We start from the raw sequence: 51,999 nt of genomic DNA, 5'->3' as shown, positions 1-51,999 counted from the left end.
TGGCGCTGGACTAAACAAAGGCCCCCTTTTAGGGGGCTCACACAAAGCCACCTTCTTTAGAAGGTGGTAATTTACTTGTTTGCGGCGAGGTGACGTTTTTATTACTCTAAAGCACTAAATGTATCTAGCTTACTTTTCGTTACCTAGATTAGGTGCGTATCTTGAGGTGTATTGTGGAAAGCAGAATCAGTGTAGATAGCAAAGGTCGTAAGTCAGTGGCGAACGTATGTGCGGAGCCATGTGCTATCGAGAAAGGGATGCGTCTAATTGGTGGTAAATGGAAAGGTTCTCTGATTTATCATTTGAAAGACGGCCCAGTTCGTTTCAATGACTTAGCACGCATGCTAGGCGGTGCAAGTAAAAAGATGATCGACCAACGTCTTAAAGAGCTAGAAGCGGAAGGTATGGTGGTGCGTAAAGTGATCAGCGACCGCCCAATTGCAGTCAGCTATGAACTAACAGAGTTCGGCCGTACCGCACTTAAGATTCTTGATGATTTGCGAATTTGGTCTGAAAAGCATCAAATTGAGCTTCGTTAAGACCAAAGTAGTTAATCGCAAACGTCACTCTCTTTTGAAAGCTGATTAACAATACATCGCCGTTTATACCCAAGTAACTTAGATGTGCTTCATTAAAATCGTAATTTGTTTCGTAAAACAACGTACTCTTTCGAGTCAGGCATATCGAAGCTACTTGAGCATAATCGTACTTTTTAAGTTTTTGATTTTTAGTTATTATTTTATCATACTTAATAAGTTGTAGAATAAATCATTCACTTCAGTTGAATTTAAAAAAGCACTATTTAATTCCAGTTTCTTTTCAAAATCGGAATATTTATCGAATTCCTCTTTCTCAACTAAACCTATTGGTGAGTTGTCGTTAACGTGGCTTTCATATTTTTTGATGGTATATAATTTAGACTTTTCGTCAAAATATTGAATTATCTTAATGTTAACGTCAGGTCTCTCCGTATTATACGTGATCGTAATTTTTTCATAATCTTTATTAATCGGAGTCGTAAGTCCTGTAGGGTAGATGATTTTAAACCCATTAATGTCATTCTTCTTCGTGCTTTTATAATGTTTTGAGTATGAAAAGTTTTCAATTGCACTTTTAGTGACGATAATTGACTCACCTTTCTTTAAACCGTATTCGGTACATTCATAATCGTCAACAACCGTAGAATTTCTTTTCTTTTCAATTAGGTAGGACATGCTTGCAGATGTCCCTCCGTGTTCCAGTTTTTGTTGGTTTACAGAACAATAGAAATGACCTTTGTCCACCGTCATTGCGTTGATTTGTTCCGGATTTGAAATGGTGGGATGTATATCTTTTGCTGGATCGTTGTCGCTTCCTCCTGAACCGCATCCAACTAATCCGATACAAACGGCCATATAAAGCAAAGAGATTTTATTCATACTGTATTTCTCAATTAAGATGTGTGATTGCAAATAACGATTAATTATATTTATATAAAGTGAAAATTTTTTATTTTTAATTGAACGGTGTTTTATTGATAATTTAATCGTTTGCTTTTATTTTGTCTCTTACGGTATCTATGTTTTCATTTATGGTATGAATTATTAGAATTGCACAATTGTGAGTTGCAATAGGATAATAATCGCTAGCCAACTACTTGTGTAGGTACCGTTATGATTTATATATCCGTTAAGTCTAAGTTTTTAGTCTTAATTTCATGTATTTATCGTGAAAGTGACTTAGAAGTAAATACTTAACGTCGTTTGAGGGGAGCCTGGACTTCACTGATCTTGTTTTTCATCAAGGCGTTGTATAATGAACAAGGACTCTATTTCCAACTTGTTGATACATATCAGATCTCACGGATCTGATATGCATTCCAAGTTATTCTCACTAAGGCAAGAATCCTAACTTATTTAAGGATAGAAAGTTTACTTGGGTGTAGAAGATGTTAGTAATCCAACGTGCCACGGATAGGGTAGTTATTGTTTGGATCGCGAATCCATGCCAATCCGCGTGATAGCGCGCCAAGCTCAGGGCGAACAAACGGGTTGTTTGAAATATCCACCACGTGTAAGTCGCCGTGTTCATTCACCACAAACAGACCTGGTTCTGCGAAATTATGATCGGTTTCCTGTTCAGATCGAGGAATAGATACATACAAGCCTAGCGTTTTCATTTGTTCTTCGGTCAGGCCGTAAGCGATAGGGAAGCTGATTTCGAGTTTCTCTAGATGCCCCTCTAGCTGTGCTTTTGAATCGCCAGAAACGGCAAGAATATCGACGCCAGCATCAGCGAAAGCCTGTTTGTAACTCTCAAGCTCGTTGAGGTACTTAGTACAAAGAGGGCAGTGTTTACCACGATAAACGAATACTGCTTGCCAAGTCGCATCACCTTGCGGCTGACCCAACGTTACGCTTGAACCATCTAGCAAAGTGGCTTGAAGATGAGGGAAGCTGTCGCCCGCTTTAAGTTTCACTGAAGTTGCCATATTGACTCCCGAATTGGTGGTGTATATCCATGAATGCCCCTTTCTCAACAAAGCGATTGGGGGATGAGACTTCAATGTAGACTCTGTTTTGCGGTGTTTCAACTAGTTAACTTTTAGTAACCACAAAAACTGCAATGGAGCTTTAAGGTGTAATTTGACTTAGCTTAGGGTGATAAACTACTAGCTTACCTGTTACCTTCAAAACGAGTTAGGTTTAAAGGTAAACCTTCTCATAAAACAATGAGTTTAGAGCCTTAAGGAATGACGATAAGTTAGCGGTTATCATTGAATTAAATGTTGAAGTTGGAGAGGTGCGGAGGAATAGGCATTTAAATCTATTGATTTAGGTAAAGTGTTACACCTTATCTACGTGGAAGTTATACGATTGAAATTACCTTTAATTTTCGATGGAAAGGACAAAAACTAAGACTTTTAGTGATTTTGATGTTCAAAGCACATGCTTGACATGCATAATCACTAAATTATTAGAGTTTTAGTTCTTTCTGCAAGTTCCTAATATACATTTTTTATGTTTATTATTATATTAACTCTATTTTTTAAGTGATCTCTTCATTCTTTTTTATATTTGTGAAAGTAAATAATCACGATGAATGAAATTAATTAGCAACCGATAATAATGAATAAATTTAAAATAGAAATTAAAAATGGAACATTAAATATTGATTTATTTAAGCAGATGATGCCATTTGAGGATCTATTAGACTTCGCTTCAAGAGAGAACCCTAAAAGAGGTTTTTTATTTGTTTCTAAAGTTTTAGGTAAACATATTTCAGTAAAACCAAGTACGATGAGAGATACTTATGATTTACTTGTTTCGCAGATTAATAATGATCTAGGCAGTTTTGTGATTGGTATGGCTGAGACCGCGACGGGCTTTGGTGCTGGTGTTGCGGATAGTCTAGCTAGGGCACAAAGCAGAGAAGTTTACTATCAGCATACCACTCGTTACAAGTGCGACCTGCCAATCTGGTTTACGTTAGATGAAAATCATAGTCACGCTATTGATCATATTTTGTATCAACCAAAGATAGAACTATTAGAACCTATTTCTAATTGTCAGCGTCTTATACTCGTTGATGATGAGATTTCAACTGGTCGTACGCTAAAGTTACTCGGTGATAAGATTTTACCAAAGATGCGATTTGTGAAAGAGGTTGTAATAGTCTCATTAGCCAACTGGTTAAGCGAAGAAAATCGCGCTCAGTATGAAGAGTGGGATGTTACAGTTACTCATGTTTCATTAATTGATGGTCAGTTTGACTTTCAGGCAAAGCCTAACTTAAATCTTTCTCTCCCAGAAAAAGTTGATGGAGACCTTGTCAAAAAGCCTTGTAGGGATGATTTAGGGCGATTTGCTATGAAAATGCCATTCTGTGGTCATATACCTGTATTAGATATTACTTTTCCGAGAACTGTTATCGGAGATGGAGAGCACCTATATTTGCCTTTCCTAGCTGCGGAGCTAGCAGAGAGTCGAGGAGGAGATGTGATCTTTCAATCTACAACTCGTTCCCCGATTTTGGTGGGAAATGCAATTAATACGAAAGAAGCTTTTCAGGTGGATAGCCGGGATGTAGAGCATTACATTTATAACCTTCAAGAGAATGAGAGGCTACCAGTGCTCTTTTTAGAAGACGAATCACTTAGATCTGAGCACCAATTAGCCCAGCGTTTTTCTCCACTTGAGAGAGAGTAGTTATCATGCGTACTGTGCTTTTTACAGATATTGATGATTGTTTTATGGCAACTAAAAGGAAGTTTTCAGAAAGCGATAGTCTTTCTATAGCGTCATTAGATATTGACGGCCAAGCTCGTTCATTTATGTCAGAGAAACAGCGGACTCTTTTGGAGTTATTTATTGACACTAGATCTACAATTATTCCGGTAACTGGACGGAGTTATAACACGCTCAAAAGGGTTCAAGTAAGTTCATTATTTAAGTCGTGGATGGTCGTTTCTCATGGTGCTTTAATTATTGAACCTAACGGAAAGAAGTGCAACGCCTGGGTTGAGCATATTAAAAATAAATTTCCACTTGGATTATGGTCTGATAAATTGAATTTAATAAATGAAGAATTAAAAGAATTTATACTTTCTAAAGGGTTTAATGCACAAAGTTATATTGTTTCCGAGGATGATATTGATTGTTATGTTTGTGTAAAATGCACTGAAGGTATAGATTATGATTTTATATTCGATTCAATACTTTCACAAATCAGTATAGATTTAAATGATATAAAAATACATATTAATGGCCGAAATATGGCACTTTTGCCACCTTATACCCAGAAAAAATTAGCTGTTGATTATATAATACGTCAGCTAGATGAAAAGTCATTAATTTTAACCATGGGCGATAGCCTATCTGATATCCCATTTATGAAACTTTCTGATTTTGCTTTGATGCCCACTAAAAGCCAGATCGCAGATTCATTATCTTGGTAATAATATTATGAGCTTATCTATATCTCCAATAATCGGTAGTTATAATGAGAACGACTGTCAGTTCCTCTTAGAGGTTGTCAAGTGTCAGTTCTTTTCAATTAATGAAAAAGAAAATCTAATCCAGTCTGAAGGGTTTCATTACTCTGAATTATTGAACAAAGAATCAAAACCATCAATTAAATATCAAAGACTGTTCTTTGAATTTACCGATAAGTATAAAAACAAACTAGCAAAACACATTTTTTCTCTCGCTGAAAAGATTAATAATAATCAATTGGGAGATATCACTCTGGTTTCTTTAGCTAGAGCAGGAACACCAATTGGCGTTTTAATAAAGAGAGCGTTAGAGTATTATTTTAATAGAAAAGTTTGTCATTATAGTATTAGCATTATTCGGGATAGAGGTATTGATTCGGTTGCTCTTGATTACTTGTTGAAAATTAAAAGATATGATTCCTCTTCCTTAGTATTCATTGACGGCTGGACTGCAAAAGGAGTAATCACTAAGGAATTAAAGCGATCTATTTTCTCTTATAACAAAAGAAATAATACTGATATAAAACCGTACCTTTATGTTGTCAGTGATACAGGTGGGGTTGCCGATTATTGTGCCACGAAAGAAGACTATCCAATACCTTCGTCTATGTTGAATTCTACAGTATCAGGTTTGATTTCGCGAAGTTTATGGCAAGATCCTAAAAAACAAAAATTCCATGGCTGCGTAATCAATAATCACCTAAAAGAATTTGACTATTCCCACTGGTTTGTGGAAAAGATAGCAGAATGTTTTTTGAAAGAAAACTTTAAAGATGAACCTTTTGAGCAACATGAGACAATTGTCGATTTAGATAACACTAAAGATCAAATAAAAAGATTTATATCCTCATTGACCATTAAATATTCTATTAAAGATGTAAACTATATTAAGCCTGGGATAGCCGAAGCAACTAGAGTCATGCTAAGACGTGTTCCTTCTTTACTTATTGTTCGCTCAATAGACAGCAATAAAGTCAAACATTTATTAATGTTAGCAGATGAAAAAGGAGTCAAAGTAGAAGAAGAACCAACCTTGCTATTTGAAGCATGTGCACTTATTAAGCCACTTAATATAGAGGCAATAAAATGAACATCTCTAGCTACTTCTCTTTGGGAGCAACATTGTATACTCCGTGTAATCACCCGAATCTAAAAATGTTAATGAAAGAAGGATTGGGATCAAAGAGTATGGTTTTTTGTACTGAAGATGCCATTTCTGAAGGTGAATTGAATCAATCACTTAAGAATTTGAGTGTTGCGATCGATGGATTAGATAGTTCAAATACACAGTTCAAAAGGTTTATTCGTCCCAGAAGCCCAGAAGTTCTTGAAAATATATTGTATTTTAGAGGGATTGAAAAAATAGATGGTTTTGTTCTCCCTAAATATGATCTAAAAACAAATGATGATTATCATAGAGTATTAAAATGTCACTCTATTAAGTTTAAACTAATGCCTACCTTAGAATCTCTTGATGTAATTGATGCGTTTAAATTACCAGAGATTAGAAGAAGTTTACAAAATATCTATGGAGATATAACTTGCCTTCGTATAGGAGGTAACGATTTATTCAATCTTCTGGGTATAAAACGTATGACAGGCCAAACAATTTATGAAACCCCCTTACGTTCGGTGATAGAGAATTTAATTATCGCTTTTAGGCCATACGGTTATGAGCTTTCTGCGCCTGTGTTTGATATGATCGATGACCATAAAACGTTGATAAGGGAACTTGCTATGGATGTTAACTATGGCCTTTTTGGAAAAACTGCCATTCATCCTCAACAAGTTAAAATAATTGAAGGTTTTTTTAAAAGTTATTCAAATACACATATTGTTCAAGCTGAGTCAGTTTTGGCAGATTCTTCCCCGGCAGTTTATAAAATGAATGGACAAATGATGGAAGTAGCATGCCACAGTAATTGGGCTAAACGAACTAAATTTTTGGCTAATTCATTTTAGACAACTTATGACCTCAAATTGATAATTATTATTGAGGAAGTTTTGATTTAATATCATAGTGCGAAAAGTAATGATAAAAACATTTCATCATAAAGATTTAGATCCAACTCATGTTAATGAACTTCCTGAAAATGAAGAAAAACATGAATTAGCTGTCAAGAAATTTAGCCATATAAAGTCTAATAGAAGTCTTGTATCCGAAGAGAGTTTTGAACACCTTCAGAGTGAAAAATATTGGAAAAACATAAAATATAATAATAAGAAAAAACCTTCTGTTTTATTTAGCAATAAAATAAAGTCAATTCAAAGTGACTTAGTTAATGTTGAAGAAGATTTTAAAATTGAAGTTGACAAACTGTGTAGAAGAGAGTTTAAAAATGTCAATTTAAATAATGGAGACTATTTGGTTATAATTAACATTTACAATTCTATTATTTTCAATGATCCTATGTATCAAATAGAATTTGGAAATGTAGAGTCAAAAAAATTCCAACAATTACAAGGGTTTTTGTCCGATTATGCTAAGTTAAGTAAGGTAGATAAAATTTTAGGATTAGGACAGATCATTATTAAATTGGCAAAAAGTATAGATATTGATATTTTCAATCCACATAAATTTGGTACGAAGCTATCTAAACTTTTTGGTAACCATAATCAAAAAATAAGAAAGATTAAGTATGACTTTGATTATGTAAGTGATAATATTGACGAAAGAATAAATCGAGTATTTGATAACCTAGCTGAAATGCGAACGCATCTCGAAAAGTTTCAGTATTGGTCTATAGAGTTACAAAGCTTGAATAAAAACCTTATATTCAAAATTTTAGCATTGATACTAAGGATGGATAAAGAAAAAAAAACAATTCAACAAGAAAGTATTAATCTTTCTGACTCTTTTAAAAAAAACGGATTTGATTCAATTAAAAGATGGGAAAGGAAAGTACAAACTTTGCTTTCTCTAAAACATTCGATAGATTTGACTTTCCCCCAAATAGAATTATATAGCTCTAATTTGTTAGGTAGCTTTGAACAGTTAGAAAAAATTAAAGTAGATATTATTCAAGTCTGGAAACAGCAATTTTTAACAGTTATTGCTATCGACGAATCAAACGATTCAATACTTTACTATGAGCTGAACGACATTCAGGAACAATTGATTCGAAATATAGAGGAGCTGAGATAAATGGTATTCCAACCGAAGACTTTTACATCCAAAAATTTTAATTCTAGCAATATAGAAAATTTATCTAATACTAATGTTGTAAAAACAATAGAAAACTCACTAATAGTTGAAGGCACTACAGATATCTCTAAACTTCCGACGATTAAAGGACAAAATGTTAAAAGTATATACAGTTGTGTTGAAAAATCCATTGAAGTTTATCAAGCTGATCTGAACGAAGCGAACTTAAACCCGAGAGAAGCATTTCAACGTATAGTTACTCAACTTAATCAGATTGATATCTATTCGTCACGAGGTATTAGTACTCTCGGTCATGAGTCAGCTGAGAAAATAGCTGAATATTCTGACTCTATGTTGAATCAAGTTCGGACTAAAGATCTGGAAGAAATGGGAGAGAACCTAAATCAAGTTGTGGGCTTGGCTAAAGGAGTTGATTTAAGTGGGCTAATGGGGAAAGACAGCTTTTTTGGAAAGTTGATATCTAGATTCAAATATTCTAAAGAGGCTATTTTAGCTCAGTTTAACTCGGTAAGCACTCAGCTCGACAGGGTAGTAAAAGAGATTAATTCGCAGCAAGTGCGTCTCCAGGAGCGTTCTGTTCAGCTCGAAACTGTTTTTTCTCAAAACATAGCGCAGTATAAGGCGTTAACAGAAGCCATAATATACGGAGAATCAAGGCGTTTGCTCATAAAAGGTAAAGCAGAAGTCTTAGCAAAAGAGCTTGAAGATGAAAACTCTCCTTTAAAAGCGCAAGAATTAAGCGACTTACAGTCCTTTCACAATCGTATTGAAAAACGTGTTCACGACTTAAGGTCATTGCAAATGCTTGCGTTACAAACGGCTCCAATGATTCGGATGGTACAGACTAACAATATCACTTTGATTGAGAAGTTCGACAATATTAAGACATTAACGATCCCATCGTGGAAGAAGCAATTTACGCTTGCTATTTCTATGTTAGAGCAGAGAAAGTCGCTAGAACTTGCGGGCAAAATTGACAATGCTACAAATGACTTAATTAAGAGAAATGCAGATTTATTAAGACAAAATACGTTGCAAACAGCAAGAGCGAATCAACGTTCAGTTATAGATCTGGAAACACTGGAGCACGTGCAAAATACTCTGATTACCACATTGCAAGATGTTGTTTCCATTGAACAGGAGGGAGCTAGAAATCGCGAGATCGCTGATGAGAGAATGGTTAATATGAAAAAAGAATTATCTAAACTATTAAAAAATAAGGAATAATTAATGTCGATTAATTTAGAAAAAGGTAATGCAATAAACTTAACGAAAGCTGAGCCTGCGTTGCGTAAGTTGAGGCTTGGGCTTGGTTGGGATCTAATACCCACAGAACCACCAATTGACATTGATTGCTGTATATTTATTTGCTCTTACGATGCACAAGATCAGCCTAAACTTTTGTCTGATCAGCACTTTGTTTTTTACAATAATCTGGAGTGCCCCCAGAGAGCAGTGGTACACCATGGTGATAACCGCACCGGTGCTGGCGATGGTGATGATGAGGTCATCAACATAGATCTGCAATCAATTGACCTAAGAGCAGCTGAGTTATCTATTTTTGTTACGATTCATAACGATACACGTGGTTTTTCACATGTAAATACCAGCTACATTAGGCTTTACAATGACGTAACTGGGAGCTTGATTGCTGAGTACAAACTAGGTCAAGAGTTTGCAAACGAATCTGCTGTGCAAGTAGGTTCGTTAGTTAAAAGTGGTAACGAGTGGGAGTTCCATGCAGTTGGAGCTGGCTACCAACTAGGTCTCGGCGACATTGTGGCTGGTTATCAATAAGGTAAGATTATGTCTATTAATTTATCAAAGAACTCAACGATATCGCTTACTAAAGAAGTTGAAAAATTATCTAGTATTACTGTTGGTTTAGGTTGGGACGTAGCTAAATCGAAAGGTTTCCTTGCTTCTATTTTCGGTACCGCTTCAATTGACTTAGATGCATCCTGCCTATTGATTGATGAAAATTTAAATGTACTAGATTCTGTTTGGTACGCTCAGTTGAAATCAAAGTGTAAGTCTGTTATCCACCAAGGAGATAATTTGACAGGCAAAGGTGATGGTGACGATGAGAAAATTACGATTAACCTGACAAAGTTGCCTAATTCTGTTAAATACATTGCTGTTACAGTTAACAGTTTTAGAGGACAAACTTTCGATAAAGTCGAAAACGCTTTTTGCCGTATTTTGGATCAATCTTCAAATGAGATTTGTCGCTTCACTTTAAATGAACAAGGGAGTCATACAGGAATTTATATTGGCCTTTTGACTTATAAAAATAAAGAGTGGAACTTTACTTCTAAAGGGGTTAACGCTAATGGAAGTAATGTGAATCAGATTGCAAGCACGGTTTTGCAACATATATATTAATTAGTTTATATGATATTTTAAACTTAAAATAAACAAAGCCTAACTGTTAATTTTTGTTAGGCTTTTTTAATGGTGAATTATATTTGCTAATGTTGTTTATAATGAAATGTAAAATTTAAACGATATTAAAAATTTAATATTACTTAACTTTTCTTACCAAATTCGTCTGTGCTGAGTAATTTGATGTAACTAAATAAATAAGTTGCGATTTGATAGGCTGCACTAGTTAATAAACATAACCTTATGCGTAAACCTCGTTAGAAAACCACTAAATAATGCCTTCATTAACCGGGGCTTACCCACTTTTGGGGTTGATGAATAAACCATAAGCGAATAGAAGCAAAGCAAATCGAACAAGCGTACTATGTCTCGTCGGATCTGAGACCTAGCTATTACTACCGCACTGGTGGTAAAGGGCGTTTTCTCTATACCGTTGGGCTTAGGACATTAAGCTTTCATTTAAAGCAACACTAGGAGCGCAATAGAGTATCTGGCGCAAGTTATATTTAGCCGTAGATACCAGCGCGTGCGAAATAGTCGCAGTAGCTCTGAGTTTATCTAAATAACTGGTGCCGAAGTATTGCCCCATTTACTTAGGCAGACACATTAAACGGTCCTAGAAGTATCAGATGATGACACTTATGGCACAAGAAAATGCCATGAATGTCATACGAATAAAGAGAGCAGTTCCTATCATTTAGCCAAGGGAAGGATCGGCCTTTTAGGAGCGTGGATACCTTCGTAATCTGGCTTTAGGATGTAAGACATTCTACGGTATATAAAGGAGGTCAAGAAAGAGCTCAGATGTGCACTCTCCGAAAAAGCTATGTATCGAGTGAAGCAGTTGCTGGGTTAGAAACTATAACTAAGAAACTACCACGCTCAAGTTGGTGAAACTTACACCATGATTAAAAGTGCTCAACAAGCTTAGAGGGTTTGGCATGCCTGAAGCTCAGTGTTTTATATCAAAATCATTTCTCTTTAGGCTGTTTAGCCTCTTGTAAGAATTTTGCAACAACGCTAATAGTGCATGAAATAATACTATTTCAAATAGTCAACTTTTAGTAACCTGCAATAAGGTAGTAGAGTGCAAAAGATGAAAAAGCAGAACTTAAGATACAACGAAGTGGGGGTGTAGTATCAGGAGCTAAGTTCTGCTTGAGGTTAGGCTATGACCACTGGAACATATCGTTAAGATAAACCAGAGTCATCACTTCTATTTTATTACTCGATTGAGCTAGGCGTTGCTGAAAAAAGTACGCCATCATTGGCTTCTTCATTTTTTCCTCCTTTAGCTGACGAGTAAATTATGTGTATAAAAGGGGATATAAAAAAGAGAGTGCTTTTGTTGGCTTTTTTCCTAATAACGTAAATATATGGGGCTTTAAAGCCGAGTTTGGAGGTTAATTGTGGAAAAGGGGAACAGATAATTAGGAAGTTTTCTTATTTTATTACCGCCAACTTAAGTAAACTATTCCTATCCACAAACTTCACAGATCTAAGGTTGATTCAGTGTCTGATCTCAATTTGTTTCGCTATTACCAACGATTACTCTCGTTTAGTGTTGGTAATGAAACAAAAACCACGTTACAGGACATTGCCGACATCATGTTCACTTCTTCTCGGCATGCTCGTAGCCTGCTAACGCAAATGCAGGAGAAGGCGTGGTTGAGCTGGTACCCGAAACCTGGACGGAACCAACGATCGACTCTTATTCTGAATATGGAGTTAGACGTTTTAAAAGAGAGCTTGGCTCTTGAACGTATCAAGTTAGGCAAGTATGAAAAAGCACTGGCGATATTAGATGAAGACGAAATGGCATTTGGCCGTTTGTTAAAAACAACGTCTGGTGCTTCTGTTCAAGAAGGACAGCTCAATATTCAATTAACCTATAAGCGAATGTTTGAGCGCGTCGTTCCACATCAACTTCAGCGTAGCAGCGAACGTTTCTTATTAAGGCAAATCTATTGTTGCTTAGTTTCGAGTGATCACAATGGGAAAGTGCAACCAGAACTAGCACATCACTGGCGTTATGACGAAGACACCTACGAATGGACTTTCTACCTTCGTCCAGGTCTGACTTTTCATAATGGTAATTCCATTGATGCAGAAACAGTGGTTAGCTTGTTTGCAAAGTTGAGTTCACTACAGTATTACGAAAAAGAGTTGGCACATGTTGCTAACATTACTGCGCCAACGCCATCGAAGGTTGTTTTTAAGCTTAATCGAGCTGACTTGGGCTTTGCTGGACTTATTTCTGGTGTGAAATACGGCATTCAACCAGCAAGCCAAGTTAACGTAGCGAATAACAAGCTGGTGGTCGGAAGTGGCCCATTCTCTGTTGTCGAGCACAATGAAAGTCGTTTAAAACTGCAAGCATTTAATGGTTACTATGCATGTAGAGTTCTAACGGATTTGGTGACTATCTGGATTGTTAATGACGAGCAAATGGAGAACCCGTCATTGGCAGCAAATACGTTGCAAAGGGATACTTCGCCGGAGGAGGACTTGTGTGGACACTATATGTCGACGCAAAACCGAGAAAACTCATCGGCGAGCAAGCGTAGTCGAATAGAAGATGGTTGCTTATTCGCCTTATTTAATCAGCACGCTAAGCACAAACTCTCTGTAGCGCAGCGCCGTTATATTAGTGAGCTAATTCAACCTGAGCGCTTGGCCGAAGTGATGCGCCGCGAGAATATTGTATTTGGGAGTATACCCGCTTATAACCTGCTACCAGGTTGGAAGCCAGTGCTCCGTCCGTTCAGTGAGCCGCTTAAGTTACCTAAACACATTACGATAGCCGGATATAACTATACCGCGTTGCGTCGCTGTGCGCGGGCTATTTCTAATCGTTTGGTGAGTGTTGGCAGTAAAGTAGAAATTGTTATGTATTCCTATCGTGAGCTGAACGAGAAAGCTAAGAATGGTGAGCTAAATGAGACGATGGTCGTGACGAACATAAACCTAGATGATAATCGTCATGCCTCAGCGTTCACGAACTTCTTCAGCAACGCTGTGCTATTCCACACTTTGGGAGAGAAGAACGCACAATGGTTAGATGAACAACTACAGAGAGTCAGATCTTTCGTTCCACTTGAGGGCTACCTTAATGCATTGGAGCCAATTGCATCGACGTTGATCAGCGAGTATTGGATTGCACCCATGTTCCACCATACACAAACTTTGCGTTTCCAAGGTGTTTTAGAAGACGTCGCTCTTACTAACTGGGGTTGGCCAGATATTCGCTCGGTGTGGTCTGCGGATTAACTGCCTTAGTTATATAGCAAAGCGCTGCTTCACGAATTCAATGAAGGCTCTGGTTTTCGCCGATTGATAGATGAGCTGCGGATACACCAAGTACACCGCGTTGTGCTGGTGGTAAGTTTCTTCCGATAGAACCTGCACTAGACGGCCGTGCTCAACGTCTTGTTCGACAAAGTAACTTGCTAACCGAGCAATGCCATTGCCAGACAGGGCTGATTCTTTGAGTAAGCGGTTTTCATTGCTTGAAAGCCAACCTTGGGCTTGAACTGTTCCCGTTTTTAACGGCCACTCTTTTTGATGCAATGTGGTTAAGCATTGATGCTGTTTTAAATCCGCTAACGTCTCTGGCGTACCTTCTTCTTGCAGATACAGAGGTGAGGCAACCAGCCAGTGGTGGTAGTCCAAAAGGTGATGCGCAATCATATTCTCGGGCGGCGTTCTTGTTGCTCGAAACGCAAAGTCGACGCTGGTTTCCGTCAGATTAAACGCTTGATAGCTAGAAAGAATCTCGAACTCTACGTTTGGATGTAAAGCGCGAAACGCCACACACAAATCATGCAGCACCGCTTCGGCAAACATCTTGGGAGCAGTAAGCCGAATCAGACCGTCTACTTGCTCAGATTGCTGACTTAAACTCTTTTCCATTTCCATTACGCGGCGTTTGAGATCTTCCGCTTGTGCAAAGATCGATTCACCTTCTGCCGTCAATCTCACGCTGCGTGTGGTTCGAACAATCAAAGGCGTGGCGAGTTCCGATTCCAATCGCTTGATTTGTTCCGACAGGTAACTTTTAGAGATACCAAGTTGCTCTGCTGCTCTAGAAAAGTTGAGTGTTTGAGCCACTTCAGCAAACAGCATCAGTTTTTCGATTCTCTTATAATCTGCCATCTTGATTGCTCGCTTTAATTGTTCGGTAACGAGGATAATGAATTCGATTTTACGGTATTAAACTAATTTTTACGAACGGTAAGATGGTTCGAGTTAATTTAAGAAATTGAAGATGCAGAAATCGGAAAAGTGAGAATAACGATGAACAATCCAACACTACCGCTCGCCAAAACCTTACCTAACGTTAGCCGCTTGGTCTTCGGCTGTATGGGACTTGGAGGGGAGTGGAATCGCAACCCATTAACCGCCCAAGATGAAAACCAAGCTTATGCCGCTGTAGAGGCAGCATTAGAGGTTGGCATCAATCTCTTTGATCATGCGGATATCTACAAATTCGGTAAGGCTGAAGAAGTGTTTGGGCGCATCTTAGCCAATGACTCAACCTTACGAGAACGAATGTATCTGCAATCAAAGTGCGGCATCCGTCTAGGAGATGAGCAAGGTGTTAAGCAGTATGACTTCTCTGCCAAATGGGTGACGGCTTCTGTTGAGGGCATTCTTGAACGCCTTGGTGTGGAAAATCTTGATGTTTTGATGCTGCATCGTCCTGATCCTTTGGTTGAATTTGAAGAACTGGGCACAACGCTAAAAGCCCTGAAACAAGCTGGCAAAGTTAACCACTTCGGTGTTTCTAACATGAACAGTGCTCAAATTGACCTTCTTCAACAAGCAACGGGCGAAGTTGTTGTGGCGAACCAGTTGGAAATGAGTCTGGCTAAGTCTGACTTTATTAAGCAAGGCATGGGGCTTCCTTCGTCGGAATCTGACTACGTTGCGGGAACACTGGAACATGCCCGTAAGCATAATATCCAACTGCAAGCGTGGGGCAGTATGGCGCAAGGAAGATTCTCAGAGCGTGGTTTACATTCTGATGATCACAACACCAGACAGACGGCGGAGATGGTAATGGCGCTAGCAGCTGAATATGGCGTGTCGTCTGAGGCGATTGTTTTAGCTTTCCTGACGCGTCATCCAAACCAAATTCAGCCTGTTATTGGTACTGCAAACCCACAGCGTATTCGCGCTTGTGCTCAAGTAGAGAACGTCACGCTATCACGTAGCCATTGGTATGGCTTGTTCGAGAAAACCCTTGGTCATGAGATCCCGTAGGAGAGAAAAATGAAATACGTACAAGTTCAAACTCTGATTCAAACGGCATTGGAAATTGCGACTGCTCGCAAGCAAAACATTGCGGTTGCCGTGGTTGATACACATGGAGAATTGCTCGGTTTTGCCCGAATGGATGATGTGAGTGTGCAAGCAGGTTTGTTGGCACAGAACAAAGCTTACACCTCGGCTAGAGACCGTCAGCCTAGCGGCAATCTGGGTGCTTGGGCTCGTGAGACGGGTAAGCAGTTGAGTTATTGGACTGACCCGAAGATCACAGGCTTTATGGGTGGTGTGCCTATAGAACAAGAGGGGAAAATCGTCGGTGCAATTGGCATTAGCGGTTTGGCTGAGCAAGATGATGAAGCACTTGCGATGGAAGTATTAAACGCGCGTTGAGTATACTGTTTATCAGTAGGTGTGATGCTTTGTCCAGCTTTGTACTCACTGTAGGGACTCAAGTTCACAGGCTTCGTCGAGTCACAGTGCTATCTAATAGCCTGAAGTAAGCAGGAGTTGAAATCGCGAACTATGATTAATTTATTTGAAAGCTTTGAGGCCTAAATATGTTTCATAAGGTATTCGTTTCGCTATTTTTTGTTCTCCTCTCAGGCTGTGGTACGAGTGACAGCGCGTTAAAAGAGAGCGGTTATGATGAAGCTTATATCCAAGGCTTTCATGACGGTCGGCATAGTGGTATGCAAGAGGCAGGGAATGATTTTGAACACTATATTAAGGACGAAACAAGGTATCAAACCGACTCAGATTATCGACAAGGCTGGGATGCTGGTGAGGTAGAGGGTAACAAGTTACAAAAGCAGGCGACCGCGATAGGACAAGGCATGATTGATAATTCGTATGAAGAACGTGATGTATTTGATCCTGATAAAGTGGCGAAAGATGCAATAAAAGGCGTTGATACATCGGAATTAAAAAGCCTAGAGTAACGGACTGATATAAAGAATAAAACTCGTCATTTGACGAGTTTTATTTTTGTCTAAACGATTCATGTTTCAACGCTCAACAGGACATTCACGTTTGGGTATGAGCAATGTCGTTAATCACCTTTCTTGTTCTTTTGTTCAAGGACTAACGATAATAGGCGAACGAGCAGGGACTGAGCTTCCGGTGAGAGCAATCTCGCCACGGCCGTTAGGTCATTTGCTGTGACATGCTGAACATCACGTACATCTAAAGCAATATCTAGGTCAGTCAAATGAAGCGAACGCAATATGGCACGATATTGTGAGAGTTTAAGATCGGACTCTCCGCGCTCGATCCTTTGATATGTTTTTACGCTCATTCCAGCGATGTTTGCCATTTGCTCACGGGAGAGGCCATTCGATTTTCGTCTTGCGATCAGTGCTTGAATTATAGGGTCTACCTGCATGTGCTCTCCTGAAAGGACAGTTTTGACCTAAACGGAGCAAGAAGTGGACCAGTTTAACCACCACATATTTACCTGCTTTGCAATCAGTATAAAAATAACTGTCTTATAAAAACGTAAATATTTTAGTCAGTTATTAACTCAATGGAAAAGTATCAATCATACAAATCAATAGAAACGAAAGCTTCTATTCGCAAAATGCAACGCATTTTAGATCATTTATTTAGTGAAATTGATCAGCAACATCGTGAGACTAAAGAGAATGTTGTGACACTGATTCAACAGTCACAACAGCGATTGATGAACTACAAAGAGCTTTACCTTCACAAAGAATCGATAAGTGAAGTAGAGCTGCGGATGGCGCATGAAAATATGAGTGAGACTGAGAAGCAGGTCGCGGATATGGGTATTCCAGTGTTAACTTATGTCATTGGCGCGCTAGATAAAGCGTATTAACACAGTCGTAAAGTCGGGCGATACAAGATTTACGCAATTTCGATCAATTGATGACATCTAAAAGAAAGGATGCAAATGCTGGGGAACCACACCCAGCATTCGGACACTCATTTACCTATATTTTCGAACCGTAAATCAGTGTTTAGAGGTATGTGAACCGAACAGTGTCGGTACGCAGCGAATAATAGCGATATTGTCCGATCTAGGCTACGTCCTTGGAATCTAACACCTTCACTTAAACTGTAAATTAATCTGTACACCCAGCCAAATTGAGCCATTGAGCACGTTCTTCCTTCTCTTTTAGCGATAAAAGACTAATTAGTGACGAAAAAAACAACACATCTTAGGTAAAAGATAAGAGTTGTTAAAATATATCGCTATAAGATTGACCTTTTGCTTTTCAATCGTCCTGCTTATGCCTTACAATCTTTTCGAACCAAATCCATTCATAACGAATGGGGTTGATGAATTAAGATGAACAATTTTGCTTCGAACCCAAAGTTGCGCACATTTCATCAGCGATGACATCGCCAAAAACGACTCTCAAGTGTTCATGTGCAAATGATTAACTACCTTTTGTTGCGTGTTTTCTTAGCCATACAGGGCTCTTGTAACATAGTGCTCTTGTAACCAAATTTTGACTAAGTCGGAGCGTTTTGTGGTGTGCTTTAGATAAAGCACAACTGGCGAGAAATTAACGGATTGAATTTAGAGGTATTAACCGTGAACCTAAAACTTGTCGGCAGCTCCCTGATCGTTGCAGGTACTGCTCTTGGCGCTGGTATGCTTGCTATACCAATGGTGCTTGCTCAATTTGGCCTCCTTTGGGGCACTCTTCTTATGTTGTTCATCTGGGCTGGAACGACTTATGCTGCGCTGCTCCTTCTTGAAGCCAGTTGCAAAGTAGGTGGTGGTGTGAGCATGAATGCAATTGCTCGCGAAACGCTTGGTAAAGGAGGCCAGTTGGTAACCAACAGCTTGCTTTACGCCCTGTTAGTTTGTCTATTAATGGCTTACATCATTGGTGCGGGTGATCTCGTACAAAAAGTAACAGCCTCAATTGGGCTTCCAACATCTACGATCTCAAGCCAAGTCGGTTTTACTCTTTTAGTTGGTATCATTGTTTCGGCAGGTACAGGGGTAGTAGATAAGCTGAATCGCGGTTTGTTCCTAGGCATGATCGTAGCGCTGATCCTGACACTTTTTGCGCTTGCACCAAGCGTCTCGTTTGAAGGACTTGATGAGGTTGTGATCGACGATAAAATGGCACTTATCAAAACCAGTTCGGTGCTTTTCACCAGTTTCGGTTTTATGGTCGTGATCCCATCGCTTGTAACTTACAACAAAGAAGCGAGTAAAATACAGCTGCGTAATATGATTATCGTGGGCTCAACTATTCCGCTTGTTTGTTACCTATTATGGTTGTTAGCGGTTGTCGGCAACCTACCACCTCATGAGCTTGTTCAATACTCCAACGTAACAGAGTTGATATCGGTACTAGGTCAGCAATACGAGGGCTTAGAGTTCATCCTATCCATGTTTACTGGTTTGGCACTGCTAACGTCGTTCTTAGGTGTTGCAATGGCGCTATACGATCAAAATGCAGACCTACTTAAAGCAAGCAAGCCAGTGATTTTTGTTACTACTTTTGTGCTACCACTATTAGGTGCTGTATTTGCGCCAGAACACTTCCTAGCTATTCTCAGCTACGCGGGGATTATTCTTGTGTTTCTCGCGGTCTTTGTTCCATTATCAATGACCATGAAAGTGCGCCGAGTGCCGGTAGAAGATGACAATGTTTATGAAGCTGGTGGCGGCGCAATGGGAATGAGCATGATCTTCCTATTCGGCTGTTTCTTGCTGTTTGCCCAAGCAGTATAAAATCACGCTAGCTTATTTAAAAACTGAGCCGCTCGTATTCAAACGGGCGGCTTTTTTGTATTCATAGCCGAACCCAGGCCACTCGAAGTCATCAGCATTTGTGATGTTTGACGTTTCTCTGATAATCACGGTTAGCGCTGACTTTTTAGTAAAACTCCTTAGCGAAAGGCTGACATGTACAGTGATTCACCCTTCTATTATATCGATGTTGATATGAATAAGAGGCTCTGTTGTGTCAAAGCAATTATCTTTTGCCATGGTTGGCGTTATGTTGTCTTTAGGTGTGTTGAGTACAGAAGCGGTGGCTGACCCGAAGCATAAGCATGGACATCGGTACGATCACCATCATGCGCATCACCACCATCATAAACACAAGCGCAAGCACAAGCATAAACACAAACATCGTGACGTTATTTATGTGGAGACCCGACGACCAAGGCGCAGTTACTATTACCATGACCGAATTCCTCGGAATAGTACCTACATAAAGATTGGAGATTTCACTTATCTAAAAGTGGACGACCGCTATTATCGTCGTTCTAATGATCGCTATATCCATGTCGAGTTCAATTAAACTTGAAAGGACACATAGTCGGCGTTCTTGTAATGTTGAGCTTAATAGCACCAACATGGTACATGTAACATCGACCAATACTAGGGGAGAGGGTTAAAAACAAAAACAGCGAGCCGATGCTCGCTGTTTTTGCTTAGATGAGTGTTAGACAGTAAATCTATTTAAGATTTGATCTTGTTTATGTACATCTTCTTGTTGCGCCTGCATCGCGTCGTTGGTTCGATTTGCCGATTCGGCGACTTGAGTCGATAGGTCTTTAATATTCACCGTATTGTTGTTGATCTCTTCAGCGACAAGACTTTGCTCTTCCGCCGCTGAGGCAATTTGCAAGTTCATATCGGAAATACGCTGAATCGCATCACGAATGCGTTGTAACGCACTATTTGCCAAACCCGCTTTTTCAACGGCCTCTATAGCACTACCTTTGCTTTGATGCATGGCATTTGCCACAGATGAAGCGCCAGATTGTAGTTGCTCAATCATAGTACGAATCTCTGTTGTCGACTCTTGAGTACGTTGTGCCAGTGTACGTACTTCATCTGCAACAACGGCGAAGCCTCGGCCAGATTCTCCCGCACGTGCAGCCTCGATTGCGGCATTCAACGCGAGTAAGTTCGTTTGGTCCGCAATATCGTTGATGACTTTTAGAATCGTTTCGATATTGGCGGTAGCAGATTCCAACACTTGTACTTCTTCGACTGCAAGGTCAATGCTATCGGAAAGCATGTTTATCGTTTGTGTCGATTCACCAACGATAGAAGACCCCTCAACCGTTGCTTGGTCGGCTTCTTTGGCTGCACTTGCCGCACCTTGCGCATTATTAGCAACCTCTGTCGCGGTGACAGACATCTCATGCATCGCGGTAGCAAGTTGTTCTAGCTCTTGCAGCTGAGTGTGAATTGCGCCTGCCGAGTCTTTTGCGCCCTCAGCGGTGATTTGAGTTCCGTTTAAAATTTGATCAGAAATACGTTTCGACTCAATGATTTGCTGTTGTAAGTTCTCCATGAACGTATTGAAGTTTGTGGCAAGCTCAGAAAACTCTTGGTCAGTATCTGTTTCGAGGCGTTGTGTAAGGTCGCCTTTCCCTGATGCTACATCTTTAATCGCATTGTTTAGCGTGTCCAAAGGACGCATGAGAGTGCGAATCAACAGAGTTAGGGCGATAATAGATGCAATCACGGCAATGATTGAATAAATAATAGCGTTGTTACGAAGCTCTCCTACGGCAGAATAGGCAACAGCTTCATCGATCACCGAACCTACGTACCAGTTCTCGCCAGGAATGTGAGTCAGGTTAACCATGTAGCGGTTGCCATCAATCTCAACATGTTGTGCTGATTGCGTAAGTTCGATTTGCGGGAGGTAGCTACCGACCTTCTCGCCGTTATACTTACTTTGAGGGTGAGCAATAGTTGTGCCATCAGCGGTGATCAGAAATAAGTAACCAGCATCAAACAGATTCACTTGGTTGACCAGATCAGAAAGGGTAGTTAATTCGAGGTCATAAAACATACCGGCTAAAAACTGGCCATTTTCTTTTACTGGCGTACCAACAGAGATGATAACGTTTTTCGAAGACGCATCGACGTACGGATCGGTTACGACCAAATCGCCTTTGCTCTTAGCTGCAATAAACCAAGGACGCTGACGTGGGTCGTAGTCTGGACCCGCATCCCAGCCGTCGTCATTTTCAATCACAAAGCCATTACTTTCATAACCAAAACCGATGGCAAGGAAGCTGCTTTTTGGCGTCGGTCTTTCAAGTATGTTTTGAACATAGCTATGTGAACTGGGATCAAGCTCAATCACTTCAGTAATGGAGCGAGCGAGATCCTTCTTTGCATTCATTTCTGATTGCACAGTGTTACCAACACTGGTCAATATCTCGTTTACACTTGAGTCGATTTGCTCCTGAGTTTGGGAGCGGATGGTCATAACTTGTTGTGTCGACAATAACGACACAGTAATTAGCAGCAAAAATGAAGAGGCTGTGACAACCTTATGTCTGAATTTCATGAGCTTTCCTCTGATTCTCCCGGTTGGTTCCACTTTGCTTTCGCCTCTTTTAAACCGAGCGAATTGGGCATAAAGAGAAACCTATTGTGTTTGGTTATATTTTTATCGACATCTTTGTCAAAAACATGAACTCATTTGTCGTCTTTTTTAACTAAATTTAAACAAACCGACAATTTACGTTAAAACTTGTGAGTGTGATCATGTTTGCGAGCTCGATTAGTGAAATTGTCATAATGAAAAGAATTGCTTAACAAACAGTGGCATTAACTGGCTTTACAGGTGAGGTGATGAAAATTTTGTTGGTGCTGAAAGGTGTTTTGTTGAAGTTTTGTCTTTGTAAATTATGAGCTTTTTACTAAAAGCCTAATGTGGACGGAGTTTTAGGTATAAAAAAGGCCCCGACGATGCGGAGCCTTTGTTAATTGACGTCTCGATTTTAGAAAATAAGATGAGCAACGCCAGCAATCACAGGTAACGTGATTAGCGTACGTAAAATGAAGATTACGAAGAGCTCTACAATGTTTACTGGAATTTTGCTGCCTAACAGTAGGGCACCTACTTCCGACATGTAGATAAGCTGAGTTACTGACATTGCCGCAATAACAAAACGTGTCATTTCGTTATCGATTGAGGCCGCTAAAATTGCTGGAATAAACATATCCGCAAAGCCAACAACGATTGTCTGTGATGCTGCAACAGCTTCAGGGACTTGCAGTAGCTCTAGGTATGGGATAAACGGTTGACCCAGAATCGCAAATACAGGCGTGTATTCTGCAATCACCAATGCAACGGTACCAAGACCCATAACTACAGGTAGTACGCCAAATACCATGTCGACTGCGTTGTGTACGCCTTCTTTAAATACAGACTGAACCGATGTGACTTGACCAGCACGCTTAAGAGCTAGATCCATACCCCAAGAGAATGTGGTGTGGCCTTCTGGCACTGCATCTGCGTCTTTATCTGGGTTGCTGCCGTCAATGTAGCGATCTTTCTTCAGACTAAGCGGAGGCAGGCGAGGAATGATAATCGCAGCTACGATACCAGCTAGACAGATAGCGCCGTAGAAAGGCAAAAATAAGTGCTCTAGTTTTACCTGAGCGATAACAACTAAGCTAAACGTGATCGATACTGCTGAGAAAGTGGTCCCGACAACAGCCGCTTCACGCTGAGTGTAGAACTTATTTTCGTATTGCTTGCTGGTTAGCAAGATACCAACACTTCCGTCGCCTAACCAAGATGCCATACAGTCAATTGCACTGCGGCCAGGTAGGTTGAATACCGGACGCATTATTTTACTGAGTAACGCACCAAATAGCTCCAGAAGACCGAAGTTCAAAAGAAGCGGAAGCAGTAAACCCGCGAAAATGAAAACGGCAAACAGAGTAGGTAGAAGACCAGTAAGAACAAGCCCGCCAGTGTTCTCTTCCCAAATTGCTTTTGGACCCAGTTGGAAGAACGTCATTAACACGGCAGCGCCGCCGATTAAACGAACAACGAGCCAAAGTGGAGATGGATTGAAGAGACCGTTTAAAAAACCATTACGTAAAATTGCAGCTGGCTTAAAAATTTTGCAAAGAACAGAAGCAACGGCCATGAAAGCGATGATACTGGTGACGATAGCAATCAAGGTATCGCCTAACACCGCTGGGATGACTTTTGCCATCACGGCAACGGGAATGGTTAGGCCGCCATCGTAAGAGATCGGAGCCATAAAGAGTAGAAGACCAATTAGGGAAGGGATGAAAAACATCCAAAAGTTGCCCTTAGGAGCTTCAGTAGCATTAGTGGTGTTATGCATAGTTGTCTCGTGTTACTACTAGTCAATACTTGCCATTTCCATGACATAAATATTCACTAAACATCCGTATTTAATCACAGTTTTGCGGAGGGTACCCGCAAACTGCATCCATTGCAATACTATTCATTAAATACATCTAGTTATTCAGCCGATTTGTCGGGTAATTGGTCAAATAACGTCTAAGTGTATGCGAATATGTTGCTTGTGTTAGAAAATTGTAGCACGAGAGGCGAATTGCGCAGTGAATTATGGGGCGCATTGTGACTGGAATAATAAAATGGTAAACAAATGTGATTTTGATCTAACTAACTTCTTTGCCAGAAATTCAGTTAGCCTTATCTATTTTAAGGTTTTTAGTGGTGTCAAAATACCGTTCAGCGTTTCTTGTACCGTTGCAGTGTGAACCTATTGAGCCAAATCCGATTGAAGTATGTCACTTCAATCGGATCGAAATTTTATGCTTTTTGTTGACGGCTAAGTATGTATAGGTAACTCCAGTAAATCAGAGCTGTAGAAAAAGCCAATATTGCTGGGAAAACCAGCGTATATAAACTATATACCGTAAATAGAGCCGCTCCCGCGACGCCGCCAAACAAAAAGCCAAAGAAAATGAATAGGAATAATTTAGCTTTACGTCGGTCAAATTGACGACCTCTCAAGCTCTCTCCAATCATAATCCCTAGATCGGTGATGATTCCGGTCATATGTGTGGTTCTGACTACTGCGCCGCTAAACGTGGTGATCATTGCGTTTTGTAATCCACATGCTGCTGATGCTAGATATTGGCCGTACAAATCCCCTTGTACCAAAAAGCCCAAGCTGAGTAAGAGCAAGCTCCCTTCTATGCACAGTGCAACACCATATCTTCGCCCTAGCTTTAACGCACTGCTTTCAATAAAAAAGCCGCTAAAGGCAGCGCCAATCAAAAAGCTAAATACGATGAAGAGCAGGTGAATGGAGCTATCCACACCTGTTAGCAAGCTGTTCCCTAGCTGAGTTACGGTTCCCGAAAGATGAGTTATCGCTTGGTGTTGAAAGCCGAGAAGACCAACGGCGTTGACGCAGCCCGCGAGAAGAGCTAGTAGAAACGCGCCATATTCCACCCAACGAGGAAGTCTGGAAATCACAATAAACCCCCACCAAATATTAGGAGCCGATTATAACGCTCATACCGAGTTACGAAACCCTTTACAGTAAAACTCGATTGATCATTCTCAAAAAAATCTCACTTATAGGGCGTTTGTCCGAGCCAAAGTAAATACGTGAACGAGGATTGCTTGCTAGCAGATGTGTTCCGTTGTGCATTCGAAACTCACCCACCCGTGTTTCATTTGTTCATAGACTGAAACCGTAGGTTGGTGGAACTCTTTATCGGTAAATAGACCGACGGGAATGATCATGATTTCTGGATATGCAGAAACAAACAACCTCATTGTCGTGCCGCAGGATGGACAAAAGTCATACTGAACCTCACCGCCATCATCGCCAATTCGGGTATAGTTAGTGACTTCACCGTTTAAAGTGACGTGCTCTTTTTCAAAGCGAGCTTGTACCCCAAAAACACTGCCAGTTCGTTTTTGGCATTCGAAGCAATGGCAGACAGACGTGTGGGTGGGCTCTCCCTTACAACGGATCTCAACTAAACCGCAGGCGCACTCGCATGTATGAATGGTTTTTGTCATCGTGATTACCTATTTGTCCCAATACACCAATACACCAATACACCTAGAGCACAGAGCTTGTGTCACTAGCTCGTTATGAGCTCTGGACTTGAAACTATTTGGATACAATCAGTTTAGTTTAATTTTGAAACACTTGAAGAGGTGAAATCATTTGGGTATACAATGGTATACTCGCTTTTCGTTTATACCTTGAAACAAGGAACTCTTCATGACTCACAAAAAAATCCTGCCGATACCACTTATTCTACTTATTCCAATCGTTTTATTAGTTGTGGTTGTGATCGCAGGTGTTTATCGTTTTAGTTTGTCTGATGACGAGATCATGGCTAAGTTTCCTCAAACAGAAGTAGAAACTAACGTTATTGTGCAAGAGACGCTTGGCATCACTGCACGTAATCCTTGGACGATACAAGTCCCCGAGCAGGGTGCGGTCACTTTTCTTGATGAGTGGGATAAAGAAAACGGCTATTTGATAGGTGACTATGATGCAGGTGCGACGAAAGGTCAGGTACTTGTTCCAACTGCGTCGATTAGTCAGCGTGAGATTGAAGGTGTTTCATGGGTTGTTGCACCGATGATTGTAACGACACAAGGTAGCGGTTCGTTTAACTATGTTGGCTTGTTCAAGTTTGACCCCGTGCCGAGCCGAGTTGTCCTTTTAGACAGTATTTTTGTTGGTGACCGCGTGAAATTTACTCAGCTCGAATGGAAAAGTGATACAACTATCACGCTTTCATATTTAGCGCACGGTGACGATCAAGCAATGGCAGACACGCCAAATCAATTCAATTCATCCACATTACAGCGTGTAGGGAATAACTTACATATGCAACAGTGATGAATTTTTTTGAGTTCTGTAAAAATTCAGTATTTTCTGCGCTAGATCTCGAAATTTCCTAGTGATTTCTTATTCGGGAATGCATAAGCTATGATCCTTGTTTGAAAGGAGATAGTAATTCCCGTGTCTACAAATGAAATTACAAGACGGTTGCCGAATCTGACAAGTCGTAGAGCGCTGCTGTTATACTCCTTGCCAGTTTTAGTTGCGATTGGTGTTTCTCACTCTCTCAAAGAGTCATCTTTAACCAAAACCATCGCATTGAACCTACCTGAATCTCAGGTCGTTGAAAAAATTCTTGATGCGACAACTGCCGAAGTTGTCACTCCCCCGAACTTCGAATATCAAATCCAAGCAGGTGACAACCTAAGCACTATTTTTAGTCAGCTCGGTTTCGGTTACAGCTCGTTAATGAAAGTAATGGAAACGGATTTGAACTACTTGGCACTTGATACACTTAAGCCGGGCAATACGCTCCGTTTCTGGCGTGATGATGCAACAGGCGAGTTAGCGAAAATGGAACTGCAATTTTCTATTGCAGATAAAGTGGTCTACAAGCTGAATAGTGATGGTAGCTATGACTTTACTGATATTTCCATTCCTGGCGTGTGGAGCCAAGAACCTTTAGTTGGCGTTATTCAAGGCAGTTTTTCTTCTTCTGCCAGTCGTTTAGGTTTAACGTCGGCGGAAGTGAGTCAAGTCGTAAGCTTACTCAAAGAACAACTTAACTTTGGACGTGATCTTCGTGCAGGTGATCGATTTGAAGTTGTTCGTCGCTCACAAAGCATCAATGGTGTACCAACAGGTAAGAACGAAATTGAGGCGATTAAGATTTATAATCGCGGCCGCGAGATCACCGCTTACCTTCATACTGATGGTCAATTCTACAATGCCAAAGGTGAAAGCTTACAGCGCGCATTCCAGCGTTACCCTGTAAGTAGTCGTTGGCGTATCAGTTCTGGCTTCAACCCTAATCGTTTACATCCAGTAACGGGGCGTGTTGCGCCGCACAACGGCACTGACTTTGCTGTACCAACCGGTACACCAGTCGTTTCTACTGGTGATGGTACAGTGATCATGACTCGTAAACACCCATATGCGGGTAACTACGTGGTTGTTGAGCACGGCAGCAAATACAAAACCCGTTACTTACACCTAAGTAAGATTTTGGTGAAGAAAGGGCAAAAGGTTTCTCGAGGCCAGCGTATCGGTCTTTCTGGTAAAACAGGTCGAGTGACTGGGCCACACCTTCACTATGAGTTGATTGAATACGGCCGTCCAGTTAACGCTATGCGAGCAAATATCCCAATGGCGAGTTCTGTTCCTAAGAAAGAGATGGCTACTTTTGTCGCGAACAGAGATGAAATGGATAGACTATTACGCGATAAAGAGAAAGCAGTGCTGTAATAAAGTACTTCGCTTAAAAAACAAAAAGAGACTAAGCATAGCTTGGTCTCTTTTACTTTGTGCATTAACTAGATTTGAATTCTATGACAGCAGTCTGTTCAGTACGTTAGGCACTCCGCACTTCACGTTCATTTATCAGGTGTACGATTTCTTCAACACTGTGTGGACGAGAGTAAAAATAACCTTGGATGTAGTGGCAGCCCATTTCAATTAACTTTTGTAGTGCTCTATCGTCTTCTACGCCTTCGGCAATCAAATCCACATCAAGCAGCTCTGCCAATTGTGCTATCAAAAACACTACTTGTTCAGAGGTTGTATTTGAGAGCATGTTCTGCACAAAGGTAGCATCGATTTTGATGCTATCAATCGGATAATTGTGTATATAGTTCAAGCTTGAGTATCCCGTACCAAAATCATCCAGTGCGACTTTAAAACCCAAGTATCGCAACGAGTTAAGTACCATCTGTTCACGGCCACTTTGTGAGAGTAAGACGGTCTCGGTGAGCTCTATAACAAAGTCTTTTGCTTCGTGCTGATACTTTTCAACCATGTTGGTTAAGTGATTAATATAACGGTTGGAATCAACCAGCTCATACGCTGAGCAATTGATGGAGAGTTTGACTTTATAGCCTAGGTTCGCTTCGAGTTCTTGCTTTGCGATACACGCGAGTTCAATAATCCGTTCACCTAACTCGATAATCAGGCCTGATTGCTCGGCAGCTTCAATGAACTCCGCTGGAGAGATATTTCCATAGATATTGCTATTCCAACGAGTCAAAATTTCAAAGTAATTCCAGCGGTCGCTCGTGATATCGACGATCGGTTGAACCACTACATACAACTCATCGCTGTCTTGTATATCAGTACTTAGCTGGATTCGCATTGCCTCAATAAGCTGCGTCCTACGGTGGTATAACGCACTAAGGTGTGTGTCGTAATGCTGAATCCGTGTATCGCGGTGTTTTTTACAATCTTTGAGAGCGAGACTGGCATTCAAAATCAGCTCATCGCTGTTCAACATATGTACTGGGGCACGTGCAATACCAATACTAACGGTGAAAGAAATCCGGTTAGATTTGTCGCTGTAGCCGCTTTCAATTTTGTCGAGTACTTCCTGACACACGGCGACAGGATCTTCGTCGTACGTGATGAAGGCGAATTCATCTCCTGCAACACGGAACGCATTGTTTGGCGACGACAAGCTCTGTTGAATGGCGTTAGCTGTGAACTTAATGATTTGGTCGCCGATATAGTTTCCGTTGATATCATTGATCGATTTGAAATTATCGATATCAAGATACGCCAAACTGAATGGGCGAGTCGCCTGCTGCGTTAATGTCTCCAAGGTATCAGCTAAACAGCTACGGTTGAGCAGTCCAGTTAGGTTATCATGCGATACCTCATAGCTAAGCTGATTAAGAAGCTTATCTGAACGTTCACTGACCCACTTTTCACGTAAGCTATGAATAATGACATTGGCATAAAATCGGTGGAAGTCGAGGATATCTTGCGCTTCTTTCGCGTGGATGCTTCGGGTAAAGGTAGACAGTAAAATTCCCAGAACTTCGCCATTTTGTGTCTTCAATGGCAGGCCAATGTAAGCTTGAATGCCATCTTCTTGAAACATCTGATCTTCAGGAAAACGCTTGTATACCTGGTCTTGATAGAAAATATGTTCGCCAATGTCTTTCGCCACTTTTTCACAGGGGGTGCCTGAAAGGTGGTAGCTTAGGTTGTCTGTAATTTTTCCATTGCTGGCGAAGGAAATGGTATGAGCCGAATGCTGAAGATGCGCAACTTCTACAACGCAAGTGCAATGGCTCTGCAAGTGTTGATGAATATCTAACGTGACTCGGTTTAGCTGAGCCGTGCCGTTTAGCTTCAATATCTCATCAATTTTGTGGAAACTGATTTGTACCTGACCCATCGAGCATTTCACCTAGCGTTGTTATTAACATATCGTGTAAGACACGACGAATTATTATTTGATATGCATCAAATAAACTATCGGTTACTAAGGCAGATTTTTCAAATTTTGTGAACGAACAAATCATTATTTTCATGTTTTTATGCTTGAACCTTTTAAAGGTATAGCGATAAAAACGCTAAGCTAGGCGCGCTTCTCCTCTTCTAATCGTGATTTGAGATAATCGAGGAACAGCTTAGTCCGGGTATGCTGATAATCCAGCTTTGGATAGTAGGCATATACAGTGGCTTTATCCGCTGTGATATCGGGCAGGATAGGGACTAACGCGCCGGATTTGAGATCATCTTTGATCATGACGTTGTTCGTCATCAAAATACCCATGCCTCTTTTGGCACCATGAAACAGCGCTTCTGGGTTGGTCGTGGCAAAGTTACCGGACAAGCTGATACGTTTGCCTCGATTTGTTTTGATTTCTCGTGAGGGTTTTTCTCCCCAAATCAGGACATTATGCTCTGTCAGATCCTCAACGCATTGTGGGGTGCCGTATTTTTTTAGGTAACTAGGCGCAGCGTAAAACTGGGCTTTATGTTCGAAAAGCGCAGTGGCTTTGAAACTCAGAGAGTTCAGTTGCTCTAATTCCCGGCTAATAAACAGGTCTAAGCTTAGCTCTGGCAATTGACCTGGTAGCGTTGTTGTTAATTGAAGTGTGATATCTGGATATTTATCAAGAAAATCATCAAGATAATGAACTAGAAATTTAGAACCAACGGCCAACGTTGCCCCAATCTTTAATAGCCCCGCTGGTGATTGGTTGACTGAGCGAGTTTCATCTAATACCGATTGCCATGAATCAAGCTGACTTTTTGCTCGTTGATAAAACAGAGCACCAGCTTCAGTTTGGCTAATTGAGCGGGTCGTACGTTTGAGTAGTTGAACGCCAATTTTATCTTCTAGCCATTGAACTCGCTTACTGATAGCTGAGCTGGTGGTATTGAGTTTCCGCGCTGCGGCATTAAAGCTACCTTCTTCGACCACACGAATATAACTCTTCACGCTTTGAATCCAGTCCATTGTATCTCCTTGGGAATTAATTCCTTTCCAACTTAGCTGATTATCATCTTTGAGTATCAAATATACACTGTTTGCCATCAATCTGTCACAAAGTAGGAGGAACGTTTGCGTAAAACACCATTGTTATTAGCGATGATGATCATTGCCACAGGCCAAGTTGGCGTTAGTATTTATCTTCCTTCTTTGCCATTGATTGGTCATGACTTGAATTTGCCGCAACATTCGATTCAGAATCTCGTCACGCTATTTCTCGTTGGCTTCGGTATCTCTCAGCTTTTTTACGGCCCATTGTCTGATGCGATTGGTCGTCGGCCGGTGTTTATTCTGGGGCAAAGTGTATATCTAGTTGGTACGGTTATTTGCATCGCGTTTTCGGACAACATTGTTGCCCTTGAAGCGGGACGGTTACTGCAAGGCCTAGGAGCGGGCAGCGCTTCGGTACTTGGTCGGTCAGTACTGCGTGATAGTTATGACGGTATGCAATTAACCAAAGCACTATCTTATATTTCAGTCACGGCATCTGTGATGCCAATTATTGCTCCGCTGTTTGGTGGCTGGATTGCTTTTCACCTGAGTTGGCATGCTGTCTTCGTGTTTGTGCTGATTTACTTAATGGCAATTTTTACACTTGGTTTATTGGTGCTGCCAGAAACGCTGCCTTATCCGAAGAGAAAATTTAAAGTAGGCGAAGTAAGCGCGAACTATTTGCGTCTGTTAACGAATACACAAGTGATTGGTAGTGCGAGCTACAACTGGCTTAGTTATTTATCGGCTCTGGTTACGCTTTCCTTGTATCCATTTTTAATGCAACAAGAGTTAGGATTAACGGCGGCAGATTACGGCGCTTTGATGATCATACCATCAGTTGGTTTGCTGACGGGTAGCTTAGTGCTGAATTTGATCAATGCTCGTTACAAAGCTCAGCAAATCTTGCTGATGAGTTTCGCGATTGTTGCTGTTGCTGGCTTCATGTTGTTGGTTACACCCTTCAGTGTATTTTCATTGCTGACGGCATTCACGTGTTTAAGTTTTGCCCAAGGCATGTCATTCCCAGTATCGATCAGTTTGCTACTTTCGCCGCATAAGCAACAGGCAGGCGCGGTTTCTGCGCTATCTGGTTCTATTCAAATGTGTTTAGCAGGTTTGTTTGGTGGGTACTTAGTAGACTCATGGGTTACGAATCAGCAGCAGCTTGGGGTGTTTTATTTGTTTATTGCGTTACTTTCTTGCTTTGTTCTTGTACTAAGCCAATTTCGTAAAGTGCCAGAAGGGACGGTTCAAGCAGAAACTTCCATCTGAATATACTTGCAACCAGAAGGTCGGCTTTCTAAAATGCGCAGCTAAATTAAGTCTGGCCTGTTGTGTATACTGAATGACTTGGTTTGAAAGGAAGAGGGCGAACCTTGATACTTCTCTCAAGCTTGGAATACATTTCTGCCCAATGGCTATCCGATCTCTAATCGTTAGGTGAAAGAATGCAACAAAACGAATTTGAAACACTGGTAAAAGAAATTACTCAGCAAGAAAGCATGCCAAAGGCACTTGAAATCTTGAAGGCGTGTGAGGAAGAAGAAGTTGCACAAGCGGCGCAATCCCTAACGGGTCAGTTTGGCCTTGCAGAAGTTGATGGTGAGAAACGTATTTACCATATTACCACTCAAGAAGATGAGTCCGGAGAAGAGCAAGAATACGTAGAGCACGTCATGAATGAAGGCGATCACTTGATCAAGTTTGCTGCGTGGTTCTTTGAAACATTCTTTGAAATCAAACAGAAAGATACGTACGTCGCAGCGGGTAAAACATACCAACAACCTAAGCGATAGACGCTCATTTCAAGAAATCCACGAAAATCAAACTGAAAGTTAATTACAAAATAAATGTGACTGGAGTCTTGTTTTTATCTAATTGTGGTGTAAAATTACAACATAGTTAAGTCAATACATTCAGGAGAAGGTCATGGGTAACGAACTTGGTGGTGCTTATATTGGCCAGATGATTGCAAAAGACGCGATGCACAAAGCGCTTTACGGTAAAGCGAAGAAGAAAAAAGCTTCTGTTTTTGCTCGTGTTATTAAAAAACTGGCGAAATAATTTAAAAAGCCCTGATTGAAAAATCAGGGCTTTTTGCTTTTCTCTGTTTTGTTGTTAGTAAGTAGCCAACATATTGCACAACATTGGCAAAACGCTACTCAAAGACTGATGACATTTAAATCTAGAATTACGCGGATTGGCTTGGTATCTCCACAACATTGTTAGGCACTTTATCTAGCCCCTTTGCTGATAACCACTTTTCTAAATCGTCAGCGCCTCCAATATATTTTCCATCTAACCAGATTTGCGGCACTGTTACCGGTGTTTTTTCGCCAATGATGGCTTTTACTTCAGGAATCATGCGGTATAAGGCGGCGCTGTCTTTAACTACATCATGGTACTCATACTGAACGCCAGCCTCGTCAAGTAATTGTTTGGCTTTGACACAGTAAGGGCAAGTTGCTTTACCATAAACAATGTTGCCTTTTAGCTCATCGCGTTTTACCCACTCAGCAATAACAGACTGTACAAGCACACCCCGATTCAATGCTTCTCCTTGGCTGATAACTTTCCCTTCGACAAGAAGAATGGGTGCATGCCAAGCACCAGCTTTTAATGGTTCCCACCAGTGCGATAACCAATCTTTTACTTCAAGTTCAACGGGCACATCGGCTAGTTCGTTTTCAAAAGTATCCTTTAAAATATCCTTGGTTAATGTACATTCACCACAAGGAATATTGACTTTGAATGGGCCCCAACTACCAGCCCAGCGATACAGTGTAATTTTGATTGGTTGACTCATATGGGTTCCTCATTTCCTTTCCTGAAAATATAGAACTTTTAAATTAGATTTTTCTTTCAACTAACTTTGTCTTTTTCGCTTCCCAATGCGTAATAAACGCAATAGATGCAATAATAATCGCAGCACCTAACCATAAACGACCAGGTGGCACCCAACCAAACACCAACCAACCAGCAACAACATTCAAAGGCAGTTTGGCGTGATCAAATGGTTGCACAAATGAGGCGTCTGCTACTGCATATGCTTTAACGATAGCCCATTGAGCGAGTGCTGTAAGTGCACCTGCGGCTAAAAGCACACCCCATATCGTCCACGTATCTGGCATAGTAAACGTCGGTATCGCTAACAAGATATTAAATGGTGTTATCAGCAGCAATAAATAGACAACCATGGTTGATGGCGGATCGTTTACCGACATTTTTTTAACCATTAATGAATACGCTGCCCAGAAAAATGCGGCGCCAACAGGGAGCAGGGTCGCCCATGTAAATGAGTCTGCCCAAGGCTCAAGAATGATCATGGCACCAACAAACCCCGTCAATGTAGCGAGCCAGCGTGCAGTACCTACTTTTTCTTTGAGTAACAAGCCAGAACCAACTGTGGCAAATAACGGGGAGGTCATGAGAAGTGCAATACCTTGCCAAATTGGAACTGGGTAAGCGAGAGCCCATAACCAAAGTTGAATCCCGATAACAGAGAGAAAAATGCGGAATGCATGCCAGCCAAAGTGTTGGGTTCTTAAAGAACGTCTAATCCCAAGTGTACGTAGGTAGGGCAGAATAACAAATAAGGCGATTGCATATTGGAATAACGCAAATGTGGTGGAGGAGACACCAAAGTTGATGCTAGCAATTTGGGCGAAGCTGTTCACTATGGCGAATGCCAAGCCAGCTGTTAGCATCCAGGACGCACCTTGAACAGGATGATGATTCAATTGAAAAATTCCAGTTTGATAGAGGTGGCGGGATCATACGTCCTATTGTTTTTCGCGCCAATAAAAAAATGCCTCCCAGAGGGAGGCGACATTACCAATTCAAAGGACGTGCCTGTTATAACAGGTACAAAGAACGAGAAGCACAAACGCTGCCATGCATTTGCATAAATAATATTGCAGAACACGTGCCAACTTTTATATGTTTGATTTTAAATGGTTTTTTGGTTTTTCTATGTTGTCGATTAGATGAAATGCACTAACTTAGTGATCAATCGCATTAAAAGAGGGCAGAAGTAGGCGTCGTTACGCTCGTTTTTCATTGCTGAGCGATGCTTGGATAGTGTGAAAACTTATCGAGTTGTGTTGGGTTAAATAAAAAATGGCCAGCAAAGGTGCTGGCCAAGTGGACTCGCTCTTAGGACAAGAGTGAATTAGAAATCGTAACGTACGCCTAGGCGCAGTGTATCTTCGCCTTCTGTTACTAGACCTGTTGTTGCATCTTTTGCTTCATCAAGTTGGTTGATGTAGTAAGACAGGTAAGTACGGAAGTTGCTGTTTAGTTTGTAGTAACCAACAAGCTCGATACCTTCAACGGTGTCGTACTTTGAACCGTTGTCTGGATCATTCTCTTGAGCTGTGTATAGAGCTGCAAGTGTCACTTTGCTTGCTACTTTGTAGCTTGCGACTAGCTCGTAAGCCGTAAAGTCTTCAGAGTCAGTCAGGGAACCTTGAGAATAAGTACCTGCTAGGTAAAGGTTGTCCATCGAGTAAGCGATACCACCTAGAATTTGATCTTCAGAGTTATCTTTATCTACATCGCCACCAGAGTATGCAAGACCAAAGTCGAGGCCCATTGGTAGTGAGTACATTCCAGAGATGCCGTATTTATCTTCGTTATCGCTAGAGTTTGCTTGGTAGGTTGCTTGAAGTTGTAGTGCATCAAACGCACCACGGTATGCGAAAACGCTGTCTTGCTTATCAGAAGACGAATCAATAACTTGCTGAACACCAGAGAATTCAGTGATATCCGTCATGTCAGAGATGATGACTGCAGCCATGTCTTGACGACCTACAGAGAAAGCACCGATATCAGAGTCGACGCCTGCATACATGTAGCGGTTTTTGAATTCACTCTTGCCCGTTTTTTGTTCGGCTTCGTAAACACCGAAAGCAGAAAGGCCGTTGCCGATGTCTGTTTTACCTTTTAGGTTAAGACGAGCACGGCTTTTATCTTCCATAGAACCTTCAACTTCAGTACCGTCTGAACCGATGAAGTCACCACGAAACTCAACGCGGCCGCCAACTTTTAATTCAGTACCGTCGTTTTTGTATACAGTTGCTGCGAATGATGGTGCTGATACCAATGCTGTAAGAATTGCAGTAGTTAGTGCTGCCTTTTTCATTTTCTTATTACCCTAGTTGTAATCGATGGGCTTTCTTGCCCGATGTGTTGATGACGCTAAGGTAAAGGCTGAAAATGAAAGATAGATTTCTGTTAAGTTATGATTTGATTGCACTTTTATTGCTGGCGAGAATAAGTGCCCCTTCTCATACCACTTATAAAAAGAAAGGTTTATCTTTTTTGAGGTTTTTTCCTCTCCGTTGAAGACTGTGTTTTTTTCAAAAAGTTCCTGAATTGTTTCTTGACCCTAAATGTAAGTAAACATTTCAATTTGGCAGGGAAGTTTGGCCTAAAAATAGCGAATCATCAGCTATTTGTGAGCTAACTCTCTCTAAAGCATTTCTTATTGTAAGGTTTTTATTTCTCGATTTCTTGAAGGCTAAGTAAACGATTGCTTTTTAGGTTTTGTCTGAGATCTTTTCACTCGGTTGTCAGGAACTAATCAAATAAAGTGTCGGCAGTTGTTACACAAAGGTAAAACTAATCTGGTGGAAACGATGCCTCGGATAGCCTTTGTATTCCTCTCTTTGTTCATCATTTCGTTTTTACGAAAGTGAACCAAAGCCGGGTCTAAAACTGACTAACCAACTAATAAGTAATGGATTTAGAAATGAATAAAAAATTATTAGCAGCGGCAATCGCGGCAGCAACCTTCGGTACTCAAGCAGTTGCAGTGGAACTATATAATAACGATGGCACAACATTTTCGATGGGCGGCCACGTTTCTGTTAATTTAAATGGATCAGAGCAAGGTGACACGGATGTGGGTACTAACTCTCCTCGTATCAATATCTCTGCGACACAGGATTTGGGTAATGGCTTTACCGCAGACGCACGTGGTGAATGGGCGCTAAACTACTTAGACGGTGGTGAAGAGTCGTTTAAAACTCGTCTAGGTTACTTAGGTATAACGCATGAGGTTTATGGTCGTGCAGTAGGTGGTACGCAATGGTCACCTTACTACGATGTCGCAGGTATTGCAGATATGCCAATCGCGTTTGCCAACGACTTCATCTATGACGATCATGGAAACCTTGGCACTGGCCGTGCGGATAAAATGCTTTCTTACCGTAATGCCATCGAGCTGGGTGAAGCGGGTGTGATCAACTTTGGTCTTGGTTGGCAGGGTGCAAACGATGATTACACGCGCAACGATGCTGGAGTTATAACTGGCGGTGCTAAATACGATGACCGTGTGCAAGCTGCGCTTTCTTACTCAATCATGGGCGCTAAAATCGGTTACTCATACAATGGCGGTGATTTCCAGCACCCTGCATATGCAGGTAAGCACACGGCGGAATCACACGTTGTATCAGCATCTTACGGTGCGTACGGCCAAGGCCTATTCCTTGCTGCGGTTTATGGTTCAAACGAAAACATGAACTTCAGTGCAAAAGGCGACCGTTTAGAAGAAAGTGATGCATACGAAGCGATCATCGCATACGCTCTAGCAAACAGCCTAAACTTGAGTGTTAACTATGAGATGGTGGAAGGTAAAGAGTTTAAGAGCTCTAAAACAGAAACTGCTCGTGAAGAAATGGCACTACAAGCAGAATACAACTTCACGCCTAAATTTGTTGGTTACGCGGGTTACCAGTTTGACCTAAATGACGACAATGGTCGTGAAACTGATGACAAATGGGCGTTAGGTGCTCGTTACTACCTATAATAGGATTTAGCGAGAACTATTATTCAGCTCATTGATCTAAAGCCAGCCTCGTGCTGGCTTTTTTGTCTATTTGTTTTACAAATACTTTGCTGTTTCAATTAGATGATACAAAACTCAAAACGGGGTGAATGTCTTATTTTTTACACTAGAGGTGGCTATTTAGTGTCGTTAAGTCAATAGGTTAGATTATGATGGGGTTTTTGTTTTGCAGGGAAGAATGATGAGTGTTATTCAAGTTGAAGAAAAGAAAGTAGAAGTGGGTAAAGTGCTTTGTGTTGGACGAAATTACGTTGAACACATTCATGAGCTTAATAATGCAATGCCTGAGCAAATGGTGGTATTTAATAAACCCGCAACTTCCGTATCAACAACTCTGCGTTCATTCCATCAAGAGCCCCTTCATTATGAGGCTGAAATCTGCTTTTTGATCAAGGATGGACGTTATTCAGCGGTTGGTTTGGGATTGGATCTGACCAAGCGTGGTTTGCAATCCTCGCTTAAAAATCAGGGGTTGCCGTGGGAGCGAGCTAAGGCATTTGATGGCTCTGCTGTGTTTAGTCGGTTTGTCTCTTTGGATAACATTGATATCAATGATCTTAACCTTGAGCTCTTAATCAACTGTGTTCGTGTACAAAAAGGTCACGTTAACCAAATGCTCTATCCGCCGCTAACTATCCTGGATGAATTAACCAGTTACACAACACTTCAAGATGGCGATGTAGTGATGACCGGTACACCAAAGGGCGTTGGTGAGGTACATGAAGGTGACATCTTCCTTGGTCGATTAAAGTGTGGCGATGTCACCTTGTTGGAGATTGAGTGGTTGGCGGATTAAAGCCAAATTCGTAGAACGAGAAATACCACCATACTGATAACCGTCGTTAAAAGAACATTTTTAGTAAAATACGCGATTAAAGCAGCCAGTACGGCAGCCAGTAAAAATGGGTTTTGCACATTGACGCTGAGCTCCCCATCGGGAATGAAAACGATAGGTGCCCAGATCGCAGTCAGTACTGCGGGGCTAGCGTAATTGAGTACTTTTTGAGTGCGCGTCCCTAATCGCAATGGTAGCTTGGGTTCTAAAAACAAGTAGCGGCTGGTGAAAACAAGTACCGTCATCAGCAAAATAGCCAACATGATCATTAGCGTTTCTCCTTTACTTGTTCCACAAAGTAACCAGTAAGCATGGCTAAAATGCTTGAAATCATCAAACTTCCCTCAATTTGATAATAGGTTAGGGCAACTGAGCTCACCAAAGCCACAATAACACTCGCGAGCACTGCTGCATTTTTAATGGTGGGTACTACTATCGCGATAAAAGTTGCGGCTACAGCAAATTCCAAACCCATTTCGTTCAGTTCAGGGATTAGACTTCCCGCAATAATGCCCGTCAATGTCGCGACATTCCAAAACAGGTAAAAACTCAGACCAGCCCCAAGTGCATACCAGCGATTAAACTGTTTATCGGAATGGTGGCCTACAATCGCAAACAGCTCGTCAGTAAGTAAGAAGCCGAGTGATAATCGCCATTTTAGAGGGAGCGGTGCAATTTTACTGCGCATCGATACACTGTAGAGGAAGTGTCGAGAGGTGATAAAAAACGTTGTCAGTAACATGGTCACTAGACCTGCTCCCGTTTTAATCATTCCCATCGCGACGAGCTGTGCAGAACCTGCGAACAAAATGGCGGATAGTGCTTGCCCTTCCAAAGGGTGAAGCCCAGTATCAATTGCGAATGAGCCTGCGAGTAAGCCCCAAGGGAGCACTGCGATACTCAGAGGCATCATCGCAAGTGTACCTTGCCAAAATAGCGTGGCTTTTGATTCTTTTTGTAACTGCAAAGAGTGGTCCATAGTTTCTTCTTATTTATTCCTAAATCAGATTACCAAGATAGCTCGGTAGTGGCATAACGCCTTGTACAATATTGCTGCTTTAGCTGTGACGGACGTATTGGCCGGGAGTGACGCCCATGGCTTTTTTAAAGTGTCGATGCAGATGGCTTTGATCATGGAAGCCGCATTCTTGTGCCACGTCTGAAATTTTTTGTCCCATTTTTAGTAGCTTCTTCGCCATACGTAAACGTTGCTGAATTTGATAGGCATGAGGCGGAAAGCCAAATTGCTTTTGAAACTCTCTCAGCAGATGAAAAGGGCTTAATCCAGACAGTTTCGCGAGTTCTTCTAGTGAGACGTCCGTTTGTGGAAAGTCTTCCAAAAATTCTCTGACTAGCTGCACTTGTCGCTGAGCTCTGGTTGACTCTTTCAGTGGTGCCCGATGAGTGCTGTGTTTACTGGCTAGCTTGATCAACGTGCCGTAAACCAAAGTTTCTCTCAATAAACGGTTGTCTGATTTTTCTAGTGTTTCAAATACCAGTCGTAACTGACTAGCCAGCTCAGGATCGTAAACCACAGGTTGAGGGAAATAGGGCAGAGCTACATTTGGTGAGCCAAGCTCTTGTCCTAAAGTTTGAAACTGCTGAGGTACGGGGTACATTGCTTTGTATTCCCAGCCGCCTTCCGAGGCTGAATGCCCGTTGTGTACTTCATCTGCATTAACAAGGATGATGCTGTCCTGTGGCGCGATATGATTCCCGCCCGTCCTAAAAAATTGTTGTGCCCCTTTTTCGATGACACCAATAGTGTAACCTTCGTGGCTATGGCGTGAAAAATTCTGCTTCTCATACTTTGCATCGAGAAGCTCTAAACCTCCGAGCTCTTGAGCTATCTTGAAGGTAGCGATTTCCTTATTCTTTTCTTTCATCTTTATCCGGTCTGCTCAAGAAAATCATTTTAGAAGTGTAACGGATCCATCGTGCTTATTTTTGTACAAAATTGCTATTCGATTTTGATAAACAGGCGAATTGATTGCTATTTTTCACATGGGCAAACTATGATTTTTATTTTTTGAATTATCTTGGCTATTTTGGGCTGGATGATGTCATTTTGTTGGTATAACATTCGCCGCCTTGTTGTAGAAAAGCGGTTTCATCATGATTGATTTATCTGTACTTCCTGTTTATCTCACCGCAGTAATGGCTTTGTTGCTATTACCAGGGCCCGATATGTTGCTGATAGCGAGTTCTAGTATGAGTTACGGTAAGAAGGTCGGTCTTTTTGCTAGCTTAGGCAATGCGACGTCTGGTGTTATTCTTACTTTGCTTGCTGCGATGGGCGTATCTACCCTGATTGCCATGAGCCCAATAGCCCTTAAAGTCCTTCATCTACTAGGTGGCGCTTACTTGTTAAAAATGGGTTGGGACTGCTTACGAGCTGAGGCATCTTCGGCTCCAGAGCTTGATGGTCAAAACAAAATGGCATCAACTTATTATCAACGTGCTTTGATGAGTAATTTGCTCAACCCTAAAGCCTTGGTCTTTTTTGTGATGTTTTTGCCGCAGTTTGTCTCAAGCAATATCACTGCATCTTCCGGTGAGCAGATGCTAGCGCTAGGGTTATTGTTGAACGTTCTTGGCTTGTCATTCAATTTATTACTTGTTGGGTTAGCAGGCACATTGGGCAAAGGGCTGCTCGAGAACGAAAAATTCCGCACGTATCAACATAAACTAATGGGGTTAGTGTTTGTTATTCTGGCGTTGTGGATGCTGAGTAGTTTCGCCTTGTAAAGTTATCATATTCCATTAGAAAGCCAGCAATTGCTGGCTTTTTGTTTTAGGATATTGGTGTTTCCTAAGGAGAGGATATATGAAGCTTGAATTTTGTTTAAATCCAGATCAAACAGACCTTGATTTTGTTCGTGAAGGTATTCGATCTCATAACCGACTGCATTTACCTGAAGGGGAAGTGCATGCTGTAGGCTGTTTCGCAAAAGATGAGAATGGCAAGATCATGGGTGGCTTGACTGGCGAAATGTTTAAAAATACGGTGTTTGTTGAGTTTTTGTGGGTAGACGCTGAAAGTCGAACCTCTGGTCTCGGTAGTCAATTAATGTCGATGCTAGAACAAAAAGTAAAGCCTCATGGGGTTACCCATGTTTATTTGGATACCTACAGCTTTCAAGCTCTTGAGTTCTATCTCAAATTAGGTTTTGAGAAAGTGGGGCAGTACTCAGGCTATCCTGTAGAGGGCATCCACAAGTACTTTCTACAAAAGGAAATTGCAGGCTAGGGAAAGCACGGGTTAGCTTGACTTGTTCTAGTTAAAATCAAAAAAGAGGCGCGAATTTGCGCCTCTTGTTGTATCAAATATCTATGTTTCTCTTTGACTTACAAACTTTGCTGGTGCGCGTCGATAAGTTCGTTCATCTTCGCTTCTGCTGCTTGCTGTGCTTGTTCATAGCTCATATCCGCAGGGAAGAGGTTGATGACTTCGTAGTAACATTTTAGTTTTGGCTCAGTACCAGAAGGACGAACAATCACGCGAGATTGATCTTCTAGGTGATAAATCAATACGTCACTTGCTGGTAAGTCAATGGATTCTTCAGAGCCGTCGTCAAACATGCGAACCGATGTTTTAAGATCTTCGGTTACTGCAACTTTTTTACCAGCAATCTCTGTTGGTGGATTTGCTCGGAGTTTGTCGCCGATTGGTGGAGAGTTCGGGTCGAGAGCGATGCTGCGTTGTGCGTTGAAGTAGAAACCGTGCTCGCGGTACAGCTCTTCCAGTTTATCCCACAGTGTTTTGCCTTGCGCTTTATGCTTGCCTGTTAGCTGTGAAAACGCGACGATTGCAGATAAACCATCTTTATCCCACACCTTGTTACCCACGGTATAACCGAGCGCTTCCTCATAAGCAAACAAGAATGGGTTGGTTTCTGTCTCTTGTTCCATGGCAACGTTAGTAAGCCATTTAAAGCCAGTTAATGTTTGATAGTATTGTGCGCCATGCGCCTTAGCGATGCTACTCAGCATTCTTGAAGATACGATGGTGTTGCCAACCAAAGCGTTAGGTTGCTGTTCCAACAAGTAATCGCCAAACAGTGAGCCCACCTGATCACCCGTTAGCATTTGATACTCGCCATCTGGGCGTTTAACTGCCACGGCAAAACGGTCCGCATCTGGATCGTTAGCGCAAGCGATATCGGCATCTACGGACTTACCTAACGCCATCACCATATCCATTGCACCGGCTTCTTCAGGGTTTGGGAAGTTGACGGTTGGGAAGCTTCCATCAGGTTCGCGCTGTTCCTTAACACTTGCCACTTTTTGGAAGCCTGCGTCGGCAAGTAGCGTTTCCGCCATATTCGCGCCAACGCCATGCATTGCGGTGTAAGCAATAGATATATCGGTATTGTTGTCAGGAGTAAGCAGCGCGTTTTCGTTCATTGTCTTACGGTAAGTTTGGTAGTAGTCGTCTTCCAACCAAACTAACAAACCGTGCTGTTTTGCATCATCGAGAGACATTAAAGGTAATGGCTTCGTTGTTGCGTCATTAATTTTCGCTGCGATTCCAGAGTCGTGTGGAGGAATAATCTGTGCGCCATTCTCCCAATATACTTTAAAGCCATTGTATTCTGGTGGATTGTGACTGGCAGTAACAACAACAGCGGCCGCCGCATTCAATGTACGGACACCAAACGCGACAATTGGGGTTGCTGCAACGTCATACGTTAGGTAAACCTTGATACCAAGGGCCGTCAGTACGGATGCGGTATCATGCGCGAATTGTTTTGAATCGGGACGACCGTCGTAGCCAATAACGACACCACGACTCGCGGCATCCTTGACTTGCTCAAGCAAATAGTTCCCTAAACCAGTGGCGGTCTCTTGAATCACCAAGCGGTTCATTCGGTTTGGACCTGCGCCCACTTTGCCACGTAAGCCTGCAGTACCAAAGGCAAGGCGTGAGCCAAAGCGATCAGTAAGCTCTTGTTCATTGTTCGTATCGACGAGGTGTTGTAGCTCTTCACGAGTCTTAGGATCAGGGTCTCGTTTTAGCCATTGCGTAATTAGTGCTGTCATATCAATCATTCCTTAGTAGGGGGAGCCTACTTTCTTGGACACTTCGTTTGGTAAGTATCTCAATGTTTTCTTTTAAATCAATGTAAATGGTTCTCAATTACATTTCAAAGAGGGCAATCGATAAACCGAATTAATTTTTCTTATCCGAACAAAATTTAATCATATTTAATTTCTTGAAGAACCTTGGAACTATAACTAGCCTTTTAACATAAATATAACAAACCGTGTCGAAATCGTAGTTTTTGTGATTTTTCGTAAAGTTGTTCGATATTTGCATCGGGACGCAAGGAAGCTCGCGTAGGCGTAGCGGCTGAGCAGAGGAGAGATCTTTTGAAAAGATTAACGACTACTCTAGCCTTATCACTGAATGTGATTTTAATCACATTTTCCTCTTTTGGTTGGTCAAAGGAAAATGACTACAACATGACAAAAGGGGTCACAGAGATAAGTGGGCAAGTGTATGAATTACATATGCTGATTTTCTATATCTGCTGTGTAATTGCTTTGATTGTTTTTGGTGTGATGTTCTATTCCATCTTCCGTCATCGCAAGTCAAAAGGAGCAGTTGCCGCACATTTCCATGAAAGTACAAAAGTGGAAATTATTTGGACGGTCATACCCATCATCATTCTTGTCGCTATGGCGATTCCCGCAACAAAAACTCTAGTAGCAATGGAAGACACAAGCCAATCGGATATCACGGTCAAGATCACAGGCTCACAATGGAAATGGCATTACAGCTATTTTGGCGAAGATGTTGAGTTTTTTAGTTTGCTTGCCACCAGCCAAAAACAAATTGATGGAATCGAAGCTAAAGGCGCACATTACTTACTGGAAGTAGATAACCCTTTGGTGTTGCCTGTGAATCGCAAAGTGCGTTTTTTGATGACTTCTGATGATGTCATTCACTCTTGGTGGGTACCGGACTTTGCCGTCAAGAAAGACACCATTCCAGGTTTTATTAATGAAGCATGGACAAGAATTGATGAGCCAGGCGTATATCGCGGTCAGTGTGCGGAGCTATGTGGTCGTGCACACGGATTTATGCCAGTGGTGGTGCATGCGATGGAAGAAGAAAAGTTCGATGAATGGCTAGCGAGTAAGAAGGAAGAACTCGCGCTTCAAAAAGCGGCGGCACAAGAAGCGCTCTCTCAAGACTTATCTATGGACGAATTGATGTCGCAAGGCGAATCGATATACACGGCGCGTTGCGCTGTGTGTCATCAGGCAAATGGTGAGGGGATTCCGGGTGCATTTCCCGCGATTAAAGGCAGTCCTATTGCAACCGGAGACGTTACAGAGCACATAGATATTATTGTCAACGGTCGCCCAGGCACCGCAATGCAGGCTTTTTCTAATCAGTTAAGTGACAAAGAAATTGGCGCGGTTATCACATATCAACGAAATGCATGGGGCAACGATACTGGCGATACAGTGCAAGCATCCGATGTGAATGCCTTTAAGGCACAAGACAGTGCTAAGGAGGAAATATGAGTAAGCCAATAGATAAGGCAGTGAAGTCTGCGCCAGCAGAAGCCAGTGCGAACAGTACCATTGCGATTGATGATGGTCACGAGCATCATGCCCCCCAGGGCATCACTCGTTGGTTGTATTCTACAAGTCATAAAGACATAGGCACCCTCTACCTTTGGTTTAGCTTTGCGATGTTTCTAACAGGTGGTGCGATGGCTATGATCATTCGTGCCGAACTGTTCCAGCCAGGGCTACAGCTAGTCGATCCGCAGTTTTTTAATCAAATGACCACGGTACACGGTTTAGTGATGGTATTTGGTGCGGTGATGCCAGCATTTACGGGTCTTGCTAACTGGATGATCCCGATGATGATCGGCGCTCCTGATATGGCGCTGCCGCGCATGAACAACTTGAGCTTTTGGATCTTACCTTTTGCATTTCTTATTTTGTTGAGCTCGTTGTTTTTACCTGGCGGCGGTCCTGATTTTGGTTGGACGTTTTATGCTCCGCTGTCCACGACTTATGGACCAGATAGCACTGCGCTGTTTGTATTCTCTGTGCATATCATGGGTATCAGCTCCATTATGGGCGCGATCAACGTTATCGTGACGATCGTAAATATGCGAGCTCCGGGAATGACTTGGTTCAAGTTACCAATGTTTGTTTGGACTTGGCTAATCACCGCTTTCTTGTTGATCGCGGTTATGCCGGTACTAGCGGGTGCGGTGACCATGGTTCTTACTGACAAATATTTCGGGACTAGCTTCTTTGACGCAGCTGGTGGTGGTGACCCGGTAATGTTCCAACACATCTTTTGGTTCTTTGGTCACCCAGAAGTGTACATCATGATTTTACCGTCGTTTGGAATCATCTCCGCCATTCTGCCTGCTTTCAGTGGTAAGAAGCTGTTTGGTTATCATTCGATGGTTTACGCGACGTGCAGCATTGCATTGTTATCTTTCCTTGTGTGGGCGCACCACATGTTTACCACGGGGATGCCAGTTTTTGCTGAGCTCTTCTTCATGTATTGCACTATGCTGATTGCGGTACCAACGGGGGTTAAAGTCTTTAACTGGGTTGCCACCATGTGGCGTGGAGCTCTGACATTTGAAACGCCAATGTTGTTTGCCATTGCCTTTATTGTGCTGTTTACCATTGGTGGCTTCTCGGGACTGATGTTGGCGATTGTGCCGGCGGACTTCCAATATCATGACACTTACTTCGTAGTTGCCCATTTCCATTATGTGTTGGTATCTGGTGCGGTATTCTCGATCATGGCAGCGGCATACTACTGGCTACCTAAGTGGACGGGTAATATGTACGACCACAAGCTGAGTTTATGGCATTTCTGGTGCTCAATTATTTCCGTCAATGTCCTGTTTTTCCCAATGCACTTCCTAGGCTTAGCGGGCATGCCAAGACGCATACCGGATTACGCCATTCAGTTTGCTGATGTTAATCAAATAGTATCAATTGGTGGGTTTGCATTTGGGTTGTCACAACTGATCTTCTTATGGTTGGTGATCAAGTGTATTCGTGGCGGGGAAAAGGCTTCTGCAAAACCGTGGGAACGTGCGGAGGGCTTAGAGTGGACAGTGCCAAGCCCTGCGCCACATCATACGTTTACTACACCGCCTGAGATTGACTAGCAAAGAGTGGGGTGAGTGACATGAAACCGAATCCATCAAACAAGAAGCTCACAGTGAAGTTACTTTTGGCGACCCTGTTAATGTTTGGCTTCGGCTATGCACTGGTCCCACTTTATGACGTGATGTGCGACGCATTGGGAATCAATGGAAAGACAAGTGAAGTGGCCGCTATTCAACCGACAGGTATGCAGCCGGACATGAGCCGAACTATTCGCGTGGAGTTTATGGCGCATGTAAGCCCAGATATGCCTTGGGAGTTTAGACCCAAAGTGATTTCGATGGATGTTCACCCAGGTGAAGTTGTGCAAACTGAATACCTTGCATTTAATGAAAGCGGGCAGAAGTTGGTGGGGCAAGCCGTTCCTTCTGTTTCTCCCGGGACTGGAGCTGCTTACTTCAATAAGATTGAGTGTTTTTGTTTTAACCAGCAGCCTCTGGATGGTAAACAGCAAGCTCAAATGCCGTTGATTTTTTATATCGAACCGGACTTGCCTGAGTCTATACACACGTTAACGCTGTCTTACACACTCTATAAACTTCCCCCTCCTACAGGCTCTTAGCCACTCAGGGAGAGAGATACAGACCAAGGTTGGTCAGTAAGGAGAGAAATTATGAGTAACAAGCCAGGAACATATTATGTTCCCGCTCAAAGTAGCTGGCCGATCATCGGTGCATTTGCTCTGTTTTTGGTTGCTGTTGGCGCGGGCATGACCGTCCAGGGGACACAAAGTGACGGTGCAGTGGGAACCATTGGTGGCATTGTGCTAGCGGTGGGCTTCTTGTTCTTGCTTTACATGTTGGCTGGTTGGTTTAGTAATGTGATTACTGAATCACTGAGTGGAAAATACAGCTCGCAAATTACTCGTTCTTTTCGCCAAGGAATGAGCTGGTTTATCTTTTCTGAAGTGATGTTTTTTGGTGCCTTTTTTGGTGCCTTGTTCTACGCCAGAATGATTTCTGTGCCTTGGTTAGGTGGGGCAGATAATAACTTCATGACTAACGAAGTCCTGTGGCCAACCTTCGAAGCGATGTGGCCACTCACACTGACACCGGGAGGAGAAACAACACAAGCTATGCCGTGGCAGGGCATACCCCTTACCAATACTATCTTGCTGCTATTGTCGTCTATTACGCTACATATGGCGCATATAAGCCTTGAACAAGACAAAAGAACGGCACTGATTGTTTGGTTAGAGATAACCATCGTACTTGCTGGCTTTTTTCTATATTACCAAGCGGTTGAGTATGTTCATGCTTATCAAGACATAGGGCTCACGTTGCAGTCCGGTATTTACGGTAACACGTTCTTCATGTTGACGGGGTTCCACGGTTTACACGTTTGTCTTGGGACTATCTTCTTGATCGTGCTGCTGTTCAGAATCGCTAAAGATCACTTTTCGCCAAAGAACCATTTTGCCTTTCAAGCCGGCAGCTGGTATTGGCATTTCGTGGATGTGGTTTGGTTATGTCTGTTTGTGTTTGTTTACGTACTTTAGGCGCAGTGTGAACTCTTGGTTCGACTAATAAGGGCGAGGGTTTGGTGCTAGCCAACCCGAGCTGAGCGCAATAAGCAAAAGGACGACCACCAAAGCGGAGAACATGACTCGACGGCCTAAGTAATGACTCATGGGTTTGTCTCTTTTTTCAGGATTATCTGGGTCTTCACGAACCATTTCGATAAGCGCTTTTGCGAGGTTGAAGATAATGAAAAGCAGCAAAAGGACAAGCGTCAGTTTGAATAGAAATACGGTGGACATGGCACCTCCGGTTTCATCATTGTTGTTATCAAGACAATTATGGCTATCGAAACGGTTTTGGGTTGCAGTTGGTTTAACTGTGGTTGTGTTTTCTCTTTTGGTCAAACTGGGTTTTTGGCAGTTTGAGAGAGGGCAAGAAAAACAAGCATTGGAACAAGCCATTCTCGCGCGTGCGGATAGTGCGTACCAAGCACTAAGCGTCGTTCTTGAAGACAACGACTGGCGAGAGGAAAGTATCCTCGGGAAAAAAGTGGAAGTTAATGTTGTTCCTCAGGCGTTTCCCGTAATTTTGTTAGACAACCAAACGCATCAAGGCAGTGTGGGATATTTAGCATTTCAGATTGTATTGACGAGCGATGAGCCTAGTACCTATGCGTTATTGGAGCTTGGTTTTGTCGAGGGAAGAGCAGATCGCTCAATGTTACCAACGGTCACCAAACTCGATAATTCGATTTTCATCACAGGACGCCTGTACCGAAAATCTACTAATCCACTGAGCTCAGAGTTAATGCCGGAAGTTGGCGATGTTATTCGCGTGCAAAACCTAAACATCGCGCAATTGAATCAGCTACTGAATATTGAACTTATGCCCGCAGTCTTGCAGCCAGACAATTTAACTCGTTGGCCCTATGACTTTCCTTGGAATCCATTACCACTCAATAGTGCCAAACATTTTGGCTATTCGATTCAATGGTTTTCGATGGCAGGTGTTTTCTTAATACTGACTTTAATTGTTTTTGTTCGTTGGCAAAAAAAGTTGCGTCACATGGAGGTGAAGCATGACATCTAAAGTAACCAAAGGACGACTAATGTTGATTGCGCTGGTTTGTACGTTCGCGCTTCCCGCTGTCATTGCAAAAGTCATTCTCACACAAGGGTGGTATCAAAGCGGAGTGACCAATAGAGGCGAGTTAGTCGAACCATACACGACGTTAGAGCAGCTTGGTCAAGAGTCACCTCTCAAAGACCATGGTTGGCAACTCGCTTATGTATTGCCTAACGAATGCACTGAACAGTGTAAACAGCAGCTTTACCTGCTTCAGCAAAGTCATGTTGCTTTAGGTAAGTATCAAGAGCGAGTAGTGCCAGTCGTTTGGCAGACTGAGCATTCAGATCCCATGGAAGTATCGATGTTAGCGATGCAAATGAATGAATTGGTTACCGCAAAAGTGAAACCTGGGCAAATGTTGATCGTTGATCCTCTTGGGCAACTGGTGATGTCTTACTCGCCGAAACCAAATGAGGACTTAGTCCTATTGAATAAAGGTATGTTGGCGGACTTACGCAAGCTCTTAAAACTGTCACGAGTCGGTTAGAGGAAGTGCATATGAAATTAATTCAGTTGGTTAGATTCAGTTTGCTGCTAACTCTCGTGGTGATCATGTTAGGGGCATATACTCGCCTTTCAGATGCAGGGTTAGGTTGCCCGGATTGGCCTGGTTGTTATGGGCACTTTTCTGTGCCGCATCAAGAAGAAGACGTCATACGTGCTAACCTGAACTTCCCCGAGCGGGCAGTAGAGCATGAGAAAGCATGGCTTGAGATGATTCATCGCTATTTTGCAGGAACGTTAGGTTTAGTCATTTTTGCGATGGCAGCGATATCAATAAGGTCTGAGCGTGTAAATTCAACCATTCCGATGTTGCTCAGCGTATTGGTGATTGGGCAGGCACTTTTGGGAATGTGGACAGTTACTCTTAAATTAATGCCCGTCATCGTGATGCTTCACTTGCTCGGTGGTTTTGTTTTATTGGCGTTACAGGCGATTTTTTACTGCCAATTAAAAGCGCAAAACAATCTCTATTTCTCTCCATCTTCTAGCTCTCTGAGAGGCTTTTCATTGTTGGTTTTTCTGGTTGTTTTGGTGCAAGTGCTCCTTGGAGGATGGACTTCGTCAAATTATGCTGCGCTGATGTGTACCACACTGCCGATTTGTGAGGGAGACTGGATGAGCCATCTCTCATGGAAAGAAGCGTTTTCTTTCTGGCAAACTGGATTCGAGAATTATGAATTTGGTGTCTTGGAGTATCCGGCAAGAATGACTATACACGTCACTCATCGTATAGGCGCTATTGTTACCGCCACCGTGGTATTGGCTTATAGTATTGGGCTTATGAGGCAAGATTCTCATCATTCACAGAGAATCGGAGGGTGGTTGTTATTCACTCTGGTGTGCCAAATTATGCTGGGTGTAAGCAACGTAGTATTTCAACTTCCTATCTATGTCGCGGTGGCGCACAACCTCGGTGCCGCTGTTATGTTGAGTCTCGTTTGTGTTAGCCAGTTTTACTTGTGGCAGGGTAAAACGGCTTGGAATTACACCGCGAAAGGAGTTCGCTATGAGTAAAGAAATCGCGCTGTCGTTAAATGGGCGAAAGCGACTAAGTTCCGTTTATTTGAAGTTAACGAAACCTAAAGTGGTGGCGTTAATGTTGGTGACGGCAGTAGTAGGGATGAGCTTAGCCCCAGTTGATGATTTCCCCTGGTTGCAGGCGGTAGTTGGCCTAACGGGGATTGGTCTGATGGCCGGGTCTGCGGCAGCGTTTAATCATCTAATTGACCGCCGAATTGATGCGAGAATGGCACGTACACATAAACGACCATTGCCATCGGGTGAGACTAAACCATCATCGGTGATAGCCTTCGCTACAGTTTTAGGTGTCTTAGGGTTTGTACTTCTCTATGCGATGGTCAACCCGCTGACGGCATGGTTGACTTTGATGAGTTTGCTCGGCTATGCGATGGTATACACAATGTACCTCAAACGTGCTACGCCCCAAAATATCGTCATTGCAGGGATTGCCGGTGCGATGCCGCCTCTTCTCGGTTGGACTGCTGTAACAGGGCAATTACATGCGAATGCTTGGCTGCTCGTGATGATCATTTTTATCTGGACGCCACCACATTTTTGGGCTCTGGCTATTCATCGTGTCGAGGATTACCGCAAGGTAGATATTCCCATGCTGCCAGTGACACACGGCATTGAGTACACCAAAACTTCTATTCTGTTGTATACGGTGCTATTGACTTTGGTTTGTGTCCTACCGGTTTTGGTTGGTATGGTCGGCGTGGTGTATCTTTTTGCCTCGCTACTCCTCAATGCTGGCTTTATGTACCATGCATGGAAGCTAAAATATGCACCAGAGCCAAATACCGCGATGGAGACGTTTAAATTCTCTATCTATCATCTTTTGGCGTTGTTCATTGCATTGCTTTCGGATCACTATATTGGTTTTTAACCTCTCTTAAAACAGAAAACGCCGCGTGGTTCGCGGCGTTTTTGGTTTTGATACTTTGGCTTTAAGACAAAGCTTTCTAGATTTATTGAATTTCTAGCAGTTCAACATCAAAGATCAAAACACTTGCTGGTGGAATTGGGCCAGAGCCACTCTTACCATAGCCAAGCGTGCTTGGTACGAAAAGGCGGATTTTCTCACCTTCTACCATGTATTGTAGACCTTCTTGCCAGCCTTTAATGACTTGGTTAAGACCAAATGAAATCGGCTCACCACGATTAACAGAGCTATCGAATACCGTGCC

At 42.0% G+C, this 51,999-nt stretch carries 52 protein-coding genes and 1 pseudogene (1 of these 53 cut by a window edge); 34 read left to right on the top strand and 19 right to left on the bottom strand.

All coding sequences use genetic code 11. The annotated features are described in order from the left end of the window. Positions 1-173 precede the first annotated feature (173 nt). The gene (locus R7F67_RS17235) at positions 174-539 is read left to right on the top strand and encodes a winged helix-turn-helix transcriptional regulator (protein ID WP_005375456.1); all 366 of its coding nucleotides are present in this window, start codon (positions 174-176) and stop codon (positions 537-539) included. Positions 540-734: 195 nt separating this feature from the next. Here the strand turns inward: R7F67_RS17235 and R7F67_RS17230 are convergent, their stop codons facing one another. After that, positions 735-1,418: a hypothetical protein gene (locus R7F67_RS17230; protein ID WP_054577095.1), complete on the bottom strand. Its 684-nt coding sequence runs from the start codon at positions 1,416-1,418 to the stop codon at positions 735-737. A 512-nt stretch (positions 1,419-1,930) separates the two neighbouring features. Then, a complete protein-coding gene (locus tag R7F67_RS17225) occupies positions 1,931-2,470 on the bottom strand; it encodes a redoxin domain-containing protein (RefSeq protein ID WP_005385152.1) in 540 nt (179 codons plus the stop codon). Between the two features lie 637 nt (positions 2,471-3,107). Here R7F67_RS17225 and R7F67_RS17220 point away from each other — a divergent pair. From R7F67_RS17220 to R7F67_RS17175, 10 genes and pseudogenes are all read left to right on the top strand, one after another. Next, on the top strand, positions 3,108-4,187 hold the full coding sequence (locus R7F67_RS17220; RefSeq protein WP_258476161.1) for a phosphoribosyltransferase domain-containing protein: 1,080 nt from the start codon (positions 3,108-3,110) through the stop codon (positions 4,185-4,187). A gap of 5 nt (positions 4,188-4,192) precedes the next feature. Then, positions 4,193-4,936 carry an HAD family hydrolase gene (locus tag R7F67_RS17215; RefSeq protein WP_053303784.1) on the top strand — a complete coding sequence of 248 codons (744 nt, stop codon included), beginning with the start codon at positions 4,193-4,195 and terminating at the stop codon, positions 4,934-4,936. Between the two features lie 7 nt (positions 4,937-4,943). Beyond that, positions 4,944-6,062: a cysteine protease StiP family protein gene (locus tag R7F67_RS17210; RefSeq protein ID WP_318057290.1), complete on the top strand. Its 1,119-nt coding sequence runs from the start codon at positions 4,944-4,946 to the stop codon at positions 6,060-6,062. After that, positions 6,059-6,934 (top strand): HpcH/HpaI aldolase/citrate lyase family protein, encoded by an 876-nt coding sequence (locus R7F67_RS17205; protein WP_053303782.1) that lies wholly within the window; start codon positions 6,059-6,061, stop codon positions 6,932-6,934. The genes R7F67_RS17210 and R7F67_RS17205 overlap by 4 nt, the downstream gene beginning before the upstream one ends. A 70-nt stretch (positions 6,935-7,004) precedes the next feature. Then, entirely contained in the window at positions 7,005-8,117 is a 1,113-nt protein-coding gene (locus R7F67_RS17200) for a hypothetical protein (RefSeq protein ID WP_318057289.1), read from the top strand. Then, on the top strand, positions 8,118-9,365 hold the full coding sequence (locus tag R7F67_RS17195; protein ID WP_017635836.1) for a toxic anion resistance protein: 1,248 nt from the start codon (positions 8,118-8,120) through the stop codon (positions 9,363-9,365). A 3-nt stretch (positions 9,366-9,368) separates the two neighbouring features. Further along, entirely contained in the window at positions 9,369-9,935 is a 567-nt protein-coding gene (locus tag R7F67_RS17190; RefSeq protein WP_258476160.1) for a TerD family protein, read from the top strand. A 9-nt stretch (positions 9,936-9,944) separates the two neighbouring features. Continuing rightward, complete coding sequence (locus tag R7F67_RS17185; RefSeq protein WP_017635838.1) at positions 9,945-10,523, top strand: TerD family protein; 579 nt, start codon at positions 9,945-9,947, stop codon at positions 10,521-10,523. A 488-nt stretch (positions 10,524-11,011) separates the two neighbouring features. Beyond that, a pseudogene (locus R7F67_RS17180) lies at positions 11,012-11,527 on the top strand (IS5/IS1182 family transposase); the annotation flags it as partial. 508 nt (positions 11,528-12,035) lie between these two features. Beyond that, entirely contained in the window at positions 12,036-13,793 is a 1,758-nt protein-coding gene (locus R7F67_RS17175) for an SgrR family transcriptional regulator (protein ID WP_318057288.1), read from the top strand. Between the two features lie 9 nt (positions 13,794-13,802). Here the strand turns inward: R7F67_RS17175 and R7F67_RS17170 are convergent, their stop codons facing one another. Further along, positions 13,803-14,678 (bottom strand): LysR family transcriptional regulator, encoded by an 876-nt coding sequence (locus R7F67_RS17170; protein WP_213972842.1) that lies wholly within the window; start codon positions 14,676-14,678, stop codon positions 13,803-13,805. Between the two features lie 141 nt (positions 14,679-14,819). Here R7F67_RS17170 and R7F67_RS17165 point away from each other — a divergent pair, with 141 nt between their 5' ends. The 3 genes from R7F67_RS17165 (at position 14,820) to R7F67_RS17155 (ending at position 16,732) form a co-directional block, all read left to right on the top strand. Beyond that, positions 14,820-15,788: an aldo/keto reductase family oxidoreductase gene (locus R7F67_RS17165; protein ID WP_033906813.1), complete on the top strand. Its 969-nt coding sequence runs from the start codon at positions 14,820-14,822 to the stop codon at positions 15,786-15,788. A gap of 9 nt (positions 15,789-15,797) precedes the next feature. Then, positions 15,798-16,184: a GlcG/HbpS family heme-binding protein gene (locus tag R7F67_RS17160; protein WP_042521512.1), complete on the top strand. Its 387-nt coding sequence runs from the start codon at positions 15,798-15,800 to the stop codon at positions 16,182-16,184. Positions 16,185-16,351: 167 nt separating this feature from the next. Further along, on the top strand, positions 16,352-16,732 hold the full coding sequence (locus R7F67_RS17155) for a hypothetical protein (protein ID WP_005375467.1): 381 nt from the start codon (positions 16,352-16,354) through the stop codon (positions 16,730-16,732). Positions 16,733-16,842: 110 nt separating this feature from the next. Here R7F67_RS17155 and R7F67_RS17150 read toward each other — a convergent pair whose 3' ends face one another. Beyond that, positions 16,843-17,175 (bottom strand): helix-turn-helix transcriptional regulator, encoded by a 333-nt coding sequence (locus R7F67_RS17150; RefSeq protein WP_031780945.1) that lies wholly within the window; start codon positions 17,173-17,175, stop codon positions 16,843-16,845. A gap of 141 nt (positions 17,176-17,316) precedes the next feature. On the opposite strand from R7F67_RS17150, the gene R7F67_RS17145 reads away from it, so the two are divergent. From R7F67_RS17145 to R7F67_RS17135, 3 genes are all read left to right on the top strand, one after another. After that, positions 17,317-17,628, top strand: coding sequence for a hypothetical protein (locus tag R7F67_RS17145; protein WP_206949061.1), 312 nt, complete (start codon positions 17,317-17,319; stop codon positions 17,626-17,628). Between the two features lie 723 nt (positions 17,629-18,351). Next, the gene (locus R7F67_RS17140; RefSeq protein WP_318057287.1) at positions 18,352-19,509 is read left to right on the top strand and encodes an amino acid permease; all 1,158 of its coding nucleotides are present in this window, start codon (positions 18,352-18,354) and stop codon (positions 19,507-19,509) included. A gap of 232 nt (positions 19,510-19,741) precedes the next feature. Then, the gene (locus R7F67_RS17135) at positions 19,742-20,083 is read left to right on the top strand and encodes a hypothetical protein (protein ID WP_080276968.1); all 342 of its coding nucleotides are present in this window, start codon (positions 19,742-19,744) and stop codon (positions 20,081-20,083) included. A gap of 144 nt (positions 20,084-20,227) precedes the next feature. Here the strand turns inward: R7F67_RS17135 and R7F67_RS17130 are convergent, their stop codons facing one another. The 4 genes from R7F67_RS17130 to R7F67_RS17115 form a co-directional block, all read right to left on the bottom strand. Further along, positions 20,228-22,099, bottom strand: a complete 1,872-nt coding sequence (locus tag R7F67_RS17130) for a methyl-accepting chemotaxis protein (protein ID WP_025768473.1) — start codon at positions 22,097-22,099, stop codon at positions 20,228-20,230. Between the two features lie 436 nt (positions 22,100-22,535). Beyond that, positions 22,536-23,900: a YjiH family protein gene (locus R7F67_RS17125; RefSeq protein ID WP_262652884.1), complete on the bottom strand. Its 1,365-nt coding sequence runs from the start codon at positions 23,898-23,900 to the stop codon at positions 22,536-22,538. 455 nt (positions 23,901-24,355) lie between these two features. After that, the gene (locus tag R7F67_RS17120) at positions 24,356-25,027 is read right to left on the bottom strand and encodes a YoaK family protein (protein WP_258460880.1); all 672 of its coding nucleotides are present in this window, start codon (positions 25,025-25,027) and stop codon (positions 24,356-24,358) included. Positions 25,028-25,180: 153 nt separating this feature from the next. Continuing rightward, positions 25,181-25,582, bottom strand: a complete 402-nt coding sequence (locus tag R7F67_RS17115) for a GFA family protein (RefSeq protein WP_158159394.1) — start codon at positions 25,580-25,582, stop codon at positions 25,181-25,183. Between the two features lie 208 nt (positions 25,583-25,790). Here R7F67_RS17115 and R7F67_RS17110 point away from each other — a divergent pair, with 208 nt between their 5' ends. Further along, positions 25,791-26,420 (top strand): hypothetical protein, encoded by a 630-nt coding sequence (locus tag R7F67_RS17110; RefSeq protein WP_017635850.1) that lies wholly within the window; start codon positions 25,791-25,793, stop codon positions 26,418-26,420. Positions 26,421-26,543: 123 nt separating this feature from the next. Then, the gene (locus tag R7F67_RS17105; protein ID WP_025768471.1) at positions 26,544-27,827 is read left to right on the top strand and encodes a peptidoglycan DD-metalloendopeptidase family protein; all 1,284 of its coding nucleotides are present in this window, start codon (positions 26,544-26,546) and stop codon (positions 27,825-27,827) included. A gap of 106 nt (positions 27,828-27,933) precedes the next feature. Here R7F67_RS17105 and R7F67_RS17100 read toward each other — a convergent pair whose 3' ends face one another. Together R7F67_RS17100 and R7F67_RS17095 are read right to left on the bottom strand one after the other, a co-directional pair. Then, positions 27,934-29,754 (bottom strand): putative bifunctional diguanylate cyclase/phosphodiesterase, encoded by a 1,821-nt coding sequence (locus R7F67_RS17100; protein ID WP_005375494.1) that lies wholly within the window; start codon positions 29,752-29,754, stop codon positions 27,934-27,936. A gap of 183 nt (positions 29,755-29,937) precedes the next feature. Beyond that, positions 29,938-30,825: a LysR family transcriptional regulator gene (locus tag R7F67_RS17095; protein ID WP_025768470.1), complete on the bottom strand. Its 888-nt coding sequence runs from the start codon at positions 30,823-30,825 to the stop codon at positions 29,938-29,940. A gap of 105 nt (positions 30,826-30,930) precedes the next feature. Between R7F67_RS17095 and R7F67_RS17090 the strand changes: the two genes are divergently transcribed. The 3 genes from R7F67_RS17090 (at position 30,931) to R7F67_RS17080 (ending at position 32,916) form a co-directional block, all read left to right on the top strand. Further along, positions 30,931-32,124: a multidrug effflux MFS transporter gene (locus tag R7F67_RS17090; RefSeq protein ID WP_182039335.1), complete on the top strand. Its 1,194-nt coding sequence runs from the start codon at positions 30,931-30,933 to the stop codon at positions 32,122-32,124. Between the two features lie 176 nt (positions 32,125-32,300). Further along, the gene (locus tag R7F67_RS17085) at positions 32,301-32,648 is read left to right on the top strand and encodes a hypothetical protein (RefSeq protein ID WP_005375501.1); all 348 of its coding nucleotides are present in this window, start codon (positions 32,301-32,303) and stop codon (positions 32,646-32,648) included. A gap of 133 nt (positions 32,649-32,781) precedes the next feature. After that, positions 32,782-32,916, top strand: coding sequence for a hypothetical protein (locus R7F67_RS17080; protein ID WP_017635854.1), 135 nt, complete (start codon positions 32,782-32,784; stop codon positions 32,914-32,916). 127 nt (positions 32,917-33,043) lie between these two features. Here the strand turns inward: R7F67_RS17080 and R7F67_RS17075 are convergent, their stop codons facing one another. From R7F67_RS17075 to R7F67_RS17065, 3 genes are all read right to left on the bottom strand, one after another. After that, entirely contained in the window at positions 33,044-33,658 is a 615-nt protein-coding gene (locus R7F67_RS17075; RefSeq protein WP_005385185.1) for a glutaredoxin domain-containing protein, read from the bottom strand. Positions 33,659-33,701: 43 nt separating this feature from the next. Further along, positions 33,702-34,559, bottom strand: coding sequence for a DMT family transporter (locus tag R7F67_RS17070; protein ID WP_005375542.1), 858 nt, complete (start codon positions 34,557-34,559; stop codon positions 33,702-33,704). A 464-nt stretch (positions 34,560-35,023) separates the two neighbouring features. Then, the gene (locus R7F67_RS17065; RefSeq protein WP_318057286.1) at positions 35,024-35,995 is read right to left on the bottom strand and encodes a porin; all 972 of its coding nucleotides are present in this window, start codon (positions 35,993-35,995) and stop codon (positions 35,024-35,026) included. 609 nt (positions 35,996-36,604) lie between these two features. Between R7F67_RS17065 and R7F67_RS17060 the strand changes: the two genes are divergently transcribed. Beyond that, positions 36,605-37,663 (top strand): porin, encoded by a 1,059-nt coding sequence (locus R7F67_RS17060; protein WP_042521502.1) that lies wholly within the window; start codon positions 36,605-36,607, stop codon positions 37,661-37,663. Between the two features lie 220 nt (positions 37,664-37,883). Continuing rightward, positions 37,884-38,498: a fumarylacetoacetate hydrolase family protein gene (locus R7F67_RS17055; RefSeq protein WP_017635857.1), complete on the top strand. Its 615-nt coding sequence runs from the start codon at positions 37,884-37,886 to the stop codon at positions 38,496-38,498. Here R7F67_RS17055 and R7F67_RS17050 read toward each other — a convergent pair. From R7F67_RS17050 to R7F67_RS17040, 3 genes are all read right to left on the bottom strand, one after another. Further along, entirely contained in the window at positions 38,495-38,806 is a 312-nt protein-coding gene (locus R7F67_RS17050) for an AzlD domain-containing protein (protein ID WP_005385193.1), read from the bottom strand. The two genes, R7F67_RS17055 and R7F67_RS17050, sit on opposite strands and share 4 nt — an antisense overlap. Beyond that, positions 38,806-39,516 (bottom strand): AzlC family ABC transporter permease, encoded by a 711-nt coding sequence (locus R7F67_RS17045; RefSeq protein ID WP_053307845.1) that lies wholly within the window; start codon positions 39,514-39,516, stop codon positions 38,806-38,808. Before R7F67_RS17045 ends, R7F67_RS17050 begins: the two co-directional genes overlap by 1 nt. Positions 39,517-39,595: 79 nt before the next feature. Then, positions 39,596-40,423 (bottom strand): AraC family transcriptional regulator, encoded by an 828-nt coding sequence (locus tag R7F67_RS17040; protein WP_005385198.1) that lies wholly within the window; start codon positions 40,421-40,423, stop codon positions 39,596-39,598. Between the two features lie 229 nt (positions 40,424-40,652). Here R7F67_RS17040 and R7F67_RS17035 point away from each other — a divergent pair, with 229 nt between their 5' ends. Both R7F67_RS17035 and R7F67_RS17030 read left to right on the top strand, forming a co-directional pair. After that, positions 40,653-41,285: a LysE family translocator gene (locus R7F67_RS17035; RefSeq protein ID WP_213869076.1), complete on the top strand. Its 633-nt coding sequence runs from the start codon at positions 40,653-40,655 to the stop codon at positions 41,283-41,285. A gap of 79 nt (positions 41,286-41,364) precedes the next feature. After that, entirely contained in the window at positions 41,365-41,787 is a 423-nt protein-coding gene (locus R7F67_RS17030; RefSeq protein ID WP_318057285.1) for a GNAT family N-acetyltransferase, read from the top strand. Positions 41,788-41,885: 98 nt separating this feature from the next. Here R7F67_RS17030 and R7F67_RS17025 read toward each other — a convergent pair whose 3' ends face one another. Further along, positions 41,886-43,580: a phospho-sugar mutase gene (locus tag R7F67_RS17025; protein WP_318057284.1), complete on the bottom strand. Its 1,695-nt coding sequence runs from the start codon at positions 43,578-43,580 to the stop codon at positions 41,886-41,888. A gap of 330 nt (positions 43,581-43,910) precedes the next feature. Between R7F67_RS17025 and coxB the strand changes: the two genes are divergently transcribed. Genes coxB through R7F67_RS17005 form a run of 4 tightly spaced genes read left to right on the top strand, consistent with a single transcriptional unit; the run spans position 43,911 to position 48,198 of the window. Further along, positions 43,911-45,074: a cytochrome c oxidase subunit II gene (coxB, locus tag R7F67_RS17020; RefSeq protein WP_053350487.1), complete on the top strand. Its 1,164-nt coding sequence runs from the start codon at positions 43,911-43,913 to the stop codon at positions 45,072-45,074. After that, a complete protein-coding gene (gene ctaD, locus R7F67_RS17015) occupies positions 45,071-46,702 on the top strand; it encodes a cytochrome c oxidase subunit I (protein ID WP_017821601.1) in 1,632 nt (543 codons plus the stop codon). Before coxB ends, ctaD begins: the two co-directional genes overlap by 4 nt. Before the next feature lie 20 nt (positions 46,703-46,722). Next, a complete protein-coding gene (locus R7F67_RS17010) occupies positions 46,723-47,262 on the top strand; it encodes a cytochrome c oxidase assembly protein (RefSeq protein WP_017821600.1) in 540 nt (179 codons plus the stop codon). Between the two features lie 51 nt (positions 47,263-47,313). Next, a complete protein-coding gene (locus R7F67_RS17005; protein WP_005385214.1) occupies positions 47,314-48,198 on the top strand; it encodes a cytochrome c oxidase subunit 3 in 885 nt (294 codons plus the stop codon). A 24-nt stretch (positions 48,199-48,222) separates the two neighbouring features. On the opposite strand, the gene R7F67_RS17000 is transcribed toward R7F67_RS17005, so the two are convergent. Next, positions 48,223-48,459 carry a DUF2909 domain-containing protein gene (locus tag R7F67_RS17000; RefSeq protein ID WP_005375504.1) on the bottom strand — a complete coding sequence of 79 codons (237 nt, stop codon included), beginning with the start codon at positions 48,457-48,459 and terminating at the stop codon, positions 48,223-48,225. Here R7F67_RS17000 and R7F67_RS16995 point away from each other — a divergent pair. Genes R7F67_RS16995 through cyoE form a run of 4 tightly spaced genes read left to right on the top strand, consistent with a single transcriptional unit; the run spans position 48,458 to position 51,698 of the window. Then, complete coding sequence (locus tag R7F67_RS16995; RefSeq protein ID WP_031777208.1) at positions 48,458-49,249, top strand: SURF1 family protein; 792 nt, start codon at positions 48,458-48,460, stop codon at positions 49,247-49,249. The two genes, R7F67_RS17000 and R7F67_RS16995, sit on opposite strands and share 2 nt — an antisense overlap. Then, complete coding sequence (locus R7F67_RS16990; RefSeq protein ID WP_017635864.1) at positions 49,239-49,775, top strand: hypothetical protein; 537 nt, start codon at positions 49,239-49,241, stop codon at positions 49,773-49,775. Before R7F67_RS16995 ends, R7F67_RS16990 begins: the two co-directional genes overlap by 11 nt. Positions 49,776-49,786: 11 nt before the next feature. After that, positions 49,787-50,806: a COX15/CtaA family protein gene (locus R7F67_RS16985; protein ID WP_033906821.1), complete on the top strand. Its 1,020-nt coding sequence runs from the start codon at positions 49,787-49,789 to the stop codon at positions 50,804-50,806. Beyond that, positions 50,799-51,698 (top strand): heme o synthase, encoded by a 900-nt coding sequence (gene cyoE, locus R7F67_RS16980; protein WP_005385222.1) that lies wholly within the window; start codon positions 50,799-50,801, stop codon positions 51,696-51,698. The genes R7F67_RS16985 and cyoE overlap by 8 nt, the downstream gene beginning before the upstream one ends. Before the next feature lie 82 nt (positions 51,699-51,780). Here the strand turns inward: cyoE and R7F67_RS16975 are convergent, their stop codons facing one another. Beyond that, positions 51,781-51,999 carry the end of an FKBP-type peptidyl-prolyl cis-trans isomerase gene (locus R7F67_RS16975; protein ID WP_318057283.1) on the bottom strand. Its footprint extends 255 nt past the window's final position, so 219 of the gene's 474 nt are visible here — the last part of the coding sequence; its start codon lies beyond the right edge, outside the window; its stop codon occupies positions 51,781-51,783.

The sequence above is a fragment of the Vibrio sp. YT-17 genome (assembly GCF_033337375.1).
Lineage (GTDB): Bacteria > Pseudomonadota > Gammaproteobacteria > Enterobacterales > Vibrionaceae > Vibrio > Vibrio alginolyticus.
Note: the sequence above shows the minus strand (reverse complement) of the source record. Positions and strands in the feature narration are given on the sequence as shown.

Bases quoted from the DNA above. Each gene is read 5' to 3' on its own strand.
- R7F67_RS17230 (WP_054577095.1), bottom strand. From the start codon at position 1,418: ATGAATAAAATCTCTTTGCTTTATATGGCCGTTTGTATCGGATTAGTT.
- R7F67_RS17225 (WP_005385152.1), bottom strand. From the start codon at position 2,470: ATGGCAACTTCAGTGAAACTTAAAGCGGGCGACAGCTTCCCTCATCTT.
- R7F67_RS17220 (WP_258476161.1), top strand. From the start codon at position 3,108: ATGAATAAATTTAAAATAGAAATTAAAAATGGAACATTAAATATTGAT.
- R7F67_RS17215 (WP_053303784.1), top strand. From the start codon at position 4,193: ATGCGTACTGTGCTTTTTACAGATATTGATGATTGTTTTATGGCAACT.
- R7F67_RS17210 (WP_318057290.1), top strand. From the start codon at position 4,944: ATGAGCTTATCTATATCTCCAATAATCGGTAGTTATAATGAGAACGAC.
- R7F67_RS17205 (WP_053303782.1), top strand. From the start codon at position 6,059: ATGAACATCTCTAGCTACTTCTCTTTGGGAGCAACATTGTATACTCCG.
- R7F67_RS17200 (WP_318057289.1), top strand. From the start codon at position 7,005: ATGATAAAAACATTTCATCATAAAGATTTAGATCCAACTCATGTTAAT.
- R7F67_RS17195 (WP_017635836.1), top strand. From the start codon at position 8,118: ATGGTATTCCAACCGAAGACTTTTACATCCAAAAATTTTAATTCTAGC.
- R7F67_RS17190 (WP_258476160.1), top strand. From the start codon at position 9,369: ATGTCGATTAATTTAGAAAAAGGTAATGCAATAAACTTAACGAAAGCT.
- R7F67_RS17185 (WP_017635838.1), top strand. From the start codon at position 9,945: ATGTCTATTAATTTATCAAAGAACTCAACGATATCGCTTACTAAAGAA.
- R7F67_RS17170 (WP_213972842.1), bottom strand. From the start codon at position 14,678: ATGGCAGATTATAAGAGAATCGAAAAACTGATGCTGTTTGCTGAAGTG.
- R7F67_RS17165 (WP_033906813.1), top strand. From the start codon at position 14,820: ATGAACAATCCAACACTACCGCTCGCCAAAACCTTACCTAACGTTAGC.
- R7F67_RS17160 (WP_042521512.1), top strand. From the start codon at position 15,798: ATGAAATACGTACAAGTTCAAACTCTGATTCAAACGGCATTGGAAATT.
- R7F67_RS17155 (WP_005375467.1), top strand. From the start codon at position 16,352: ATGTTTCATAAGGTATTCGTTTCGCTATTTTTTGTTCTCCTCTCAGGC.
- R7F67_RS17150 (WP_031780945.1), bottom strand. From the start codon at position 17,175: ATGCAGGTAGACCCTATAATTCAAGCACTGATCGCAAGACGAAAATCG.
- R7F67_RS17145 (WP_206949061.1), top strand. From the start codon at position 17,317: ATGGAAAAGTATCAATCATACAAATCAATAGAAACGAAAGCTTCTATT.
- R7F67_RS17130 (WP_025768473.1), bottom strand. From the start codon at position 22,099: ATGAAATTCAGACATAAGGTTGTCACAGCCTCTTCATTTTTGCTGCTA.
- R7F67_RS17125 (WP_262652884.1), bottom strand. From the start codon at position 23,900: ATGCATAACACCACTAATGCTACTGAAGCTCCTAAGGGCAACTTTTGG.
- R7F67_RS17115 (WP_158159394.1), bottom strand. From the start codon at position 25,582: ATGACAAAAACCATTCATACATGCGAGTGCGCCTGCGGTTTAGTTGAG.
- R7F67_RS17110 (WP_017635850.1), top strand. From the start codon at position 25,791: ATGACTCACAAAAAAATCCTGCCGATACCACTTATTCTACTTATTCCA.
- R7F67_RS17100 (WP_005375494.1), bottom strand. From the start codon at position 29,754: ATGGGTCAGGTACAAATCAGTTTCCACAAAATTGATGAGATATTGAAG.
- R7F67_RS17095 (WP_025768470.1), bottom strand. From the start codon at position 30,825: ATGGACTGGATTCAAAGCGTGAAGAGTTATATTCGTGTGGTCGAAGAA.
- R7F67_RS17085 (WP_005375501.1), top strand. From the start codon at position 32,301: ATGCAACAAAACGAATTTGAAACACTGGTAAAAGAAATTACTCAGCAA.
- R7F67_RS17080 (WP_017635854.1), top strand. From the start codon at position 32,782: ATGGGTAACGAACTTGGTGGTGCTTATATTGGCCAGATGATTGCAAAA.
- R7F67_RS17075 (WP_005385185.1), bottom strand. From the start codon at position 33,658: ATGAGTCAACCAATCAAAATTACACTGTATCGCTGGGCTGGTAGTTGG.
- R7F67_RS17070 (WP_005375542.1), bottom strand. From the start codon at position 34,559: ATGCTAACAGCTGGCTTGGCATTCGCCATAGTGAACAGCTTCGCCCAA.
- R7F67_RS17065 (WP_318057286.1), bottom strand. From the start codon at position 35,995: ATGAAAAAGGCAGCACTAACTACTGCAATTCTTACAGCATTGGTATCA.
- R7F67_RS17060 (WP_042521502.1), top strand. From the start codon at position 36,605: ATGAATAAAAAATTATTAGCAGCGGCAATCGCGGCAGCAACCTTCGGT.
- R7F67_RS17055 (WP_017635857.1), top strand. From the start codon at position 37,884: ATGAGTGTTATTCAAGTTGAAGAAAAGAAAGTAGAAGTGGGTAAAGTG.
- R7F67_RS17050 (WP_005385193.1), bottom strand. From the start codon at position 38,806: ATGATCATGTTGGCTATTTTGCTGATGACGGTACTTGTTTTCACCAGC.
- R7F67_RS17045 (WP_053307845.1), bottom strand. From the start codon at position 39,516: ATGGACCACTCTTTGCAGTTACAAAAAGAATCAAAAGCCACGCTATTT.
- R7F67_RS17040 (WP_005385198.1), bottom strand. From the start codon at position 40,423: ATGAAAGAAAAGAATAAGGAAATCGCTACCTTCAAGATAGCTCAAGAG.
- R7F67_RS17035 (WP_213869076.1), top strand. From the start codon at position 40,653: ATGATTGATTTATCTGTACTTCCTGTTTATCTCACCGCAGTAATGGCT.
- R7F67_RS17030 (WP_318057285.1), top strand. From the start codon at position 41,365: ATGAAGCTTGAATTTTGTTTAAATCCAGATCAAACAGACCTTGATTTT.
- R7F67_RS17025 (WP_318057284.1), bottom strand. From the start codon at position 43,580: ATGACAGCACTAATTACGCAATGGCTAAAACGAGACCCTGATCCTAAG.
- ctaD (WP_017821601.1), top strand. From the start codon at position 45,071: ATGAGTAAGCCAATAGATAAGGCAGTGAAGTCTGCGCCAGCAGAAGCC.
- R7F67_RS17010 (WP_017821600.1), top strand. From the start codon at position 46,723: ATGAAACCGAATCCATCAAACAAGAAGCTCACAGTGAAGTTACTTTTG.
- R7F67_RS17005 (WP_005385214.1), top strand. From the start codon at position 47,314: ATGAGTAACAAGCCAGGAACATATTATGTTCCCGCTCAAAGTAGCTGG.
- R7F67_RS16995 (WP_031777208.1), top strand. From the start codon at position 48,458: ATGGCACCTCCGGTTTCATCATTGTTGTTATCAAGACAATTATGGCTA.
- R7F67_RS17000 (WP_005375504.1), bottom strand. From the start codon at position 48,459: ATGTCCACCGTATTTCTATTCAAACTGACGCTTGTCCTTTTGCTGCTT.
- R7F67_RS16990 (WP_017635864.1), top strand. From the start codon at position 49,239: ATGACATCTAAAGTAACCAAAGGACGACTAATGTTGATTGCGCTGGTT.
- R7F67_RS16985 (WP_033906821.1), top strand. From the start codon at position 49,787: ATGAAATTAATTCAGTTGGTTAGATTCAGTTTGCTGCTAACTCTCGTG.
- cyoE (WP_005385222.1), top strand. From the start codon at position 50,799: ATGAGTAAAGAAATCGCGCTGTCGTTAAATGGGCGAAAGCGACTAAGT.